The sequence below is a fragment of the Flavobacterium sediminis genome (assembly GCF_003148385.1).
Lineage (GTDB): Bacteria > Bacteroidota > Bacteroidia > Flavobacteriales > Flavobacteriaceae > Flavobacterium > Flavobacterium sediminis.
This window is the reverse complement of sequence record NZ_CP029463.1, coordinates 171963-229633: the sequence shown is the minus strand read 5'-3', so window position 1 is coordinate 229633 and position 57671 is coordinate 171963. Positions and strand designations below refer to the sequence as shown.

The following is a 57671-nucleotide window of genomic DNA, read 5'->3' as shown; positions in this document are numbered from 1 at the left end:
GCTGGTCCTAGAGATGATCCGTTCTTTTTTGATTTCGGACAATATTCAGAGATCATAGCAGGTAATGCTTCAAGTTTTAATAATCCGGGTAGTGATACGTTTGCCGGAACAAATGTAATGTCAATTGTAATTGAAGTCCCTAAGGCAATGTTAGGAGGTTCAGGAACACTGAATACATGGGTAGAAACCAAAAGAAAATAATTAAAAATTTTAAAGTAAAAATTATGAAAGCAATCCAATATAAAACGTTGTTAGTAACTTTAATGATAGCCTTATTAAGTACAAGTTGTAGTGATGATGATTCGAATGATATGATGAATAATAATGCCCGGATTTTTCTGGGACTTATGTTCAACAGGACCAAATGGGGCGTCCGGCTATAAATACGGTTTTTGTGAGTTCAGAGAATAAAGATAATTTTAATACAACAGTACCATCTATGATGGAAGCTAGTTTTCAATCTGCTTTTCAAACGAAATTAATGGCTTTGAATCCCGGATATACAACAAATGCATTAGGACTGGATGCTGCGACTTTTACAACAGTCTTGGCAACCGATGTTTTAAATGTATCTACGACAGGGACAACTACCTTTTTTGACGGAACGAATGTTCTTACAGGAAGAGCCTTAACGGATGATGTTATTGATGTAGAGTTGTTGCTGATATTCGGGGGACCTGACGGAACAGCCAACGGAGGATTAACTTCAGATAATGTAAATGCTAACGATAAACCGTTTTTGACTTCATTTCCCTATCTGGCTTCTCCTTGGTAGAACATAGATTTACTGCTTAACCTGTGAAATAAGGAGCATCTTAAAGATGCTCTTTGTTTCCAAATTATTAAGGAACCAATCAAAAACAAGAATGATGTTATGAGAAAAAATAAACTACAACTAATTATGATGCTATTAGTTTATACTCTCTTTTTGAGCTGTAATTCAAAATCAGGTAATGAAAAAGAAATCGTTGTCTATAAGTCTGACTATCAAAAGTATATTCAGATTAAAGAAAATGAGGAAATAGAGAATATAAATAAGGAGCTTCATTTTTGGCAAGAAAAGTATAATCTAGCACCTAACCAGTATCCTTATCTGATAGAATTGTCAGGTTTATACTCGCAGTTATTTGAGATGACAGGAAATATCCGGAATCTTTATCAGGCTGAAGAGTTGCTTTTAGATTGCAATGCAAGAGTGAACGGAGATCATTCAGGGATTCACCGCTCCATTGCAAAAAATTACATTTCACAACATCGTTTCAGGGAAGCGTTAACACATCTGGAGAAAGCTTATGCAGTAGGAGAAAATAAAAAAGCAACTCAGAAAATGCTTTTTGATGTTAATATGGAACTTGGCAATTATGAAGCGGCTGAAAAAATATTGGATGAAAATAAGAACTTTAATGATTTTGATTATTTAATACGTTTGGCCAAATGGAACGACTATGTCGGAGATCTTGATAATGCAATACGACTGATGGAAAAGGCTATGAAAATTGCAGAGAAATCAGGAAATCAAGGACTAAAAGTCTGGATTTATTCTAATATTGCCGATTTTTATGGACATAACGGAAGAATCCGAGATGCTTACCAATACTATTTAAAAACCTTGAAAGCAGACAATAATAATATTTATGCTTTAAAAGGTATAGCTTGGATCGCATATTCGCATGAACACGATATCGAAAAAGCATCAGAGATTATCAATTATATTGAAACACAGCATACAGTTCCGGATTTATATCTTTTAAAAGCAGATATGAGTGAATTTTCGGATAATTTTACTAAAAAAAAGTTAGCCTTGAATGAATATTTTTATACTTTAGATAAAAATTATTATGGAGATATGTACAACAAATATAATGTCTTGTTATATGCAGAAACTCCGGGTAAAGAGCTTAAAGCGTTAAAGATCGCAAAACGTGAAATTGATAACCGACCTACACCGGAATCCTATGATTTATTGGCTTGGACTTACTATAACATGGGAGAATTTAAAAAAGCTTATGAAATAGCTACTGAATATACAATTAACAAAACACATGAGCCGTTAGTCTTGTATCATAACGAGTTGATCCTGAAAGCAAATAATAAATTAACCAGTGAGAATTCTAATATTAGTGACTTGGTAACAAGTATATTTGAATTAGGTCCGAATATTGAAAAAAAACTTAAAACCCTTTAGTAAATACTTCAATGAAAAGAGCATTTTTATTTCTGATTTCGTTGCTTTCGGTCTTCAGTTTCGGACAAAATTTCAAAGGAATTGTGGTGGATGTTTTTAGTTTATCGGTAGCAGATGTATATGTTTATAATTTGAGTTCAGAAGAGCATTCACATACGAATGAATTGGGAAAATTCAGCTTAATGAAAGCAAATGTCGGGATACTTTAAAATTTAGCAAATTAGGCTTTAAGAGTGTTTCTTTTAGCATAAGATCATTAGAAGAAAATATTACTGTTACAATTGAAGAAGATGTATTTAACTTATCGGAAATTATATTAATGCCAGATATTGATATCAATTCTAATCTCACTAAGATCGATCTGACAACAAATCCGGTAAATTCTTCTCAGGAAGTATTGCGCAAAGTCCCCGGCTTATTCATTGGACAGCATGCCGGAGGCGGAAAAGCAGAACAGTTGTTTTTACGAGGTTATGACGTGGATCACGGAACTGACGTAGCGATCAGTGTAGACGGCATTCCGGTTAACATGGTTTCTCATGCACATGGACAGGGATACTCTGATTTACATTTTGTAATCCCCGAAACTATTGAGGATATAGATTTCGGAAAGGGGCCGTATGAAGCAGCTCAGGGGAATTTTGCTACAGCAGGCTATGTCAATTTTGAAACGAAAGAGAGACTGGATAAGAGCAGAATTTCAATGGAAGTCGGACAATTCAATACATTACGGACTTTGGGGATGTTTGACGTTTTAGACGATAAACAAAAACAGACCAATGCTTATCTGGCTACGGAATATATTATGACAGACGGTCCGTTTGATTCTCCGCAAAATTTCAACCGCTTTAATATTTTCGGAAAATACAATACCGTATTGAATTCGCAGACCAAGATCGATGTACTGGCATCTTATTTTAAAAGCAAATGGGATGCTTCCGGACAAATTCCGATGCGACTGGTCGAAAGCGGAGCTATTTCCCGTTTCGGTTCGGTAGATGATACGGAAGGAGGTTTTACGTCCCGATTTAATCTGGCTTTAGGAGTTGACAAGATCATTGATGAAAATAGTTTTGTACATGCAAAAGCCTATGTGACGCATTACGATTTTACGCTCTTTTCTAATTTTACATTCTTTCTGGAGGATCCTGTTAACGGAGATCAGATCAAGCAAAAAGAGGATAGGATGTTGTATGGCTTTCATTCGGAATACAATCATTTGAAATCGTTCAATACCTTTAAATTAAAAACCAGAGCCGGAATAGGAGTAAAGGTTAATTCTGTGACTAATAGCGAACTTTCTCATACGGTAAACCGTTATACCCTTTTGAATGCTATTCAATTAGGCGATATAGAGGAATCTGATTTTTTCGGATACTATACCGCTGATTTTCAATTTGCCAAATTTACGATCAACCCTGCAGTTCGGTTGGAGTATTTTAAGTTTAATTACGAAGATAAATTAGTGTCGAGTTATAGTAATTTATCAAATGATGCCTTTAAAGTATTGCCTAAACTGAACATCAGTTACATGCAAAATGAAAAAGTAGTATACTTTATTAAATCCGGGTTAGGTTTTCATTCTAATGATACCCGGGTAGTATTACAACAAAATAAAGATATTTTACCAACGGTTTACGGGACGGATATCGGGGTTATTTTAAAACCGGTCAAAAATTTGATTGTCAATACCGCTTTATGGACTTTGTTTTCCAATCAGGAATTTGTTTATGTAGGGGATGCCGGAATTGTAGAGCCTTCCGGAAAATCAAAACGATCCGGAGTTGATCTGAGTGTTCGTTATCAGATCGGGAATTATCTCTTTTTAGATTGGGATGCTAATTATGCTTATGCCAGAAGTACGGAAGAGCCTAGCGGACACAATTATATTCCCTTGGCACCGGAGTTTACTTCTGTTGGCAGAATCGGTTTGAGAGCTTATAAAGGTTTTACTTCGGGATTGCAATTCCGTTATATGGGTGACCGTCCGGCTAACGAAGACAATTCAATAGTTGCGGAAGGCTATTTTGTGACTGATTTTAATGTAAGCTATGATTTCAGTAAAAATTTACAGTTAGGATTAAATATCCAGAATTTGTTTGATACCGATTGGAACGAAACCCAATTTCTAACGGAATCGAGATTGCAAAATGAAACAGAAAGTGTAGAAGAGATACATTTTACACCAGGAACTCCGTTTTTTGCTAAGTTGAAATTGACCTATAGTTTTTAATTCTTAAATAGGTTTTTTATTTTTGGTCTATGAAAGATCAGAAAGACCTATTAGCTTATTTAGAAGGATTCATTACAGAAAACAGAAAAGAAGGGTTTAAAAAAGTTTTAGAGAACCGGACCAAACACTTTACAATAGCCATTGAAGATGTGTATCAATTGCACAATACCAGTGCAGTAATGCGTAGTTGTGAGGTTTTCGGAATACAGGAACTGAATGTCGTAGAGCAACGTTTCGGTAAGCGGATCGATAAAGAAATTGCAATGGGAGCCCAAAAATGGGTTGATGTCAATCGCTTTGCTTCCATTCAGAACTGCATGGACGATTTGCGAAGCAAGGGCTATCAAATTATTGCAACTACTCCTCATAACGATTCTTGTTTGCTACAGGATTTCGATATCAGTAAACCTTCCGCTATTTTCTTCGGAACCGAAAAATTAGGTTTGTCAGAAGAGGTTTTAGAACAAGCAGACGGTTATTTGAAAATCCCTATGGTTGGTTTTACGGAGAGTTTAAACATCTCAGTTTCGGCAGCGATCATTATTCAGGATATAACAGCTCGCTTACGACGTTCCGCAATCGACTGGAGATTAACAGAAGAAGAACTTTTTGAGAAACAACTCGATTGGACACGTAAATCTATTCGCGATATCGATTTTATAGAGAAAAAGTTTTATGAGGATGAACAAGGGTAATAGTTTATCATTTATAGCAAAAAAACTTAAAGCATAAATCTATTTAAAAAAATTACTTTTTTAAAACTTTAACAAAATATACATTTTTTCTGTATCCAAGTTAACAAATATAGGCGCTATATTTGTTACGGTTAATAGCAGTAATTTTATTTCTTATCAAGAACATTTAGTCCCGAAATCCTTTCGGGACTTTTTGTTTTTGTGGATTTTTTGTATCTCATGAGGATAAAATATGAAATTTTAACAAAATATACATTTTTTCTGTATCCGAGTTATAAGGACAATGCTATACATTTGATCCCGATTCCCCTATCAACATTTTGTTCTTCTTCCTGTACCGTAAAAAAGTACAGTGTAGAGGTATTAATTGTCCCGAAACGGATCATAAACCCTTTTCAGCCGTCGTATTGAAAAAAGAAAAGGTTATAATGTTTATTAAATGAAATTAAAACGAAAGAAAAGGCTGCTCTTAGGTTTATCGGGGCTCTTAGTGCTGCTTTTAACCAACTGCGAAAAAGACTACCCGGAAGCAACGCTAAACAATAAGTTAACAACCTCCCGCTTTGACATTCGGGTTCTGAACAGTGAACAGATCCGGTCCAATGCTAAGGTTATGGACGAATTACAAAAGATTGCAGGGCAAACCAAAGCACAAGCCACCGGAACGGGAACACCGATAGGTACTTCCCGAATCCTTTACAATTCAACCTACGGCTTTTCCGTAAACACCGCTTATGTGAAATACGTGGAAGATACCACAACGGGGAAACATTCCTATAACTTTCCGCTCACGCGTGATAGTTTGGTCACTTCCCATTTGGAAAATCTCTTGCTATCGTCACGTTCCGACGGGAGTTACGATGCGTATATTGTGGAATACGGTTTTTCAAAGGACGAATACAATGCTGTGTCTCAAACAACGCTGAACAACACAACGACCCGTTATTATCCGATAGATTTTGACACCTCTGTCTTCGACAGCGGCGAGTTAAACAAAATGGTGCTGGAATACAGTTGTGTAGAAATATGGTCATTGGAAGTCGTACCGGCGCACCAGGGTGACAACACAGGTGGCGAACTCTACACGGAAGAATGGGTATTGGTCTCTAACGAATGTACCTGGAATTACTACGATGACGGAACAGATGGCAGCGGTGGAAGCACCACCACCACAACCGGAGTAGAGACCTCGGGTGGCGTAGGCGGCAGTGCCGGAGGTACAAGCACAACAGGAAGTAGTTCTGATAGTGGCAACAGTACAGATATAGGCGATACCTGCAAAGGTTGCGGCGACAGTGATATCATATCTAGCCCGGCAACAGAGCCGGCGGAAGAGTTAATAACACCTTGTAGTGAATTAAAAAAATTAATAGATAATCCCCAAACATTGCAGGCTCTAAACAATCTTGACACTTATGTAAGCGATACCAAAGAGTGGGGATATGCCATTAAAACATTTCCGAATTCTACTGTAACGGCTGCTCCTCAGGTGATTCAAAGTGACCCTAAAGACCCTAACAGAATTAAAATGGAAGACTACACCGGAGGAGACTATTACGGTGCTTATCATACACACCCTACTCCTTCTACCGGTATTGTACCCATGTTTTCGCACGGTGATGTCAAATGGCTTTTTAAGGTGGCAAAAAAGCACAACAAGAGTCCTAAAAGACGACAGGATTATTATGTATATTTTTTAACCTTAACCTGTGTGCACGGAACCTATGCCATTAAGATTAAAGACTGGATAAAATTCAGTGTTTTTATAACTAATGGGTATGATAATTTCTTTGAAGAACTTGAAAAGAAATATGCAAAGATGAATGGTAGTAGTGCCGGTTCGGTAGATCTGGAAAAAACCTTTCTATCTTTGATGAAAAAATATGACATGGGAATGGGCTTGTATGAACTGAGTCCGGACAAAACCCAGTGGAGTGAGCTGACGCTGAACGAAGATCCTGCCACTTTTTATAACCCGGTAACAACAACCCCTTGTAACGAATAAAAACTAACGATTATGAAAAAAATATTGTATGTATTACTATTGAGCCTTGCTTTTACACATTGTAAAGCACAGAATCCGGTATTAGGTTTATTTGATGACACTATTGAATTTGGTGAACTTCAAGGAGCTTATTATAAAGATGTCGATAATTATTTAGATCAGTTTGTCGGAACCTGGATGTATACGGAAGGAGATACGATATTAAAGGTAACTTTTTTTAAGAAAGAGATGATGTTTAAGAGGAATTCTTATTATGCAGATTATTTAGTAGGTGAATTCCAGTATATAGAAAATGGAGTTGAAAAGGCAAATACTTTAAGTAATTTGAATATTAACTATACAAGCCCTTATAATTATAATATGTGGTCAATAGGTCAAATGTGGAAGGCTAGCTATCCGGTATGCGATGAGTGCAGCGCTAACGAAAAGCGTTTGAAAATGTCTTTCACAGAGCCGGCTAATGATGATGATTGCTTGGAAGGTATGTGGGCAATGCGTGTAGTCGTTGAAGGAGGGGTACAAAAATTAAAAGTACAGTTCAGGTTCGAAACAGTTGCCTGTGGTTATAAAGAAGACGGAACACCGTCAACAGCAGATTATTTTTCGATTCCTTTTGGTGATTATACTTTAATAAAGCAGTAGTAGTACTGTTTTCATTTAGTGATAATAAAGTGTTTTTTTATAGGGCTGTGTAATATTTAAAATTTAACAAAAAATAAGGGGATTTACAACCCCCTTTATTTTAAATATTTCGGTTTTCAACAGTGGTAGTTGAACAAAGATTCTACTACTTTTTATAACCCGGTAACAGCACTCCTTGTAACGAATAAAAACTAACGATTATGAAAAAAATATTGTATGTATTACTATTGAGTCTTGCTTTTACACATTGTAAAGCACAGAATCCTATAATCCCCAGATTTGATCCTAATTTTTATTTAGGTGATGTAGATGGAGCCTATTATAAAGATGTCGATAATTATTTAGATCAGTTTGTCGGAACCTGGATGTATACGGAAGGAGATACGATATTAAAGGTAACTTTTTTTAAGAAAGAGATGTTATTAATTGATAACTCTTACTATGAAGATTGTTTAGTGGGGGAATTCCAGTATATAGAAGATGGAGTTGAAAAGGCAAATACTTTAAGTAATTTAGATGTAAATTATCTTGGTCTTTTTGATTACAACATGTATTCTGTAACAAGAATAAGAAAGACAAGTTATCCGGTATGTGATGAGTGCAACGCTAACGAAAAGCGTTTAGTAATGTTCTTTACAGAGCCGGCTAATGATGATGATTGCTTGGAAGGTATGTGGGCAATGCGTGTAGTCGTTGAAGGAGGGGTACAAAAATTAAAAGTACAGTTCAGGTTTGAAACAGTTGCCTGTGGTTATAAAGAAGACGGAACACCGTCAACAGCAGATTATTTTTCGATTCCTTTTGGTGATTATACTTTAATAAAGCAGTAGTACTACTGTTTTCATTTAGTGATAATAAAGTGTTTTTTATAGGGCAGTGTAATATTTAAAATTAAACAAAAAATAAAGGGGTTTGTAAATCCCTTTATTTTAAATATTTCGGTTTTCAACAGTGGTAGTTGAAGCGATTCGTATCTACATACTTCCGGTTCATTCAACTCAGGATGATTTTTCATCACCTGCTCCTCCAGTTATCTTATCGGTAACGCAATGGATAACATTTGTGAAACAATAGTAGTTACTTCTAAAAGTAAAGAAAAAACACTAAGGTAGAAGTAAGAAGATTAATTTTAAATATATATTACTTTTACCTGTTTTACTGTTGAGTATTACTTATTTATTCTTTTTCAAAATCTTATATTCTTCATAACAAGCACTGATGGCATCCAGAATTTGAAGGTCATTTGCCGTTTTGATAAAATATTCCGAATAGTTGCAGTTTTGCAGGATCAGAGGGATATCGTCTTTGTCTACTTCTAATAAAGCTGCTAAAGTCTGACGGTCGTATTTAGTTGCCAAGAGTTCCCTGACCGTATCGTCCTGTTTCATTTTTTTGAGCTTTTCCATCTGTTTCGGACGCTTGCCAAAGGTATTGTATAAAAAGTCAGCAGGATTAAAGATCGATTGTAAAACTTTAGTCACGGCTCCGGGAGATTTGTCCCCGGCTTCATAACCGGCATTTAAACCGGAAATACTGTAACGGTAATTGTCTTCATGTACCGGAATGAGATCCGTGTCGACTTCCACATAGCCGGTTAAGTTATAACGCGCCAAAACGACTTCCTCTAGGGCATAAGCTTTTTCGGTTAAGACCACTTTAGATGACTTGTTTTTGATCCAGTCGTGGGTAACCCTTACTTTAATGGTCTCAAAACCTAAATAGGAAAATAATAAAGTATCGTTTGCACGAGCCGGTAATTCAAAAAAACCATTTCCGTCGGTTATAGTCCCTTTTACTAATGATGTATTGATAACGTGAACGTTATTCATGGGTAAACGGGTTTGGCTATTAATAACAGTTCCTTGCAGGTTGGCTACCAAGGTGTCATTTTGCGCAAGAGCAAAATTGGAAAATATAGCTAATAAAAAAACTATAAAATATCTCATTGTTGGGTAAATCTTGATTCAAAAATACGAATCAAACTGAGATATTTTATAGTTTCTTATTATTTTATCTTAAAATTAACGAAACTAGCTTCTTCTGGAGCGTTTTGCCCTGTCAAAAAAGCCTTTCTCAGTATCGTTACTTCTTCTTCCTTTGCGTTCACCGGATGGTTTTCCGTCTTTTCGTCCTTCAAACTTGCGATCAGAATTTCCTCTTCGTTCACGGTTGCCTGAATTTCTTCGGTCTCTTCCGCCATGATCTCTACGCCCTTGATTTCGGCTTCCGTCATTTTTAGAAATTTCCACATTGATCTTGCGCCCTTCTAAACGAATATTGTTCATCGTGTTCATTACACGGTCAACATGTTCAGCATCAGTATTAAAGAATGAAAAACCTTCTTTTACATCTACTTTAAAGATATCATCACGACCTAATTCTAACGTATCGCGTAAGAAATCTTTAAGTGACATCCAGTCAAAATTATCTCTTGAGCCAATGTTAATGAAATAGCGTACAGCTCCGTCAGTAGGGATTTCACCTCTTCTGTTTGAAGAAGTTTCCGCACTGATGTCTCTCGATTTTTTATAGTAAGCTAAGAAACGGTTGAATTCAACGGAAACGATACGTTTGATCAGTTCTTCTTTTGACAAGTCAATTAAAACTTCCTCTATAGCCGGTAAATACGAGTCAATTTCGTGATCGATCTCTACGTCTTTGATCTTATTCGCTAAGTGGAACAACTGAATTTCGCAGATTTCAATACCTGAAGGAATCGGTTTTTCTTCGAATTTCGTTTTAATGATCTTTTCAATCTGGTTGATCTTACGCAACTCACTCTTTGTTACAATAACCATAGAAGTACCTGATTTTCCGGCACGACCGGTACGACCGGAACGGTGGGTATAGGTTTCTACTTCATCCGGTAACTGATAGTTGATTACGTGTGTTATATCGTCAACATCAATACCACGAGCAGCTACGTCGGTAGCAACTAACATCTGTATTTGTCGTCCTCTAAACGATTTCATTACAGCATCACGTTGCGCCTGAGAAAGGTCACCGTGTAGTGCAGCAGCATTGTATCCGTCTTCAATTAATTTTTCAGCAATGGCCTGCGTGTCTCTTTTGGTTCTACAGAAAACAACGGAGAAGATATCCGGGTTAGCATCTGCTAAACGTTTTAAAGCCGCATAACGGTCACGAGCATTCACTAAATAGAATTCGTGGGATACATTCTGAGAGCCTGAGTTTTTGTGTCCAACCGTAATTTCAAGTGGTTTACGCATGAATTCGCGTGCAATACGTGCTACTTCCTGAGGCATAGTAGCCGAGAATAACCAAGTTGATTTTTCATCCGGTGTGTCTGATAAAATGGCTGTGATGTCGTCATAGAATCCCATGTTCAACATTTCGTCAGCTTCATCTAAAACACAATAGTTGATGTTTTTGATGTTTACCATACCACGGTTGATCATATCCTGCATTCTACCGGGAGTTGCAACAATAATCTGTGCTCCGCGTTTGATCTCTTTAGCCTGTTCATTAATGTTAGCACCACCGTAAATGGCTACAGTATGTAGTTCTTTTACGTATTTGGAATATTGCTTTATTTCATTGGTAATCTGCAAACAAAGTTCGCGTGTAGGTGAGAGCACCAAAGCCTGAGTTCTTCTGTCATCGACATTGATTTTCTGAATAAGCGGAAAACCAAATGCTGCCGTTTTACCAGTACCTGTTTGTGCCAGTGCAACAATATCAGTGTCTTTTTCCAATAAAATGGGAATCGCCTTTTCCTGTACTTCCGATGGATTTTCAAATCCAAGGTCTTTTATCGCCAGCAGTAGCGATTCATTAAGACCCAATTGTTCAAATTTGTTCATGTATATGTTTAAAAATAGGTGCAAAGGTAGGGCTAATAAATGAGATATGCTAATTTGTTAGTAATTGATTTTTAGTTTGTTAGGTTTGTATGAGTTGCCGAAAGAAAGTAAAGTGATCTTTTGCGTTAAAAATAAGTTTTAAGAAAAAAATAAATGGTGGTACTTTTGCAAAAAATAAATAATGATTCAAATCTTAGATATAATCGGAGTTTTTGTGTTTGCAATTTCCGGGGTTTTGGCGGCGATCAATAAAAAACTGGATCTGTTCGGTGTATTTATTATTGCTTTTGTTACGGCTTTGGGAGGCGGAACATTGCGCGATGTTCTGATAGGAAGGATGCCGGTAGGCTGGATGGAAAATCTGAATTATGTTTACATCATTATTTTGGGATGTATAGTTGCTATAGTATTCAGGAATTATTTGAATAAGCTTCGGGTATCATTGTTTTTGTTTGATACGATCGGTTTAGGAGTTTATACCTTAATAGGGATTGAAAAAGGCTTAGAATACGGTTTGCATCCGACAGTTTGTATCACTCTGGGAACCATTACGGCAAGTTTCGGAGGTTTGATCCGGGATATTTTATGTAATGAAATACCTCTTTTGTTGCGAAAAGGGACTATTTATGCAACGATCTGTATTATAGGTGGCATTTTATTTTTTGTATTACGCTTTTTAGGATTGGAAGATTCCGTTAATGAATTGATCACTTCCCTATTTATTATTATTTTCCGTTTGATGGCAGTTCATTTTAGCTGGAGTTTACCTGTGATAACAATTAAAAGCTAAGATCATTTAAGAAAGTGATCAGTTTTCGGGTAGCTATTCCTCTGTGGCTTAGTTTGGCTTTTTCGTCCATAGAAAGCTGGGCAAAAGTTACCTTTAAGCCTTCGGGTTGAAAGACCGGGTCGTAGCCAAATCCTTTTTCGCCTTGTTCTTCAAAAATAATTGAACCTTTTGCAATTCCGGGAAAAAGATATTGCGTACCGTTTAAGTTGAGTGCAATAACTGTTTTAAACCGGGCATTCCGATTTGTATTTTGACCTAATTCACTCAATAATTTACGAATATTATCTTTATCGTTCTTTTGTTCGCCTGCATAACGGGCAGAATAAACTCCCGGTGCTCCGTCTAAAGCATCAACTTCTAATCCGGTATCGTCGGCAAAACAATTGTAGCCGTATTTTTCAGTTACATAATCGGCTTTTAAAATCGCATTTCCTTCTATGGTATTTGCGGTTTCAGGAATATCTTCCATGCAACCGATATCTTGTAAGCTTAGTAATTCGATATCGGCAGGCAACATTTGTTTGATTTCGGCAATTTTATTTTTGTTGTTTGAGGCAAATACAAGTTTCATATCAGTTGTTTTTTCGGAAGTAAAAATACGAATATTAGTTTTAGATTATCCTAAAAAGAAAACTCCTTTCCGGTATAAAACAAGAAAGGAGTTCGGGGGCAGTTATTAACAAATTCTACTCTTTATAGATTTTTAAGGCTTCAGTATTCTCATTCGTTATAATATAAAAACCTTGAGATAAGCTGTCTAAGTTGATAAAATCAGTATTTTCTTTTTCTAATACTTTTCTTCCGTGAGTATCAAAAACCATTAATTTCTGAACGATTTTATTGAAGTGTACCGTTCCGTTCTTTACAGGGTTCGGATAAGCGATCCATTGTTCTTTTGTTGTAGAAAAATCAGCAGTGCTAAGCGTAACGTTGTTCATTTCATAAATGCTTAAAGTAGCACTTACTTCATTAGCCATAACAATTAAGCCTTTGTTACTTGAATTATCAGCCGGAGCAATGTAGATAATCCCTTCCGGTCCCAGATCACCTCCTAAAGTAGTTGTATTTCTGCTGTTTTGATAGGTTTCAAAGAACGGGTTGTTCGGATCGGTAATATTGTAAACCATTAGACCTCCGGTTCTTTCTAACGTGATAAAAGCATAATGGTTTCCGTTGATCTCAGCTACAGTTACTCCTTCAGGTTCCGGACCTTTATTGTCGCTACGGTTCTTAAAGTTATTGTTGTCGTTGCTGACATTGAATAAGTTTCCGAATGTAGGATCTTCTTTTGTGATATATTCAAAATCATTACCACTGTCATATACTAAGGTTCCTGTGGAGGCATTCCATATACTAAAAGAGCGCCCTCCGTAAACATGAATTTCATCAAAGTCACCGTCATTATCCGTATCACCGGAAGCTAACGTTACTGTAAGTCGACCTAAATTACTGTCTTTTTTGAGTAGATCGGCATTCGGGAAAACGCTTGGGTCCAGAACATAACTATTACTTTTTATACGAACTTCTTCTGAGTAGCCGTTGTAATCTCTTGAATCACCTTCGTTTGCTGTTACGAGATAAGTAGTTCCGCCAACGGTATAATGTGCAATAGCATCTGGCATATATAAACCTTTTACCGGCCAAGTGCTCATAAAGATAACACTTAAATTATCAGATGCATCAAAAGCATTCGAAGCCAGTGAATGGTCTTTGGTTCCTAATGGGATAATATCTGTAATTTGATTTGTTGTTAAATTGACAACTGCTAAGGCATTGTTTTCCTGTAAAGTAACCCATGCTGTTGTATCGTCATCAGAAATGGTGATATATTCCGGTTCAAGATCTTGGGAAACCGTTGATCCCGGTCCGAAGATACGAATGCCGTTAGCTTTTAAAGTAGCAATCTGACTGTCAAAGGCATTGAAATTCAATGTAGCCACATTAGCCTGAGCAATATTGTTTAAACCTCCTGAAACGTCGATAATGGAAATTGTACCTTCCGGATCCAGGGTATAGTCATCGTTTGGTTCTCCTTCGTTAGCCGTTACAACTTTGGTTCCGTTATGGGTAAAGGTAAGCATGTCCGGTAAAATACCTACAGTAACCACATCTGTAATCGTACCGTTTGTATCCATAAAAACGACTTTTCCGTTACCTTGAGAAGCTGCTTCTACGGTTGCAGCAACCATTCCGTTTTTTACAGCTATGCTGGTAGCACCGATTCCGTAGGCGGTCATGTCTACTGAATTAATGGGTGAAACAGAGGAAGGGTTAGAAAAATCTAATATTTCAACTTTAGCAGCCGTAGCATTTAGAACGAACAAGCGTTGGGTACCCGGGTCGTGTGCTACGATTTCAGCTGAACCGGAAGCATCTACCGTGTAGCTGCCTAAATAAGAGACCCCTAAGGTGTTAGAACCTGCCGGAGCGCTCATTTCATTATCTAAAATATAAACCAACTGTTGTGTTGTACTACCCAGTGTGATGTTATTCGGATTGTGAAGTGAAACAGCAAAGAAAACATCAATATCAGATGTCAGGTTATCATTTAAGGTAATGGTTATGTCTTTTTGAGATTCTCCGGTCAGGAAAGTTACCGTTTGATCGGAAAAACTGAATTCGTTACCATTTGTGGCATTTCCGCCTGCGCTAAGCTCAATATCTATAGAACTATCCTGAATAGCGGCTTCTGATAAAGAGATCGAAACAACTACGGTTCCGGCATCTTCCTGAACCACCGAAATAGAGTTATCAAAATTAACCACCGGATAAGAAGTTGTTCCTAATGTAAAAACAGTAGTATCGAAAGGAAGATCAGGAGCCGAACCGTTAGCAGATTGGTCACCGCTGCCATCTTCTGAATCCCAATAGTTCATATTGTTAAGAGCGGCTAAAAAAGAAGCCTGCGTTAAGCCTGTTCTCGGACCGTTGTATTGTGCCACATCAGCTCCGTTTGGTAAAACAATAGCAGTAGTACCCAATGTAAGTCCGCTATTGTCTAAAGTTCCGAAAGCACCACTGTCATTTGCTATAGCAGACAGCATAGTACTTACTGTACGTGGGGGAGTACCTAAAAAAGCAAATATAGCTTCACTGGAACTGCTGATCCCTCCGGCATTATTTACCGTAATACTTCCTACAGAGGGTGTTAAAGCTGAACTGATAGCATTAAAAGTAATGATCGTTCCGGCAGGAATAGTAGTAGCACCGGAATCCCAGGTAAAATCGCCTTCATCTGTTCCGAAAGAAGAACCGTTCCATTCCGAATCGCAGAAAATAATAGTGGTATTGGGTAGTATGTCCTGAAAAGTGACAATTGCTAAGTCATCATTGGCATCAGCATTAAAGCCGACAAAAGCAATGTCTCCGGCTTGGGTAACCTGTCCGTAAAAGGCTGTTGTAAATAAAAATAATAATAGTTGTGTAATTTTTGTTTTCATGTAGTATAGTTTAGTAATTAAATTGTGCTAAACTATTGAACGAAAAACAACTGAAAGTTATAAGAAAGTGATTTTAAAATAAAGAAATTTAGTATAAAATTATACTTTGTAAATTTTATATTAGTATAAGTTTAATTTTATAAGATGTATTTTTTAAAAATTGAATCCTAGTCCTAAAGAAATAGTATAACCGGTAAAACCTTTTACAGATCCTATAGCATTATCAAATTTAGAAAAAGAATAGTTGAAACTGCTATACAGAAAGACAACTTTCCCTAATTTGTAGTTTGTGCTGACAGTTAGATCAGTGTAGTTTGTTTTTTCTTCCTTTTCTACTCGTTCAATATCACTATACGTTCCGCCGCTATAAATGGTTATGTTACCGGAACCACCTCCGGCCTTAGCGGTTAGTAAACCATACGTCAGGTCAGTCGTTATACTCCATCTTTTGTGACTATAAGGAATGAAACGCAAGCCTAATCCGAATTTGACCATACCGGCACCACTTCCGTTACCCGAAATAATAATGTTGTTGTAAGTGGTTTTGTATTCCTGATCGGAACTTTCTTTTTTATTCAGAAAATTCAGATTGAATAAACTGCCCCATTTTTTTGAGAACATATAACCGGCGTTAATGGTCCAAATGGTATTGAGTTCGCTGAAATCGATCAATGTTTCCTGATCAAATTCTGTTTGGTAGTTTTTATTGATCGTATTATAGCCAATTGCAAAAGAGAATTGTACTTTTCGACTTAATTTACTCAAAGAATTTAGGAATTCGTTATTTTCCTGAACTTCCTGAGCTTTGTTAGTTGTTACGGTCTCGTAGGAAACGGAAGTAGTGCTGTTTCTTTTTTTAGCTCTCAGATTAGTACTGGCAATATCTGCTATAAAGTCTTTATGACAGTTATAGACAGGATTGGTTTTAGAAACCCAAATACTGGCAAAGTAAGTGTTTAAGCTGTCCAAATCACTACAATTAAAAAGAATATTCGTATTCTTCAGGTATAGATGAACTTTATTCCTGTTGAAAAAGTCCCGGTCAAAAGTTTCTTTTACAATAGTTTCTAAAAAACGGATAACTTCATGGGAATGAAGAATGTTTTGCGGAATTTTCAGATAGTAATAAAAACTATAGTCGGTAGCGAATTCTATTTTTTCATTTTTGATTAGATCCGTTTGCGATCCGTTTTCTAAAGAAACATCTTCCGGTAAAATGATAAAATGAGCACTGATATTAGACATCGGTTGAGGTGTGTTAGAGAACACATACATTTCAATCGGAGTATTTTCTAACGGGAGGACCCTTTTTTCCTGTCCGTAGGTTTTTGCTATAATAGTAAGGAGGAGTAGATTGATAAAATAGTTCAGGTGTTTTTTTCTCATTGTTTAAAAAGAGCTGCTGATTAGTTTTGCTCTCAAAAGTAGGATCGGGAAAGGAATTTTTTGTTTTTTTGGTATTGAATTGAACATTTTATCTTTTTAACAAGCAGATTTTGGCGTAAAGTTCTAATTTTACTATGATTTACAGCTAACGCCAAAGTATCTATATCGTGTTGAGGTTGTGAATTGCTTTCAAAAGTTCTAATTTTACTATGATTTACAGCCGGCCGCAACAACATTAGCTATAGCTGTGGGTTGTGAATTGCTTTCAAAAGTTCTAATTTTACTATGATTTACAGCCGTACTCCAACTTTTCCGACTTGTCGAGTAGTTGTGAATTGCTTTCAAAAGTTCTAATTTTACTATGATTTACAGCCCAATATAAAAGAATTAGAGATAAAAATACGTTGTGAATTGCTTTCAAAAGTTCTAATTTTACTATGATTTACAGCTAATTCCAAAAAAAGCTGCTAATCCTATGGGTTGTGAATTGCTTTCAAAAGTTCTAATTTTACTATGATTTACAGCCAGATATTCTTTAGAACCTGTTAACCTTGAGTTGTGAATTGCTTTCAAAAGTTCTAATTTTACTATGATTTACAGCTGATTTGGTTGAAAAAAGAATAGTTTTTCAGTTGTGAATTGCTTTCAAAAGTTCTAATTTTACTATGATTTACAGCGGAACGCTGCGCTGCTTAGTGCCACATCTAGTTGTGAATTGCTTTCAAAAGTTCTAATTTTACTATGATTTACAGCCAATACGTGGTAATGAGGTCGTTTAGTTTTGTTGTGAATTGCTTTCAAAAGTTCTAATTTTACTATGATTTACAGCCAATAGATATCATAACATCATTACCTTTCTGTTGTGAATTGCTTTCAAAAGTTCTAATTTTACTATGATTTACAGCGAGTTGGCGCGTTAAGCAAGGTTGTTTTTTGTTGTGAATTGCTTTCAAAAGTTCTAATTTTACTATGATTTACAGCCGATCAAAATTTTCTAAATGCCACACCTAGTTGTGAATTGCTTTCAAAAGTTCTAATTTTACTATGATTTACAGCACAGACGGATTAACGGCGCCAAATGGAGCAGTTGTGAATTGCTTTCAAAAGTTCTAATTTTACTATGATTTACAGCCAATCCTGATTATAGAACCATTGCTAATTGGTTGTGAATTGCTTTCAAAAGTTCTAATTTTACTATGATTTACAGCTGATTTGGTTGAAAAAAGAATAGTTTTTCAGTTGTGAATTGCTTTCAAAAGTTCTAATTTTACTATGATTTACAGCCAGGTAAATATTAACCACTCTCCAGAAACTGTTGTGAATTGCTTTCAAAAGTTCTAATTTTACTATGATTTACAGCCCATTAGCTATTCCAATCAATATTACTTTGTTGTGAATTGCTTTCAAAAGTTCTAATTTTACTATGATTTACAGCTAATGGCATTACTCGTCTAATTTAGTATTAGTTGTGAATTGCTTTCAAAAGTTCTAATTTTACTATGATTTACAGCCGGAAACATAGACTTTAATTCTTGGTAATAGTTGTGAATTGCTTTCAAAAGTTCTAATTTTACTATGATTTACAGCTTGCAACAAGCGCTATAACGCTTGTTCACAGTTGTGAATTGCTTTCAAAAGTTCTAATTTTACTATGATTTACAGCAATAGAGGTTCCTGTCTGATCAGCGGAAGAGTTGTGAATTGCTTTCAAAAGTTCTAATTTTACTATGATTTACAGCAGATTTATGTGTATTAAGCGTACTCTCTGTGTTGTGAATTGCTTTCAAAAGTTCTAATTTTACTATGATTTACAGCTCTATCTCATTTTTTGAATGTAAGTAGGTGGTTGTGAATTGCTTTCAAAAGTTCTAATTTTACTATGATTTACAGCCGGAAACATAGACTTTAACTCTTGGTAATAGTTGTGAATTGCTTTCAAAAGTTCTAATTTTACTATGATTTACAGCAAAATCGTTTTTTAGAAGAAATGAAAAAGAGTTGTGAATTGCTTTCAAAAGTTCTAATTTTACTATGATTTACAGCTAACCTTAGATAAGCGTTTCCTAAGACGTTGTTGTGAATTGCTTTCAAAAGTTCTAATTTTACTATGATTTACAGCTAGCATACGATTCACTCGTAAGGTCGCCAGGTTGTGAATTGCTTTCAAAAGTTCTAATTTTACTATGATTTACAGCTTAGTTCGTAAACTCGTCCGTCTTCGGTGGTTGTGAATTGCTTTCAAAAGTTCTAATTTTACTATGATTTACAGCATAAGTGATGAGTACCGTCGTTGACGGCGAGTTGTGAATTGCTTTCAAAAGTTCTAATTTTACTATGATTTACAGCAAAACATCTGCACACATGATAGGGACAAGCGTTGTGAATTGCTTTCAAAAGTTCTAATTTTACTATGATTTACAGCAGTCGCGATCAGTTTCAGAATCCATTTACAGTTGTGAATTGCTTTCAAAAGTTCTAATTTTACTATGATTTACAGCAAAATAAGATGCTTAATAATGGACAAAGTAGTTGTGAATTGCTTTCAAAAGTTCTAATTTTACTATGATTTACAGCGTCTATCCAATTTTTAACCTGTACCCAACTGTTGTGAATTGCTTTCAAAAGTTCTAATTTTACTATGATTTACAGCAAGCTGAGTGCCTAAACATAGCAAAAGCTAGTTGTGAATTGCTTTCAAAAGTTCTAATTTTACTATGATTTACAGCTGTATCTTGTAAGGGAATGGTTATATCTGAGTTGTGAATTGCTTTCAAAAGTTCTAATTTTACTATGATTTACAGCATTAGGTGCTGGCGTACCTGTTAAAAGTAGTTGTGAATTGCTTTCAAAAGTTCTAATTTTACTATGATTTACAGCCCTGAAAGGTCAACACTCAAATTCGCACTAGTTGTGAATTGCTTTCAAAAGTTCTAATTTTACTATGATTTACAGCTATCTTTCAATACGATAGGTCGCTGACACAGTTGTGAATTGCTTTCAAAAGTTCTAATTTTACTATGATTTACAGCAGGAACGCTGCGCTGCTTAGTGGCACACTAGTTGTGAATTGCTTTCAAAAGTTCTAATTTTACTATGATTTACAGCTTTAGGCATTACGGACATAAGTCCTATCACGTTGTGAATTGCTTTCAAAAGTTCTAATTTTACTATGATTTACAGCAAAGCTGCAAAAGGCAACGCATTGATATTGTTGTGAATTGCTTTCAAAAGTTCTAATTTTACTATGATTTACAGCCCTGAAAGGTCAACACTCAAATTCGCACTAGTTGTGAATTGCTTTCAAAAGTTCTAATTTTACTATGATTTACAGCTACTGCTACTCAGCCAGAGGTGCAGGAATAGTTATGAATTGCTTTCAAAAGTTCTAATTTTACTATGATTTACAGCTGTTAGTGTGCCACAATAATAGCTGTAGGGGTTGTGAATTGCTTTCAAAAGTTCTAATTTTACTATGATTTACAGCTCGCCAACTGCAATACCATGACCTGACATAGTTGTGAATTGCTTTCAAAAGTTCTAATTTTACTATGATTTACAGCATTTACCACCACCTAAGTACTCAGGACGTTGTTGTGAATTGCTTTCAAAAGTTCTAATTTTACTATGATTTACAGCAAATGCAGCCTGATGACGGTTACGATGATAGTTGTGAATTGCTTTCAAAAGTTCTAATTTTACTATGATTTACAGCTCGCCAACTGCAATACCATGACCTGACATAGTTGTGAATTGCTTTCAAAAGTTCTAATTTTACTATGATTTACAGCAAGATCGCCTGCATACCAATTTTCCTGATGGTTGTGAATTGCTTTCAAAAGTTCTAATTTTACTATGATTTACAGCCAATGCGCATATATATATCAAGTAGTAATAGTTGTGAATTGCTTTCAAAAGTTCTAATTTTACTATGATTTACAGCTTGAGTGTCTAAATCTATTAAAAGAACCTTGTTGTGAATTGCTTTCAAAAGTTCTAATTTTACTATGATTTACAGCAGCTAATACATTTACAGTATCCCCATCAGTGTTGTGAATTGCTTTCAAAAGTTCTAATTTTACTATGATTTACAGCACGTGGTAACGAAAGCCCGAACCCGACGGAGTTGTGAATTGCTTTCAAAAGTTCTAATTTTACTATGATTTACAGCGCATGCTTTTACAACACCTTTAAAATCTCTGTTGTGAATTGCTTTCAAAAGTTCTAATTTTACTATGATTTACAGCAACACCAATTGCTGAACCTTTTGAAGCGGTGTTGTGAATTGCTTTCAAAAGTTCTAATTTTACTATGATTTACAGCAGAGGCAGTTGCAGGCACTGCGCCTCAACTGTTGTGAATTGCTTTCAAAAGTTCTAATTTTACTATGATTTACAGCTGGGATTATATCCCGGATTTGTTCATTATGGTTGTGAATTGCTTTCAAAAGTTCTAATTTTACTATGATTTACAGCAAACATTTGCAGACACCTATAGAGGTTCTTGTTGTGAATTGCTTTCAAAAGTTCTAATTTTACTATGATTTACAGCTGATATTGTTGAAGTTATTCAAAAAGCATTGTTGTGAATTGCTTTCAAAAGTTCTAATTTTACTATGATTTACAGCATCACCGTTTTGTGGCGTATAACCGACCATGTTGTGAATTGCTTTCAAAAGTTCTAATTTTACTATGATTTACAGCATATCTTTGTCAAGATAAGGTAACCAATCCGTTGTGAATTGCTTTCAAAAGTTCTAATTTTACTATGATTTACAGCCCATAACAGCATTGAATGCACCTTGTACTAGTTGTGAATTGCTTTCAAAAGTTCTAATTTTACTATGATTTACAGCTCCCATCCCAACAGCATTTTTAAACTTGTAGTTGTGAATTGCTTTCAAAAGTTCTAATTTTACTATGATTTACAGCATTCTTTGTCTTTCAATCAATCGATTGTGTGTTGTGAATTGCTTTCAAAAGTTCTAATTTTACTATGATTTACAGCTTCTCGCATAATTCTTCCAATTCATCTTCAGTTGTGAATTGCTTTCAAAAGTTCTAATTTTACTATGATTTACAGCTCTTGGAAACATTCAACGTTAGTTGATAAAGTTGTGAATTGCTTTCAAAAGTTCTAATTTTACTATGATTTACAGCTAACCTACTTGAACAGATGTATTATAAACAGTTGTGAATTGCTTTCAAAAGTTCTAATTTTACTATGATTTACAGCTGTCCAATCTTTATAGATTATAGTACCGCTGTTGTGAATTGCTTTCAAAAGTTCTAATTTTACTATGATTTACAGCTAAGGAATTACTTAAAGCTGTACTGTATTTGTTGTGAATTGCTTTCAAAAGTTCTAATTTTACTATGATTTACAGCATAGAGTTAAAGAAGAAATTATTTGATCTTGTTGTGAATTGCTTTCAAAAGTTCTAATTTTACTATGATTTACAGCAATGGCTGAAAGTGCTTTATTAGCTTTAGGGTTGTGAATTGCTTTCAAAAGTTCTAATTTTACTATGATTTACAGCACCATCGCCTATCAAATGTAAAGTTCTCATGTTGTGAATTGCTTTCAAAAGTTCTAATTTTACTATGATTTACAGCATACCCCTTGTTAAAGTGTTGGTATGTTGTGAGTTATAGTGGTTTTTGGAAATAAAAAAGAAGCCTGATTTTCTGGGAGTCAGTAGTTTGGATTTTATCTTTTTTAATTCTAAAATAGCTCTAATTGTTGGTTGGGTTGATCCGGCTCTACCGATTTTTTGCCGTAAAAAATTTCCATCATCCCGAATTGTTTGTCAGTGACCTGCATAAAACCTATTTTTCCGTGTGGCGGCAAATGGTTCTTTAAACGTTTGACATGTACATCGGCATTCTCTTTGCTGGCACAAAAACGCATATAAATTGAAAATTGGAACATGGCAAATCCGTCATCTAAAAGATGTTTTCGGAAACGGGTTGCAATTTGCCGGTCTTTTTTGGTCTCTGTGGGCAAATCAAAAAAAACTAAGATCCACAAACTACGGTATTGATTAAGTCTTGAAAAACGGTCTTCATACATATTCCGGATATAAAATTTTTCGCGCCGAACCACTGAAACATTCGTAAAGTGAATTCGTCGTTCGGCTCATAGCTACCATCAGCGGACTTCGTTTACCGTCCAGTTTTACATCTATAGTAATGATCCCCAATAATTGTTTTTTGAACTCAGTGGTCAGTTGCTCCGGTATGCCTTGTTGGTTCACGATATCCGTTACGATCCAATCAACATACGGACGGTAGGGTTCCATAATATCATCTGCCAGGCAATAGGCGTTGTATTTGTTGCGGTGGAAGATCCCGAAAGTAGGGTGCATTCCGGAGCTTACCAAGGCACGGGCTGTAATTCCTCTTAAAATAGCATAACCGTAATTCAACAGATTGTTGGGAGGTATACCGTTTTGCTGGCGGTTAAAGCCTTCTATAGGAAACAAATTTTGCCAGTAATAAGCGGCTGCCCGGGCTTCGTGGTTCTGTGTATCTCCCGAAGTTACATTTTTTGCCCAATGTTGCATGTTTTTAACAGGGATTCCTTTTTCCTGTAAAATGCCTGCCTGATTCAGTATTTTAGCAGAAACCGTTTGCTGCCACAAATTCTTTTTTAAAGGCAAGGAAGCTCCGATTTGCGTGCGAAAGCGTTCCGATTGTTCGCTATGACCGTTTAACGGCATCAGTAAGCCGATGGGCAAATGCTGCTGATTACAATTGATAAGTGCCACATTATTATAGGTGAGTTTTTCCAGCAGTCCGTTGGTCACGGTAATCTGTTGGTTTTCCATAACGATAACCCCGATGTCTTCAATAGGAACGGTTTTAGTAGCTTGTTCCTCATCGGGATAGTTGACCACTAATTGTTCGTTTTTGGTACTGAGATAGGCCGGGTTACCGAAAAAGAGGGTTCGTTTGATCATTGGTTAATGTTTAAATTCTATACTTCCATCTAATTTTATTTCAAAATCAACTCCGTCAATAGCAAAATTCCATTGTGTTTGTGTTAATCTTAAAAATACAGAATTTTCCTCTATATTAAAAGATGAGTATTCTTTGTTCTCTTTCTTTAATTCTGTATCAATGCCTGCCACCAAATGATGTCTAAATTTAATTCTACCATCACTTTCAAATTGATAAATTTTAAATAGTCTTTTTGATAAATCTTCTCTTGAAATTTCTTTCAGTTCTTCCATTGAGTCTTTATAAAACAAAACTTTTTGTCCTGTTCTTAAAACTGCATATAAAGGAATTGTAGTTTTATTTTTCCCTTTTCCGATTTCTGTTTGATTGTAAAAAGGCTCTTCAAAATATCTTTTATCATTCCTGATTTTTGATTCGGCAACTTGTCCGATAGAAAGAATATTCATTGCCTTGCCTGATTGATTTTTGTAGAAAAGACAAAGTGTATTCTCTCCGTTTTTGGCTAATGTATATCGTTTATACTCTTTGTTTGACTGAAATGTTTGTGTATGAACTTTCACGGCTGTGTCAAATTTCAATGTTTCTTTACAACGAATTCTACGGATTTTATTGACTTTATTTCCTTTTTTATCCAACATATAAACTCCGTCAATAAGGGCTGTTTTGAAATCAGTAGCTTCTTCAATTTGTTTTTTAATCATTTGAAATAAATCTTTGTCCACAATTACTTTTTCGATTTCTTCTAAAGTTTTAAATCCCGGAGAATTTGCATCTTTTTTGTACGCTAATTCTTTTCGGATAACTAAAATTGGTTCTTCTTCCAAAATCATCTTTTTGTTTTTATCAAATAGAATTTGATTATGCTCATTTCTTTTAGGAAGTTTTATTGCTCCGTATAAAGATTCTCCGTGTAATTGCCCACGAATAGTATCTCCCTGTGCAATCTTTTTGATATTGTTTGTCTTATCAATCCAAACGATTTTTCCTTTTTTACGGACAGCTTTAAATGTCGGGATGGTTGTATTGTTTTCTGAAAGATTGTTTATAAATATCTCATTTTCAATTTTTAAGATTTTTGATGCAGAAAAATCTTTCCAATATTTTGGTTTTTCGTGGTATATTTTCCCTGTTTTTATGTCTTTTTCCTCATTGTATTTTAAAAGTATTTTATCTCTGTCATAATGTGGCGGAATAAGCGTTAGAACAGCCGCATCAATAGCGTGATGACTGTGTACGCTTCGGTCTTTTTTCTCGTTTTTTAATTTTACATCATAAATTTCCTTAAAAGTATTTACAACAGAACCTTTTTCTACCGAAACTCTTCTAAAAACTGTTTTTAAATAAGGTAAAGCGTATTTGGTTACGATTTGCGTATCCCGTAACTGACTGTTTTTCCAACCTGTTTTATATTCTTCTAATGTGAATGTGTGTAATTTGGCTCTCCAATAATCCAAATCCATTTTTATCAAGTGATAACGCTGAATACAAGCATCTTTAACATCTTTTGTAGATGCATACGAAGCTTTGTTTTTCCATTCTTTGAATAATTCTTCCAAATTCCCCACCTTCTCTTCCATAAATTTCAATCTTTGTTTTATTTCTTCATAATTTGAAAGTTGTGTTGGAAACATTTTTTTCTTTACATTTCGATTGAAGTTTGTATCTGCTAACGTGAGATTTTTCAATTCACTGTCAAAGCTGATACTTGCAGGAATCGTATGTTCAATATCATATTTAGAACCATTAAACAAATCACAATTTTTAATCGTTGCACCTGTATATAAGCATATTCCGTTTTGCTCTTTCCAAAGTCTTATCTTACGAATTAATGTTTTATCGTTTTCGTCATAGTTTGTTCCACATTCTTCGTTGATTTCCCGAATTATCTTTTTAAATCCTTCGTTCTCTTTTTCTCTATCATTATTCCACCTTTCAATAGCTTTTCTTTTATTGGTATCATTTAATTCTCGTGCGATTTCAATAACAACACGGGTATCTTCGTCAATTTTTTCTGTCTGTAAAAGATAATTGAGTAAATGTTTGAGTTTGTACAAAGATTTTAAAGCCATCGGGTTTTTAAACCCTTTACTAATCGGTTCAGGACTTCCCAGAAGTTTCAAACTTTTTCCCTGAAAATCCGCATTTGGATTTTTCCTGATAAAAGTCTGTTTTTCCTCTTCTTTGATATAAATATCTTTGTTATTTAAAGTAAAATAAGCATATTCAGAGGCTGGAACATACGATTCCTGTTCTGATGGATGCCATAAATATTTTTTTCGATCGATTGGAATCTGATATTTTTCCTGAATCAATGCAAATATTTGGTCGTGTAGTCGTGGTTGTTCTATAAAAACATTGTGTTTCGATAAAACGGATTTCTTTAAAAATGCTTTAAAATTAGTTGAAACATAATTTAAAATGTGTGATTTCTTTTCGCCTTTAAATTCATTCCATGTTTTTTCTCCAAATACATCAATAATTTTCGTTTGAATTTGTCTTAATTCTTCATTATCTAATTCTCGGTCAATTTCAATAGAGTAACGATTTTCTTCATTTAATTCATCTTGAATAAGACTATTTATGATGTTATTTAGCGTTTTTTCCTCTCTGTTTGTTTCTAAAATTACTTTTACTTCTTCCGCAAAATAATTTATTAAATCGTCTGTAATTTTATCAGCTCCCAAAACTTTATACAAATTAGCCAAATAAACTGCCTGACTATACAAAAATCCTTTTTGTAAAAAAGGTAAAATCTTTTTGATAGCGGATAAACTCAATGTTGCATACCCTTTATTAAGTTTTATTTTTGAAAATTTTTCTGCTTTTTCTTCGTCTAATTTTAATTTTTCGAGAGCAAAGGTTTTTAAATTTTCCTGTCCGTCAAAAGTATTGAGAACGTGCCATATATCTTCAAAAGTATAACCATTTTCTATTTTCTTTTTTGGTTGAGAGTCTCTTTGGCTTATTGAATTCCAATTGTATTTTTCTTTCCAATCATCTCCTAATAAATCCTGAAAAGATTTTAAAAGTTTAGCTGAAATTACTTTTGTTTTTTCTCCAAACTTTGAAAGGATCGTCGCCCTGTCTTTTTTAACCTGATTGAGAATCGTCTTAAACTCAAAATCGTTAGACGACTTATAAAACAAAGGATAAATTTTTTCTTTCAAATAAGTTTCTCTATCTGTTCCGACAGGTGGTTCAATCTTTAAATTATTGATAAAAGTCCACGTTCTGTATTCTTCATAAATCGGATGGCTTACAGCAACACGCTTTTTATTTTTTTCATAAATACAGTTTCCTACCAGACCCTTTTGAGTTCGCAAAGGTCGTTGCCAAATTATGGCTTTCCACAATTTCTGAGAATCCGAATCCGAAAGCTCTTGTATTTTGCAGATTTCTTTCAGTTCCTCTTCGTAATCTTTTCTTAAATTATATCGTTGGCGAATTCTTCCTCCGTTCTCTTTTTGATAATGATAAAGTGCGGAACCTAAAGTTTTATATTCTTCTATATAATTAGCAATATCGTTTCTTCCTTTTGTGCCTGTTTTCTCACTTCCTTGAAGCATTGTTTTTGCCTCTTCCTCATCTCTTCCTCTAAAACCTCTCCGTTGTACCAATTGATAAAATATTCTTCCCAAAACATAAGGATTACTCTGATAAACATTTTTATAGACTTCATCAATAGCATAAGCCCTAAAAGCGTAATAACTTTCATCTTTATCTTTGCCTAATAGATGAAAATCAGGTTTTCCATCTTCATCAAAATCAAATCTTAACCATTGAATGAATTTTTCAGACTGAGGATATTGTCTTTTTTTACCTTTTGAGTATTTTCTCCATTTGTCTAATTCCTCAATAGTCAAAGGACACATGTTTTTTCCAATAAGAAATTCTAAAAGTTCATATTTTCTATACTTTTCTGCCTGATAATTTCTTCTTTTTCCACGACTTTCAGTTCTTTTCTGAACTTTTGGGAATTCATTTCCTTTTTCGGAAGCGACACCTTTGTCAAAAGTTAAAACGCCGTAATCAATAATTTGATTATCTTTTATATCTGTATCTCTGATAGCCCAACCTAAACTATTTGAACCTGCATCAATTCCGATTATTTTAGTCATATTAAATTATTTTTTTTAAAATATACAATTTTAGGGTTTACATATATTACATCAAAAAATATTTTATATCTTTACCATTGAAAGGTAAAAGTATTGTGTGCACTCAATATTAAAATAGGCTTCCAAAACCTCTTTTTGACAATTATGTTTAGCCTTTTTTACATATTTTACTTATAGTTAAATTATTTTAAGTAATATATGTATTGTGGATTGTTTTTTTTATATTTGCTAAATTGAAAGCAATTCACAATAAGGCTATAAGCCGAAGAAAAATCTTAAATCCTGCGTACTCCGTGGGATTTTTTTTAACATAAATCTAAAATACTAATTTTTTTCCACGTAAGAATAAACCTTAAAAAAGGTTTTGTTGCAAATTAATAATATTTCTTTTATCCGTTTTACGGAAAACCACAAAAAGATTTTTAATTTGTTATTTTTGTATAGAATTTAATTAAAACATCTAGCGCCTCGACTATCTTCGGGCTTTTTTATTTTAAAGCAGTTTCCGGGTCATTATTAAAAAACAAATAGGTGTTTGGCGATTTATTTGTATTTTTAAAACAAAAACATGAGTTTCAAGACTGCGGTTTCACCTTCTATACTCGATAATGATTTCTATAAATTTACCATGCAGAATGCGGTTATCAAACTATTTCCGTATGCTAAAGCCCAATACCGTTTTATCAATCGGGGAGAACATCCCTTTCCTGAAAAATTTGCTATTCATTTACGACAGGCTATTGACCAGATGGCTGATCTGCAATTGAGTCAGAAGGAAAAAGATTTTTTACAGGAGACCTGCCCTTATTTAGATCCTACATACCTTGACTTTCTTCAGGGCTACCGATACGATCCTGCGGAAGTGGTTGTTGAACAAAACGGAACCGATGTGTCGGTCATTATTGAAGGCTATTGGTACAGAACGATCTTGTGGGAAGTCCCTGTTATGGCTCTCATCAGCGAATTGTACTATCAATTGACGGGTCAGGAGCGGGAGAATGATGTTAAAGTCATCGAAAAGGTACAAACGAAAGTGAAAAAATACAAAGAATTAGGTATTCAGTTTGCTGATTTCGGAACCCGACGGCGCCATTCTTTGGCAGTGCAGGACTTAGTGGTGAGAACATTACAGGAAAAAGGAAAAGGAACTTTCATCGGGACAAGCAATGTGTATTTGGCCATGAAATACGATACAAAACCAATCGGGACACATGCCCACGAATGGTTTATGTTTCATGCCGCTAAATACGGATACAAGATGGCAAATGTCATGGGGCTTGAGCATTGGGTGGATGTTTATCGCGGCGATCTGGGAATTGCGTTGACCGATACATTCACCACTGAAGTTTTCTTTGACCAGTTCGATAAAAAGTTTGCCAAACTATTTGACGGCGTTCGGCATGATTCCGGTGATGCTATAGAATTCGGAGAAAAAACAATAGCACATTATAAAAAATTAGGAATTAATCCGTTGACCAAGACCATTATTTTTTCAGACGGACTTAATTATGAAAAGGTAGAACGGATCGCCAGTCATTTTAAAGGAAAGATCGGACTTTCTTTCGGAATAGGAACCAGTTTAACCAATGATGTCGGGTTACAGCCTATGAATATCGTGATCAAGATGATTAAAGCATTGCCTGAAGAGAAAAGATGGACCGGGGTAATAAAACTATCAGATGAGCCTCAGAAGCATACCGGAAAAGAAGAAGATATAGAACTGTCAAAGAGGTTGTTGCAAATAAAATGAGTCAGGAAATGAATAAAGCAAATTACGGAGAGTTAGGTTGGGATGTTTTTAAGAAAATCCTAATAAAAAGCAGCACAAAATTTCAGAATGTCAGGAAAAAGAAAATACACGGGGATTAAAAAATACCCATAATTGTATAAAAGTTAGGTAGAAATAGTTACTTTTGTCCCGATTTTTTAATACCGATTCAGATCATGGTGAAAGATTTATTTGAAAGAATTCAACAAAATAAAGGTCCTTTAGGAAAGTGGGCTTCACAAGCAGAAGGATATTATGTGTTCCCTAAGTTAGAAGGTGAGTTAGGACCCCACATGAAGTTTCACGGAAAAGAGATTTTAAATTGGAGTTTGAATGACTATTTAGGATTGGCTAACCATCCTGAAGTTCGTAAAGCAGATGCTCAGGCAGCTGCAGACTGGGGGGCGGCTTACCCTATGGGAGCCCGAATGATGAGTGGTCATACAACTATTCACGAACAATTACAAAACGAATTAGCCGAATTCGTAGGAAAAGAAGCGGCTTACTTATTAAACTTCGGTTATCAGGGAATGGTATCTACCATTGATGCTTTGGTAACTAAGAACGATGTGATCGTATACGATGTAGATTCACATGCTTGTATCATTGACGGGGTACGTTTGCACATGGGCAAACGTTTTACGTACAAACACAATGATATGGAAAGCATCGAGAAAAATTTACAACGTGCAACTAAAATGGCTGAAGAGACCGGAGGAGGAATTTTATTCATCACGGAAGGTGTTTTCGGAATGCGTGGTCAGCAAGGTAAATTAAAAGAAATTGTAGCTTTAAAAGAAAAGTATAATTTCCGTTTATTGGTAGATGATGCACACGGTTTCGGTACATTAGGAAAAACTGGTGCCGGAGCAGGGGAGGAGCAAGGTTGTCAGGACGGAATTGATGTGTACTTTTCAACTTTTGCTAAATCAATGGCCAGTATCGGTGCGTTTATTGCCGGAGACAAAGACATCATTGATTACCTGAAATACAATTTACGTTCGCAAATGTTTGCTAAGTCATTGCCTATGATCCAGACGATCGGAGCATTGAAGCGTTTGGAAATGTTGCGTACGATGCCGGAATTGAAAGCAAAATTATGGGAAAATGTAGATGCTTTACAAAACGGCTTAAAAGAAAGAGGTTTTAATATCGGAGATACCAATACTTGTGTTACTCCTGTATATTTAGAAGGATCTATTCCGGAAGCCATGGTAATGGTAAACGATTTACGTGAAAATTATGGTATTTTCTTGTCAATTGTTGTCTATCCGGTAATCCCTAAAGGAATCATCTTGTTGCGTATGATCCCTACAGCTTCACATTCTTTACAAGATATTGAAGAAACTTTAGCAGCATTTGAAGCTATTCGCGAAAAATTAACGAACGGCACATACAAACAAATAGCAGAAGCTAATGTTGAAAATGTAGAATAATTCTTAAAATTAGCGATACAAAAAAACCACCTGCTTGCAGGTGGTTTTTTTATTTAAGCTATCCATTTGGCTCTTTCATAAACTCATACGTGCTTTTCATAAACTTATAGTTCATATTGTCTTATAATAATTATTATATTTGATAAAAAAGTTATGAAAAGAAAACTACAGGAATATCGCTTAGAAATTCTGTTGATCGTTTTATATGGGGTTCTTGGCTCATTGTTAGGCTATCTCATCTTTGTTATCTGATCACTCGGATAAACAAGGCTAATAATTCTTCCACTTTATTTCCGGAGACCGGAATTTCAATCTGGTTTTGTAAAGTAACCGTTCCGCCGTCAGATTTACTGTAACTTACAATGTATTCCGTATTAATGATATACGATTTATGACATCTGAAAAACGGTGAATGTTCTTTTAAACTTTCTTCAAAATTCTTTAAAAATCGGCTGGTAACGATCTTTTTACCCGAAAGCAATACGATCATGAAGATAAAAATAATGATAAGGTTCTCAAAACAAGACCTTTTCGCTTATTTTTTCTTTTTCTTTTTTGATTTCTTTTTAGCTTTTTTTCCGGGTTTATATTTAGAAACATGATCAGCATTGTATTGTTGCGGATCATTTCCATAATAATCTAATTGTACTTGTCGGGTAGTCCCCAAATTAACAGAACCGAAAATAGTAGGTAAATTTACATTAACCTGCCAGTTTCCATTGTCATAATAGATATAAACTCCTTTTTGCAGATCATAATACATGTTTTGCTCAGGAAAATAAATATGTCTCGTTTTAGCACGATAACCATGTGCCGGAGCCCAAGGTGGCGGACCCTGAGAAAAGATATCTTGTGTGAAGAACACAGCAAAAACTAAAGTTAGTAGCACTAATACGGTATTCGATTTTAGGGGTTTCATCGTGTTTGTTTTTTTAAGTTTATATAGAATTATTTACAAGAGTTATGCCAAATTTAGCAGATTCATTCTGAAATTACGAACTACAACTCAACATAGAGCAACCTATTTTAGTTCGTGCCCAATCCGGTCGTTTAGCAAACCATTTTTCATATTCCGGTTGTTCGTCATACGGACGTTTTAAAAGTTCGGCTAATTCATCGACTAATGAATAATCCTCTTTTTCAGCCGCTTCAATGGCCAGTTGTGCCATATAATTGCGTAAAACATATTTAGGATTTACCAGATCCATGCTGCGCTTGCGTTCAGCATCAGCAACAGTTTCCTGCTTTAAACTGTTGAGGTATAAAGACAACCAGAAATACCACGTTTCTTGCACGGAATCTTTTATTTCTGCTTCCTGATAAAAGGCAGGTTTTATTTTTTGTAAAGCTTCACTTTCCGAATCATTTTTAGAAATACGAGCTAGTAAACGATAAAAAATAGTCATATCGGTTTCCGTTTCCTGGAGGGTGATCAACAATTGATGAATTAGGTTCTCATTCTCTTTATGGCGCTTCGTAATGCCTAATTTATTTAACATCATGGCGTTAAAATCCGATTGAAAATCAGTATTGAATTGTTCCAAAATTCGTTCCAAAGCTTGCGTTTCTTCTATCAGCGGATACAGAGCATTTGCCAATTGCAGTAAATTCCATAAAGCAATATGGGGTTGGTTACCAAAACGATAACGTTTGCCCTGAGCATCTGTCGTATTAGGTGTCCAATGCGGATCGTAACCTTCCAGCCATCCATAAGGACCATAATCTATTGTAATGCCATGGATCGACATATTATCAGTGTTCATAACGCCATGAACAAAACCTACACGCTGCCAATGGATCAGCAATTCTTTTGTTTGTGTTGCGATTTCCTGAAAAAAAGCAATGTATCTCTCTTTTCCGGTTGTTGTAATTGACGGGAAATAGGTCTCGATACAAAAATCAGCTAGTAGTTTAAGGTTTTTAACATCCTGTCGGGCAGCGAAAATTTCAAAATTTCCAAAACGTATAAAACTGGGTGCTACACGACAAACGACAGCTCCTTTTTCGTAAGCCGCATTACCGTTGTATAAAATATCACGCAATACCTTTTCACCGGTTTCCATAACACTGAGTGATCGGGTGGTAGGAACACCTAAATGATACATGGCTTCACTGCATAAATGTTCACGGATAGAAGAACGCAATACAGCCAAACCGTCTCCTCTGCGGGAATAAGGTGTTTTTCCGGCACCTTTAAGTTGTACCATCAGGTTTTGTCCTTGATTTTGGACTTCAAACAGATTAATCGCCCTGCCATCGCCTAACTGTCCTGCCCAGTTTCCGAACTGGTGTCCGCCATAACACATGGCAAAAGGTTTAGTGCCTTCTAAAACTTTTTTTCCTGAAAAGACAGCTATAAAATCATCCGAACTGATTGATTGCTCCGATAGCCCGATCAATTGAGCCACCTCTGCTGACGCATGAACTAATTTAGGATGCAAAGGAACTTTAGGAGTCACATAAGAGAACATAGCTTCATAAACCTGACGGATTTCATTGCTCGTTTCAGGATCGGCAGGAAGCTTTTCTGTGAAAATAGTGGTAACAGGAAGTTGCATAGCTTTTTGTCAAAGTTACAAAATTGGCTTCAGGATCCCTTTGGAATCTTTAAAAAAATGTATCTTTGAAGACAAATTTTTATACAAATGGCAACAACAACGCAATCGCAACTGGAAACGTATTTTGATACATTTCGAAAAGAAATTGTCGGAATAGATCAAACTTTTACCTCTCCTTTCGGTACAAAGAAAATCATTTATACGGATTGGACAGCTAGCGGACGTTTGTATAGACCTATAGAAGAGAAAATGTTGCACGATTTCGGTCCGTTTGTTGCCAATACGCATACCGAGACTTCTATTACAGGAACTGCAATGACCTTAGCCTATCATAAAGCACGTCATATCATTAAAGAACATGTTAATGCTTCAGAAGATGATGTTTTAATCACGCACGGAACGGGAATGACCGGAGTGGTAAATAAGTTGCAACGAATACTAGGCTTGCGTGTTCCTGAAAACCTGAAAGAGTTTGCACATATTCCTCAGGCAGTAAAGCCTATTGTGTTTATTTCTCACATGGAGCACCATTCCAATCAAACTTCCTGGATAGAAACGATTGCTGATGTGGTGGTGGTACCGGCAAATGATGAAGGGCTTTTTTGCTTAGAGAATTTCAAACAATTATTAGAAAAATATAAAGACAGAAGTTTTAAGATCGCTTCCATTACTTCGTGTTCCAATGTTACAGGAATTAAGACACCTTATTACGAAGTTGCTAAGTTAATGCACCAATACAACGGTGTGTGTTTTGTTGATTTTGCCTGTTCCGGACCTTATGTGGAGATCAACATGCATCCGGAAGATCAGGAATCGTATCTGGACGCTATTTTCTTTTCCCCGCATAAATTTTTGGGAGGCCCGGGAACTTGCGGAGTAATGGTCTTTAATAAAAATCTGTATAAAAATAACGTACCGGATTGTCCGGGCGGAGGAACAGTAAAATGGACGAATCCGTGGGCGAACACCAATATATTGACAGCATTGAAGATAGGGAAGATGGTGGTACTCCGGGTTTTTACAAGTGATTAAAACGGCTTTAGCGATAGAGTTAAAAGATAAAATGGGAGTGGACCATATTTTGGAACGCGAACACGAATTGGTCGCTTATATTTTCGATCGTTTACAAGATATTCCGAATATCAATATCTTGGCGCCGCAGCATCAGGACCGATTAGGGGTATTATCGTTCTATATTGACGAGCTGCACTATAATTTAGGCGTAAAATTACTCAATGACCGATTTGGTATACAAACTCGCGGAGGTTGCAGTTGCGCCGGAACTTACGGACATTATTTGTTGCATGTGGATCAGGAAACCTCTCATACTATCGTATGTCAGATCTCAGCCGGAGATCTGGAACATAAACCGGGTTGGATCCGTATGTCGATCCATCCTACAACGACAAATGCAGAGATCGAGTATGTGTGTGATAGTATTATTGCCTTAGCCGAAAATCATAAAGAATGGGCTAAAGAGTATTCATATTCTAGTAAAACAAATGAATTTACCCATAAAAACGCTCAGGATACGATCCATAAAACGATAGAAGATTGGTTTACTTTATAAAAAACAGATCAGTATAAATCTGGGGTAAAATTAATGAGATTGAAAAGCCTTATTTTTTCTTCTTATTTCGTTTGAATTTCCAACGTTTGTGAGTCCAGAAATAATATTCCGGAGCTTCATAGATCTGTTTTTCCACTTCTCGGATAAAACGTCTGCTTACTTCAAATTCCGGTAAGGTTTCAATATTGTTATCCGTTATCGGGATAAAAGTGGCCTCGTAGTAACCGCGTTTTATTTTCTTTACTTTCATATAAAGAACATTCATATCCAGATGTCTTGCCAGCATTTCACCTCCGGTATGGATCGGTACTTCATGCCCCAGAAAGGTATCCCAATATTTGGCTCTGCTACTACCGCCCGGCGTTTGGTCACTGATAAATCCGTAAACGCCCAGAATTCCTTTGTTTTGGTTTTCAGTCACTTCTTTTACCGTGTGTTTGGTATCCAGTAAAGTAGCGTCGAACCGCGAACGGATACTTCTCATTAAATGGTCAAAGTACGGGTTCTTGATTCTTTTGTAGATGCCGAATCCTTTAAACCGTATGTAAGTTCCTAAGGTAACGGACCATTCCCAACTGGCGTAATGGGCATAGAACAGAATGATACTTTTGCCTTTATCTTCGTATTCTTCGAACAGATCCAGATTGGTAAACCTAAAACGCTTTTGAATCTCTTTTTTAGAAATAGTCATGGTTTTGACCATTTCCATAAACATATCGCATAAATGGCGGTACGATTTTTTTTCGATGGCTAATCGTTCTTTTTTACTTAAGTTCGGAAAAGCCAGTTCAATATTAGATCTGACCGTTTTTTTACGATAACCGATAATGTTGTAAATGATGACCTTTATACAATCGGAAACAAAATAGAATATAGGGAACGGAAGTATAGATACTATCCATAATATCGGGTAAGCAAAGTAATAGGCAATACGCTGCATTTATTAAAAACTTTTTACAAAAATACTTTTTTTAAAGTAGTTTTAAAATAAATTAACTATTAGTAATTTTACCGAAAAACAAATCAATGGATATTTTCTTACTGACTATAATCGGAATTAATGTTTTGGTAAGCTTTAAAGGCTTTAACGACATGGCTTTTTTCAGGAAATACGAGTTCCATGTTGGCTCTGTTAAAGCAGGCGAACAGATCAGGATATTGACCAGCGGCTTTTTGCACGTCGATATTATGCACCTCGCATTTAATATGCTGACCTTGTACTTTTTTGCGCCGGTTGTTTCTCATACTTTGGGCAACATGTATTTCCTGTATATTTATTTCGGAAGTTTAGTTGCCGGAAACTTGCTGACGTTGTATTTGCACAAAGACGACTATTATTATAGAGCCGTAGGGGCTTCCGGAGCAGTAACCGGAATTATTTACAGTTCCATACTCTTGTATCCGGAAATGACCTTAGCGTTGTATTTTTTCATTCCTATTCCGGGGTATCTTTTCGGAATAGGTTATTTGCTGTACTCGATCTACGGAATGCGTGCTAAAAATGATAATATCGGTCATACGGCGCATTTCGGAGGAGCGATCGCCGGGTATCTGATGACTTTACTCAAAGATCCGTCGATGTTAGTGACCAATACTAAAATGCTGATCTTGTTAACAATACCTATTCTGCTGCTTTTTTATTTGTACAAAAACAATAAGTTGTAAGATTTTGGCACGACAATTGGATAAATTATCTGAAAAACAAAATATAGTATGAAAAAATTAGTTCTGATTTTAACATTTGCAACAACAGCTATGATGGCCCAAAATCAAATTCAGGAACCTGTTCCTCAGATCTCAGTGAGCGGAGAAGGTAAAATTAAAGTAGTACCGGATCAGGCGGTTATTACTTTAGGCGTTGAAAATACAGGAAAAGATGCCACAGAGGTAAAAAAGAAAAACGATGAGACGGTTGATGCCATCATCAAAGCCATTAAGAAAAACGGAATCCCGGCAAGCGATTACCAGACACAGAATGTGTCCTTGCGCAAGAATTACGATTACAACCAGAAGAAATACAGTTATTATGCCAATCAAACCATCAGCATACACTTAAAAGATCTGAAAAAATACGATGCTTTACTAATGAGTTTGGTCGATGCCGGAGTGAACAACATTCAGGGAGTGGAATTCAAATCGTCTACGTTAGAGCAATACGAGTCAGAAGCGCGTGTTAAAGCCATGCTGGACGCGAAAAAGAAAGCGGAAGACTATGTTTCGGTTTTAGGACAAAAAGTGGGCAAGGCGTTACAAATTAGCGATAACTCACAGGTTAATTACCCGAGACCGATGTATAAAACCTATGCAGTAGCAGAAATGGCCGATGCAGCACCGAGAGAAACCTTAGCGATAGGGGAGATCGAAGTAACGGCAAATGTTTCTGTGAGTTTTGAATTGAAATAAAAAAAGTTTTTTAAAATAGAAAATCCCGAAGTTTAGGCTTCGGGATTTTTTTTTGTTTAGCGTTTTGTTACGTTTGAGTGAGTATTTTGCTTGAGCTAGCAAGCGTTATTATTTTCTAAATCTAATATATTGAAAAGGTGTCGAGGGTATTTTAAAGTTTATATATTCCTTTAACCATAATCCTTTTTCAGAAATTGTTTCATTTTTATTTCTTTCAAGTTTTTCAATGATATCATTAATTATTGAAATCTGAACTTGTTCAATTGATGAAGTCTTAATAAAATCTATAATTTTATAGTTATTATCATTCAATGTGTACTCCAAATTGACTTTATGAGAAACCATAAGTTCAAATAAATCATTAGAAATTATTATTCTAGGGTAACGTGCTAATTTACTTTCAATTCCGTATGCATCAATTAAACCAGAACTAAATAAGAAGTCATCTTTGTAATAATGTTTACCATAAGTAACCCCTCCTCTTATAAGTATTCCCCTTAGTAAAAGTTTCAATTGATATTCTGCAATTAACTTTGAAAATGAATGAAAAGAACTATGGTCAAATGGTGCAGAAATGATTATTGAATCAGAGAATTGAATTAATGTGAATTCTAGTTTTTCATATTTTAAACTATTTGTTTCTTTATGTAAATCAAGAAGTTTCTGAAAATATTTTTCCTCACCTGAAGGTCCTTCTAAATCTGATTTAACCATATTAGAATAGCCTAAAATGTCTAAAAAAGCTACAAAATGATAATCAAGCATAATTTTGTAATTTTAGTTTATACGGTCAATTATTTTTTCAAACATTGATTTAAATTCACTCATGCGTCTAGTAGCATCGTCCCAAGTTCCACCACCCCATTGCCCTCCTTTTTCAGTAATAGAGGCAGTCATTGATTGTTTAACTGCATATACGGGGACACAAAATTCTTGCATCAAGGGGGCTAAACTTTGAAAATCGGGAATTGAAGGAGTTGAAATTGTATCTTCATTCAGACCATTTGTTAAATCATTAGTTTGAGTAGAATATTTTTTAAGAATAGGGAATAAATTGTCAATTACTGTTTTTGGAAGTCTGTCCATCCATAATTTGTAACCTGGTTTTGGTTTTCCTTTTAATAATTTGTAATGCTGTGGTATTGTACCTAAAAATTTAGGTTTACCTTCTTTGACAGGTAAGCCTAAAGCTTTAAAATCGGATACTACCTTATCATGTTCACCGATCCATCGATCAATTATTAAAGATAATGTTTTTATTGCTTGTATGTTGAATCTGTCTGGTGCAACTGGAACAAAAAAACAATCACATGAGAGAAAACAACTTCTCGTTAATGAACCAGAACTCGGACCGACATCTATAAAAATATAATCAAATGAATTTTTAAGACCATACCTAGTTAGGAAGTCTCCAATTGCAACATATGTTCTTTTCTCATGGATTTTTGTTGAGAATCGCTGTTGATGAGACTCTGAAAGAGCATCTTCAATGCTGCTTAGCTGAACATCTCCACGTATTAAAAAGAGTTTTTCTTTTACCTTTACATTTTCAATCTTACTTATATCAACTTCTGGAATATCACCACTAATTCTTGGGGATAAAATATTCAATAATGTTGTTCCTGGTATTTCATTTTCTTTACCTGTTGATTCCATTTTTTCATCATATTCAGCTATTAGATCACCAATAAGTAACTCGGTGATATTACATTGAGGATCAGCATCTACAACTAATACTTTTTTACCTTTTTCAGCTAATAGATGAGCCACATTAAAGGTCGTTGATGTTTTAGAAACACCTCCTTTATGATTATAAAAAGTTAATATTTTCATTGTATTTTTATTTAATTACCAACTAATATAGTTTCAAATATATACAACTTTTCTTTACAAAATAAAATTTTATTGTTAGAAATTAGATCGTTACTATAATAAGTAAGAGGAAATTAAAAGAAAAAAGGAAGAGACCTTTGAAAGAAATACAGAGCAGTAAAGCATTTAGGGAGCAGAATTACTCACTTCGTTTGTGATCCTGAGTAAGGAAACCTTACTCAAACAAAAAATCCCAAAACATTTATAAAAGTAAACTTGGTTATCAGGTATAAAATACCACGAAACAGGATTAGCTTCGCTTTTCCTGCAAAGCTACGCTTTGAAAATAAAACCAACAAAAAAACGCCTAAGCAAGGCTTGGCGTTTTTTTATTGATTCTATTTATTCGTGGGGAGAGCAGGATTCGAACCTGCGAAGGTGTAACCAGCAGATTTACAGTCTGCCCTCGTTGGCCGCTTGAGTATCTCCCCAGCCTGTGCTTATCTTGTAAGCGGTTGCAAATATAGGATTGTTTTTAAAACTTACAAATACAAAATGCGATTAATTTTAAAATAATTTATAACCATTTGTAAATTAGAAAAATAAAAAAAATCTCCTATAGGAGATTTTTTTATATACGTTATTTTAAGAGGGCTTATTCACCTAAAAGTTCTTTGATCTTTGCGTCAAGTTCAGCACCTCTAAGGTCTTTGGCAATGATAACACCGTTTGCATCAACGATAAATGTTGCCGGAATGGCTTTTACGTTGTATTTCTCAGCGATCGGGTCGGCCCAGAATTTTAAATTAGAGATATGGTTCCAGGTTAAACCGTCTTTAGCAATAGCTTCTTTCCATTTTGCTTCGTCTTTGTCAAGAGAAACCCCGATAATGTTCAGTCCTTTGTCGTGGTAGTGGTTGTACAATTCCACTACATGAGGATTCTCCATACGGCAAGGGCCACACCATGAAGCCCAGAAATCAATGATGGTTACTTTTCCCAATGATTCTTTTAATGAAATTTCTTTTCCTTCCGGAGACGGTGCTGAAAAATCAGGTGCTTTTTTACCGATTTCTACAGAGTTGGCAGCCTCTATTATACTTTTAATATTTTTAGCGGCTCTTGTATCTAATAATTTTTGTTCAAAGTTGTCCAAACGTTTTTGCGCTTCGTCAACTGAAATTTCCTGACGCAACAATTGGTTCTCGGTCAACAGGATACCGACAAAACTTTTCGGGTTGTTGGTAATGATCTGAACCGGAACATCAGCCAATTCTGATTTGATCTCCTCCAAATCCTTGATCAGTCCGTTCACTGTAGCAGTGTCACCGGATGATTGTGCCGTCATGTATTTTTCCTGATTTTCTTTCTGGTACGACATAATTTTGTCATACACTGCATTGTTCTTAGTGGTGAATTCCTGAAAGATATCATTTTCAACAGTTCCCGCTATTTTATTATTTTGAAGTGAATCTTTATCGAATGCAATTGAAATAGCTCCGTTTTCCAGGATAAAAGGAATTCCATTACTGCCTTCAACCGTTAAGAAGCCAAGTTCCGGTAATTCAGAAGCTCCTTTAAATTGAAATTTTCCGTTCTCAACCGTAACAGTATCTTTCGGAACCAATTCGTTCTCACCCTGAATTTGCAGATAAACTTTTGTGCCGTTGTCAACACCTTTTGTGTCTCCGGTAATGGTATAGCCACTTTCTGCATCTTTTTGACAAGAAACAAAAGCAAAAGCTACGGTTGCTAGTAAAGCCAGTTTTTTCATAAATAGTCTTTGTGTTAAGGTTTTGGCAAAATTATCCATTTTAGATGGTTTTGGAAGTATGATCGGTATTAATTTTTTCATAAAAAAATCAGGCAAATCGCCTGATTTTCTATTTAAAATGAATCTTTTTACTTTAAAGTGGTCGGACAAACATATTGAGTCAGTTCAACATTTGTATCGCGAATACCGCCCATCCCTTTTTCAACATTGATCATGTTGTGATAGCCTCTGGCTTTCATGATCGAAGCCCAGATCACTGAGCGATAACCGCCCGCACAGTGTACATAGAACGGTTCGGCTTTAGGAACTTCTGCTAAGTGTTCGTTTAAGTAATCTAACGGAATACTTTTAGCATTTACAATATGCTCTGCCGTAAATTCGCCCGGTCTTCGGGCATCGATAACAATAGCGTCTTTGTAATGCTTAGCAAACTCTTCAGGGCTTACGGATTGTAGAGAATCAGTTTCAAAACCGGCTTTTTTCCAGGCTTCAACGCCTCCGTTCAGGTAGCCTAAAGTATGATCAAAACCTACTCTTGATAAACGGGTTACGGTTTCTTCTTCTTTTCCTTCCGGCGCAATGAGGAGGATCGGTTGTTTTACATCTTTAATTAAAGCTCCTACCCACGGTGCAAATTGACCGTGTAAACCGATGAATATAGACCCCGGAACGTGTTCTTTGACAAATTCGCTTTCGTTTCTGACATCCAGAACGATAGCATCTGTTTGATTGGCTACGGCTTCAAATTCAGCAGGAGAAAGCGGTTTGTTCGCTTTTTGCATTACATTATCCAGACTTTCATAGCCTTGTATGTTCATTAGTACATTCTGAGGGAAATAGGCCGGAGGAGGAGTTAAACCTTCCAGTAATTCTTTTTTGAATTCCTCAACGGTCATATCAGCTCTCAGAGCATAATTGGTTTTCTTTTGATTGCCTAAAGTATCTGTGGTTTCTTTACTCATGTTTTTACCGCAGGCACTTCCGGCACCGTGGTTCGGGTATACGATCAGGTCGTCTGCCAGTGGCATGATCTTATCGCGTAGCGAATGGAATAATTTTTCGGCTAAAACTTCCTGAGTAAGGTCTTCCACTAACTTTTGCGCCAGATCCGGTCGACCTACATCACCGATGAATAAAGTATCACCGGTAATAATTCCGTTTTGTTTGCCGTTTTCATCCGTTAGCAGGTAACAAGTACTTTCCAGTGTATGTCCCGGAGTATGAATGGCTTTAATGGTATAGTTACCGATTTTGAACTCTTGTCCGTCTTCAGCAATGATCGCTTCAAAATTCGGCTTAGCAGTAGGACCGTAAACTATTTGTGCTCCTGTTTTTTTAGCCAGATCTAAATGTCCTGAAACGAAATCAGCATGAAAATGCGTTTCAAAAATATATTTAATTTTAGCATTATCTTTTTCAGCTCTGTCTATATAGGGTTGTACTTCTCTCAGCGGATCAAACACGGCAGCTTCGCCGTTGCTTTCAATATAGTAAGCAGCATGTGCTATACATCCGGTATAAATTTGTTCTACTTTCATAATTCAATTTTTTAGTTTTCAAGTGTAAAATTAGTCAACTTTTAGTAAAAAAGCAGTAACTCCTGTTACATTATAACATTTCTTTAAATAAAATAAAGACCGCCATTGCTAAAACAAAATAGGCAAATCCTTTTTTCAGTTGTTTTTCATTGATGAATTTATTAAGGTACGTTCCTATAAAAATTCCGGCAATGGAAACCAATGTAAAACTGAGTAAGAATTTCCAGTCGATCTCTAAGTTCTGGACGTCTCCTAAAAAGCCGATCAGGGAGTTCATGGAAATGACAAATAAAGAGGTTCCGATGGCTTTTTTCATTGAAAGATGTGCGAATAAAACCAGTGTCGGAATGATCAAAAATCCGCCTCCGGCTCCTACAAAACCGATAAGAACCCCGATAAAGAAGGTTTGTATCAGTAAGGTAAACAGGGAAACCTCTTTGGGCTGTTCGCTCGTTTCTTTTGCTTTAAGCATGGAATAGGAGGCAAAGAGCATGATAACCGCAAAGAGCAACATTAAGAAAGAACCTTTGCTCAGAGTCATCCATTCGTTTTGAAAGATCACATCCGGCAACAAAGGCACTAAAAATTTTCGGGTGAGATATACACCGATAAATGACGGAATGGCAAAAATGATCCCGTTTTTAACGTCTACTAATTTTTTTTGGTAATTATGTATGGCACCCACTACGGAAGTCGTCCCCACAATGAACAAAGAATAGGCAGTAGCAGTAACCGGATTGATATGCAACAGATAGGTTAAAACCGGAACCGTCAGCATAGAACCGCCTCCGCCGGTTAATCCTAAAACCAAACCGATCAGTAATGCTCCTAAATAACCTAGTATTTCCATTAAAGTTCTAGGATTTCGATTTTATTGCGGTTCAGTTTTATTTTTCCTTTAAGTTCTAAACTTTTCAAAAGTCGGGAAACAACCACTCTGGAAGTGTGCATCTCATAAGCGATCTCCTGATGAGTAGTATTGATCTCCGTATTGCCTAATACTTTTGCTTTGTCTGTCAGGTATTTGTACAGGCGTTCATCCAAGTTCATGAAAGCTAAAGTATCTATGGCTTCCAGCATTTCCTTAAGGCGAATGTTGTAACTGTCAAAAACAAAGTTGCGCCAGGTTTTGTATTTGGTGAGCCATTCTTCCATTTTTTCAACCGGGATCATAAGCAATGTTCCATCAGTTTCAGCAACTGCTCTTATTTTACTTTTAGCTTGTCCCATGCAACAAGTCAGGGTCATGGCACAAGTGTCGCCGCGCTCCAGAAAATAAAGCAACAATTCATCGCCATTGTCGTCTTCTCTCAGGATCTTGATGGCTCCGTTTAAAAGTAAGGGCATGGTTTTTATATAATCGCCGATCTCAATTAAGTAATCATCGGCTTTGAATTCTTTGTAGATGGCAACTTTGCCTATTTCGTCTAATAATTCTTCTTCAAAAATATAGCCGTATGCCTGTTTTAGAAGTTCTTCCATTTTTTTATAGTTACAAGTCTGTTTTGAGTTATTGGTATGTAAAGATAGTTTTTTCTGGGGTTAATTGTATGTAACAACGGTTACATTAACTTTTGTTTGGTGTTCGCAAAACATAAAATTAACGAAATATTATTTTTTTTTGACAGGCAATTACAATAAATTTGTCTCTTAGAAATAATACTTCTCTGATATCAATTATATATTATTGTATGGACGCTTTAAAAAGGCCAATGTTTGCTAGAGCTTCTAAAGATGATTTTTTTAAGAAACTGGTTAAAGAAGTTCAGGAAACCGTTTTAAAAAATAAAAAGATACAATATAAAAGTATTTATAAAGCCCTGGGGCTCTTAGCTTTGTTTTTTGTATTCTACGGATGTATCCTGTTGTTTGGGAACAGTACTCCGCTTTTATATACTTTCTATATTCTGATGGGATGGACAATGATCGTGCTATTTGTGAATTCATTTCATGATGCAGCCCACGGAGCGGTATTTTTTACACCTAAGCAAAACAGATGGTTCTGTTATGTATTGGAGCTTTTCGGTTCTAACAGTGAAATATGGATAAGACGTCATATAGAATTGCATCATCCTTATCCGAATGTGCAAAATTGGGATTGTGATATCAAGCAAAGCGATCTGGTGAGACTTTTTCCGAACAGTAAGTGGTATAAGTTTCACAAATTCCAGCATATTTATATGTGGTTCTTATATCCTTTTTATACCATAATATGGTTGTTTAGCAGGGATTTTAAAGATTTTTTTGGAACAAAAGACAATTACCTGAAGAGAATTTATACCATTCCCGTTCTTGAGTATGTAAAACTTTTTGCAGCCAAAGTGTTCAATATTTTCTATATGTTATTGATCCCTTATTGGGTATTGGACCAACAGTTTTCAACCGTATTTTTAGCTTGGTTTGTAATGCATTTGTTGTCGAGTGCTTTAGGCGTGGTAGCTTTGATATCAACTCATGTTGATGAACATGCTGTTTTTCCGTTGCCACCGGAAGATGGGAGATTTGATTTGACTTGGGCTGAACACCAAATGCTGGTAACAAAAGATTTCAGTGCCGGAAATCCGATAGCTGATTTTCTGTACGGAGGCTTTACGCACCACGTAGCACACCATTTGTTTCCCACAGTAGGTCATACTTATTATCCTTATATTACCCCTATTATAAAGAAATATGCCGCAGAGTACAATTTACCTTATACTTGTTATCCGGCTATTGAAGCCGTAAAATCACACTTTTATTTGTTGAAAAACAGTGGAGTAGGTCAAAATATTTTTAATAGTTATGAACTATAATGATAGTTTCGGCTGTTATAAACCAATAAAAACTGTTAATAATTGTAATTTTTAGTTAAATAACTATAAATTTGTTATCCTTATAAAAATACACAGGATGACATCAATAGCATATGTGAACGGACCTTCGGATACTCCGTTATTGGGAGAAAACATTGGTCAGAATTTAAAACGAACAGTAGAGAATTACCCCCAAAATACGGCATTGGTATCACTTCAGCAAAATTACCGTGCTACGTATCAGGAATTTTGGGATCAAACAACAGAATTAGCCAAAGGACTTTTAGCATTGGGTGTCCAATCTGGAGACAGGGTCGGGATCTGGTCTCCTAATCGTTACGAATGGGTTTTATTACAATATGCTACAGCAAGGATCGGAGTAATACTGGTAAACATAAATCCGGCTTACCGCTCGAACGAGTTGATCTATGTTGTCAATCAATCCGGTATTAAATTGTTGATATCTGCATTACAGTTCAAAACAAGCGATTATAAAAAAATAGTTAAAAAGTCTGAGAAATACTGTAAAAGGTTAAAACAGGCTTTATATCTGGATCAGGATTGGCAAAAGATTCTGGATTTGGCGACAACGGTTTCCGATGAAACGTTAGTACAAGCCGAGTCTGGAGTTCAGTTCGATGATCCGGTTAATATTCAATATACTTCCGGTACAACCGGTTTCCCTAAAGGAGTGACGCTTTCTCATCATAATATTTTGAATAACGGCTATTTCATTGCGAAACGGTTACACTATACTAATAGTGATAAAGTATGTATTCCCGTGCCTTTTTATCATTGTTTCGGGATGGTGATCGGAAATTTAGCCTGTACCACATCGGGGGCAACTATGGTTATTCCGGCCGAAAGTTTTGAACCTCGATTAACCTTGGAAGCAGTAGAAAAAGAACAATGTACATCGCTTTACGGCGTGCCGACTATGTTTATTGCCGAATTGCAGTTGCCGGATTTTAATTCTTTCAACCTGAAAAGTTTACGTACAGGGGTAATGGCAGGTTCGCCTTGTCCGGTAGAAGTGATGAAACAGGTGCAGTCTAAAATGTATATGAAAGAAGTCTCTATCTGTTACGGAATGACCGAAACCTCTCCCGTTTCCACACAAACGGTTATAGGAGCACCGTTAGAAAAACAGGTAAGTACGGTAGGAACGGTACAGGATCATTTAGAAATTAAAATTGTTAACCCGGAGAACGGTGAAATTGTACAGCGAGGAGAAGCCGGCGAATTATGTACCCGCGGTTATTCTGTGATGTTAAAATATTGGGAGAACCCGGAAGCTACCGATCAGGTACTGGATGACGCAGGATGGATGCACACCGGTGATTTAGCCGTAATGGATGATGAAGGTTATATCAATATAGCCGGAAGGATAAAAGATGTGATCATCAGGGGTGGTGAAAATATTTCACCGAGAGAAATTGAGGAATTTTTATATACTCACGATTTGATCGAAGACGTACAGGTAATCGGAATCCCGCATGAGAAATACGGTGAAGAGATCATGGCTTGGGTAAAGTTAAAAGCTGAAGCCGATTTGTCGCAGCACGAACTAATGTTGTTCTGTAAAGATCAGATAGCCCATTATAAAGTGCCGAAGTTCTGGAAATTTGTAGACAACTTTCCGATGACCATTACCGGAAAGATCAGAAAAGTAGAAATGAGAGAAATATCCATCAAAGAACTGGGACTAGAAGAGCTGTTAAAGATCAAAACCAGTTAAACTTTTGTATGAAGCAGTACAATAGAAGTAATTTCCATAAGCATACATTTTGTATTTTCAGGCAGATCACAGCAACAGAAGAGACCAGTCTGAATTTTACATATAAAAGCAAATCGGGCAGTGAATATTGTTTTACGGAGCAAGGTGTATACAGACGATCCAGCCATTGGGGCAGAGCAGCTAAGTGTCGTTGGATATTATCTGAAACAACAGCATATAAAAATCAGAATGTAGTTTGCGGCTATGCCAATTGGACGGATTTTTATACCAATAATGAAACGGCAGCGTTGTTTTTTATAACGTTGGATCTCACTCAGCAAAAAGTGAGTTACCAACATAAAGACGCTTCAAACGATCAAGAGCGATTGCTGCGAACCGCTTCTGAAACTGCAAAACGGATCAAAGAAATAAAGAACATCCTCTATCAGGACGATTGGGCTAAATATTTGGACATCGTAAATGTTGAAAAAGCCAGAACACAACTTTTAGAAGAATTGGTAAACACCGAAACCCCTTGGTAAAATTAAAAAGCAAATACTTGTAATTGAATGAAACAGACGAAAACACGACAACTCTCTTTTTTCAAGGTAGTAGCTTTAGCAATGCTATTATTACTGGTTCCGTGTAAAGTTCGCAATTTCATTGAAAAAAGTTTTGATCTAGAAATTTCCAAGCCAAACCTTCAAATTAAGACAACCTGTAAAAAGGAATGTCAAATACAGGTATATCAAAAACAACAATGGCAGGTTAAAAAGGTATTGCCTGTAATTAGCGGAGACGAACCTGCCGATATCTTTTATACGGGTTTTATCTCAATTAAAGAACCGGGAAAAAAAGTTACTTTTCTACCTCAGCAGAAATCCGGTATAACAGTTCCTTATTATGTGTTATTTCAACAGTTGAAAATTCATCTTGTGTAGTTAGAACCCTGGATTATCCCTATTCTTAGGGAGATAAAAAGAGTAATAATAAAATCAAGAGTATATGAAAACACAGGAATCTTCATATAATCTAGCTGCACTTTTCGCATTAAGTCTGCGATTAGTAGTGGGCTGGACCTATTTTTCTGCCTTTTGGCGCAGAGTTGTTTTAGAAAACAAATTAGATCCGGAATTACCGGGTTACATCGGACAAAAGTTCAATCATTTTTTACCTAATGCCATTGGTATTCAACCTATCATTGAATATCTGGTAACCCATCCGGAGGCACTTCACCGGGCAATGGTCACTTTTACGATCATAGAAGCCTTAGTCGGTTTAGGGATCATTTTAGGGATAGCAACACGTGTAATGAGTATAGGCGTACTGAGTTTAGCTATGGGAATTTTATTGGGTTCCGGTTGGTTGGGCACTACCTGTTTGGACGAATGGCAGATAGGAGTGCTGGGTGTGGCATCCGGAGCCGTATTGTTTTTCGCTGGCGGAGGTTTATTTTCTGTAGATGCTTTGCTTGAACAAAAGGGAAGCACTTTTACAAAGAAACGTTGGTATCCTTATTTTTTCTCAGGAAAATTACCTTGGTCAACAGCAACATTGAATAAAGTTGTGCCGCTTATAGCCTTGTTTATCTTTGGTCTTACCTTATATACAAATCAGGTTTTTCACGGAGGACTCTGGGGAACGTTGCACAACAAATCTGTAAAACCTAAAGTCGAAATTTCCAATGTAGTTCTGACATCAAATGCTCTGCAACTGGATGTTTATCGGGTAGAAGGAGCCGATGTATACGGTTCATTTGTAATTGCGATTAACTTATTAGATGAAAAAAATGAAGTGCTTTGGACCAAGACTCAGGAAGAACTTGCCGAACTAAAAGCTAACGCTATTCAGAATTATTATATAGCTCAGGTAAAAGCCGGAAAGCATAGTTTGGTATTGCCGTTAGGTGCCAAAGCTACTTTGAATTTTGTTTCCGATGATTTTCAGAAAATAAAAAATCAGGTAGCTAAGATACAGTTAGTAGATATCAGTGGTTTGCAATGGGAAACTAAATTCTAATAAATGCACCGCTTCAAAAAATTAAAGAAGCGGTGTTTTTTTATAATCTTAACAGAACGCTAAATTTTTGTCAGGCTGTTTCATTTTTGGTAACTTTGAGGGAATAGTTTTTCAACCTAAAACATTTCGTTACAACGAAATTCTAAAAAGCTAACCATGAAACATCAATATCAAGTCACCGGAATGTCCTGCAAAGGATGTCAGGCAAGCGTGGAAAAAACCTTGCAGTCTTTTCCGGAAATACAAAATATCACTATTGACCTTGCCACAGGTAAAACCGAAATTGAAATGTCTTCTCATATTACCATTAAGCAATTACAAGATGCTTTTTTGAGAGATGGATTGCATTATTCGATTTCAGAATACCATGAGCATGCTATGCCACACCACCATCACCAACCGCAACAACCCAAAAAGAAAGGCAATGGAGTGTATTATTGCCCCATGTTTTGCGAAGGCGATAAAGTATACGACAAACCCGGAAGTTGTCCGGTTTGCGGAATGGATTTAGTAGAACAACCTGCTGCTAAACCAAAGGCTTTGTATGCTTGTCCGATGCATCCCGAGATTGTTTCCGACGAACCGGGAAGTTGCAGCATCTGCGGAATGGATTTAGTGTTACAACAACCCAAAGATGAAGAAGAGAATACAGTTTACAATTCCTTAAGGTGCAAATTTATTCTGTCGCTTTGTTTCACCATTCCCGTTTTTATTATCTCCATGAGTGGTATGTTGCCACACAATCCGTTGTATGATATTATGGATGTAAGCTATTGGAATTACATTCAGTTCTTGCTTACGTTACCCGTTGTGTTTTACACTTGTTGGATGTTCTTTACACGAGCTTGGAAATCCATTATCACATGGAATTTGAATATGTTTACCTTAATTGGGATCGGGGCAGGAGCCGCATTTGTATTCAGTCTCATCGGTTTGTTCTTTCCGACCATTTTTCCGGACGAATTAAAAGCACACGATGGCAGTGTACATTTGTATTTTGAAGCTACGGCTGTTATCCTGACTTTAGTTCTGCTCGGACAATTGTTAGAAGCCAGAGCGCATACGCAAACCCATACGGCTTTAAAAGAATTGTTGAAATTAGCGCCATCCGAAGCAACGCTTTGGGAAAACGGAACAGAGAAAAGAGTCGCTATCGATAAAATTGTAGTGGGAAATATCTTGAGAGTTAAGCCGGGCGAAAAAATTCCGGTAGACGGAATATTAACTGAAGGCAATGCAACTATTGACGAATCCATGATTTCCGGAGAACCTTTACCGATTGATAAAAAAGAAGGCGATAAGCTAATCGGCGGAACACTCAATACCAACCAATCTTTTTTAATGAAAGCCGAAAAAGTGGGTTCGGAAACGTTGTTGTCTCAAATTATTGAACTGGTGAACCAAGCGGGACGATCTAAAGCGCCTATTCAAAAATTAGCCGATACCATTTCTAAATATTTTGTACCCATTATTGTTGGTGTTTCCATCCTTACGTTTATCATTTGGGCAATTTTCGGACCGCAACCGGCTATGGTATATGCTTTTGTAAATGCTATTGCGGTGTTAATCATTGCTTGTCCTTGTGCTTTAGGTCTGGCTACGCCTATGTCGGTTGTGGTGGGAATTGGTAAAGGGGCTCAGTTGGGAGTGCTAATCAAGAATGCGGAAGCGCTGGAAACCTTACACAAAATTGATGTAGTCTTAGTGGATAAAACCGGAACACTAACCGAAGGAAAACCTTCTGTAGAAAGTATTGAAGTAGTAAACGGAACTAACGAAAAAGAATTTACAAAAGTCTTAGCATCTGTTAATCAAAATAGTGAGCATCCTTTGGCAAATGCTACGGTTACTTTTGCGCACCAGAAGAATATAGCATTAGATTCGGTACACCAATTTGAATCGGTTACCGGAAAAGGAGTGAAAGCCGTTTGGAACGATCAGCAAGTTTTGATCGGAAATATAGGTTTACTTCAAGAATTCAAAATTTCGATTACCGATGTGGTGTTGCAAAAAGTAAAGGAAAAACAAGCACAAGGCAAAACCGTTTCTTTTTTAGCAGTTGCCGGAACCTTGTGGGGTTTTGTAGTCATTGCCGATGCGATTAAAACAACCAGTAAAGAAGCCTTGCAGTACTTTAAAGAGCAAGGTATAAAAGTGGTAATGTTGACTGGCGACAATCCGATTACGGCAAAAGCTGTAGCTAACGAATTAGGATTGGACGAATACAAAGCCGAATGTTTACCGCAAGATAAACTTCAGGTGATTCAAGACTACCAAAAAGAAGGAAAAATTGTAGCGATGGCAGGCGATGGTATTAACGACTCGCCGGCATTGGCACAAGCCCAAATAGGGATTGCCATGGGAACCGGAACCGATGTAGCTATCAACAGTGCTGATGTGACTTTGGTTAACGGTGATTTGAAAAATATTGTAAAAGCACACCAATTGAGTAATGCCGTGATGAAAAACATCAAACAAAATCTGTTTTTTGCCTTTTTCTACAATTTATTAGGCGTTCCGGTAGCGGCTGGCGTGTTGTTTCCGGTATTCGGTATTTTATTGTCACCAATGTTGGCCGCTGTAGCGATGAGTTTTAGTTCCGTTTCGGTAATTACCAATTCGTTACGCTTAAAATCCTTAAAAATAAAATAATCAGAGTTTTATAGATCATATGAAAAAAATAATAATTAAAAATACCGATTTAGAAATTGCACTGATTAATTTCGGTGGAAATGTATTCGGTTGGACACTCGACGAAAAACAATCTTTCTCTATTTTAGATGCCTTTCACAACAAGGGTTTCAATTTTATTGATACAGCCGATACCTATTCATGGTGGGTAAACGGAAAAGGAGGGCAATCGGAAACCATCATCGGAAATTGGATGAAACAACGCGGAAACCGCAACGAAATGGTGATTGCAACCAAAGTAGGTTCGCAAACCAAAGAACATGGATTTGACATCAGTAAAAAGCATATCTTAAAATCCGTGGACGAATCGTTACAACGTTTACAAACCGATCACATTGATTTGTATTATACGCATTTTGATGATGACACAACACCGGTTGAAGAAACGATGGAAGCCTATGCCGAAATTGTAAAAGCCGGAAAAGTTCGTTACATAGCGGCGTCTAATGTTTCACCGGAACGTTTACGCGAATCATTTGACGTAGCCGAAAAAAATGGCTTTCCGAAATATGTGGCTTTACAACCACATTATAATTTAGTGGAACGTCAAAAATTTGAAAGCGATTATGAGCCTTTGGTCAAAGAATTCAATTTGAGTGTTTTTCCGTATTGGGCATTAGCCGCAGGATTCTTAACCGGAAAATACAGAACAGAGGCTGATTTCAGTAAAAGTGTCAGAGGAGAAGGCGTTCGAAAATATATGGACGACAAAGGCTTAGCGGTTTTAAAAGCATTGGATGAGGTTTCAGCTAAACACAACAGCCAACCGGCAACAGTAGCTTTAGCTTGGTTATTGGCTCACCCTTCAATTACCGCACCTATTGTTAGTGCAACGAGTCAAAATCAACTACAAACTTTGTTTGATGCACCTGAATTACAATTGGATGCAGAAGATCTACAATTGCTAGATACTAGCAGTTTGTAAAATTCTGAACTATAAAATATAAAGAGCTGTCTGTGGAAACAGACAGCTTTTTGTTAGAGATAAAATCTGAAAAGGCAATTAAAAAAATCACTAACTTTGAGAAAAAGCATGCTATGATTGTCCATAAAAATGATTTACGCCAACATCTTTTCCTGCATTTAGACGGATTGGTTACTGCGCCTACGGCGTATTATTTATTACAAAGTGGTGTTTTACAAGAATTGCTCGATCAAACGTCTGTCGATTTACAAAAGCTTACCGAACAGTTTAACGCCAATGAAGGATATCTGAATGTGGCTTTACGGGTTTTGGCTTCGCAAGGTTTTTTGGACTATCATTTAGATACAGCAAAAGAAGTCATCACGATTAGTTTGAATGCCAATTCCAAAGAAGCGTTTGCTCATTTTCATTGGTACGAAGCTACGGTTAAAATGTTAGAAGAAACCGATTTTTTTACTTCAGTAAAGATCACGAGTGAGCATTTATCCCGATTGCAAAATTTGTTTGACGATTATCATCAAAAGAAAGCTTTGGCACAAACGGAGGTTCAAAAACAAATTGTTAAACATTTAGAAGGTTATTTGGTAGCGCCCATTGCGGTGAGTTTAGGAATGACGGGAATGTTTCATAAATATTTTATGGAAACGTCTTTCAGTGCAGAAGAATTTCACAAAGAACCGGAAGCGTTCAAAGTGATCTTGGATTTCTTTGTTTCGTTGGATTGGTTTAGCCGAAAAAACGGAAATTATCAATTTACGGAAACCGGTTTGTTTTTTGCTAAAAGAGCAACTGCTTACGGAGTGACAGTTTCGTATTTGCCCATGTTTAAGAACCTGAACCAAATGTTGTTTGGCAATGCATCGGTTTTACGGGAAATAGCGGTTCATGAAGAAGAAAAGCACGTGAATCGGGAAATGAATGTTTGGGGTAGTGGTGGAGCGCATTCTACCTATTTTAAAGTGATTGATGATATTATTATCGAGTTATTCAACAAACCGATACAGGAGCAGCCCAAAGGTATTTTGGATATGGGATGTGGAAACGGTGCTTTTTTGGAACATATTTTTGAAGTGATTGAACGCCAAACCTTACGCGGCAAACTGTTAGACGATTACCCGTTGTTTTTAGTAGGAGCCGATTACAATCAGGCGGCTTTGAAAGTAACTCGTGCCAATTTGATAAAAGCCGATATTTGGGCAAAAGTGGTTTGGGGTGATATTGGTCAACCCGATTTGTTAGCCAAAGATTTAAAAGAAAATTACACGATTGATTTAGCCGATTTGCTGAACGTTCGTACCTTTTTAGACCATAATCGCATTTGGGAAAATCCAAAGAATAGCAATCCAAGTCGGGTTTCTACTTCAACCGGAGCTTTTGCACATCGCGGCGCCCGAATTTCCAATAATTTGGTAGAAGAAAACCTGTTTGAACATTTTAAAAAATGGTCGCCTTATGTGAAAAAGTTCGGACTTTTAATCATAGAATTGCATACGATTGCACCACAATTAACCGCGCAAAATAGAGGAAAAACAGCCGCAACGGCGTATGATGCTACGCATGGTTTCTCTGATCAATTTATTGTTGAAATTGATGTTTTACACAAAATTGCAGCCGAAGCCGGTTTACAACCCGATTCTTTGTATTTCAAAAAATATCCGGAAGCAGACTACGCAACGGTTAGTATTAATTTGCTCAAAGGATAGTTTATTTTGCGATGCTTCTGCCCAAAACAAACATCGTCTCTTGGTTGCTGTCGATCACAATACGCTCGATGTCATTTTGCATGGCAATTTCCAATATATCTTTTGCAGGAAGCGAAGCAAAGGGTTTGGTTTCGTTTGCCCAATGCATTAATTTTTCCTGAGAAGTAAAAGCACCTAATACTTTTTGTCCGTCGACTTCAAAAACAGAGGTAAATGACATTTGAGTTCCCTTTTCGATAGTGGACCAACCTTCTTCATTTCTATCTTTACCGACAATAGGTTCTGTGGTTGGAATGAGTAAAAAAGCATTATTGCCTTGCAATTCGTTCAAAACAGCCATAAAAGTGTCTTGGTTTTGGTTCTCTCGAAAAGCTTTTATACAAGTTAATAAGTTGGTATTATTCGGTTGAAATTCCATTTCGGGTTGGGTAGTACTCATTTTAAATTCGTTTAAGAAGTTGCAAAACTACATATTTTTAATCACTGCTTAAAATAAGCTGCCTTGAATCAATCGGGATTTTTTTTCGTCTAAAAAGGGAAAGGTTTCCAAAATATCGAACTGTTTTCTTTCTTCATTAAAAATGCGCAAAGCGATCTTATCACAAAGAAAACTAAGGTTTGGTTTTTCCTGAAATAATGCTTCGGCTTTTGCAAGATTTTCAGGAGTAATTCGACGCCCGATGGAAATATGAGGCTCGTTACTTTTTATTTTTATAGGGTAGGGAAACTGCTGATGAACAGCAAGCATAATTTCTTTTAAATACCGTTTCGAATCGTCATCGGGAGCCAAAAAGAATGCACCGTTAGAAAACGTATTGAAATGATCAAATTTGACGGGTTGTGCTTTTAAAAATTTTGCAATGTCGGAAAGCTTGTTTTTAATTTGTTCAAGTTCTTTTTCGTCTTTTTCAAATTCATTTACGGTGATATGTGCTAATGAATTCTTACTGTTATACCAACCGATCTCAACGGCCAGTTGTTCTTTCATCTGTCTGATTTGTTCAATGCACAAATCGCCGGGTTGGATAACAACAGAATATCTCGCCATACAATTAGACGTGTTTCGACTTCATTTCTTTAATGATCTTATTCGTTCTCCTGTCGGCATACATTCGGTTTAATGAAGTTACCGCCCATAAAAAAGCGGGGATCCAACCGATGATGGTGAGCTGTAATAGCAAACAAATAATTCCCGATAAGATCTTACCTTGTAGCATGAGGCTTAACCACGGAAAGAAAAAGGCAATAACATAGCGCATAATAATTCGTTTTTTGATGTACTGATAAGTAGCAAAGATGTATAAAAAGTTACAAATGACTACTGGTTGACCACAAATTCATGCCTTGAGACTTGAATAGCTTCCATATTTCCTTTGGCCCAGGTTACTAAACCGTGTAAATGTGGCAACAGAGAGTTTCCCCTTTCGGTAAGTTCGTATTCTACTTTAGGCGGTATTTGCGGATAAACCGTACGTTTTACTAGGCCATCTGCTTCTAATGTTTTTAAGGTAACTGCCAACATTTTTTGAGAGATAGACTCTATGGTTTTATGGATTTCATTAAAGCGTAAAGTGCCTTTTTCTTCTAAAACCAATAAAACGAGTACAGACCATTTGTCTCCTATACGATCAATGATGTTTCGGATAGGGCAATCTTCTACATTTGAAAATTTATTTTTATTTTTTTCTTCCATAACTGCTTGAAAATTAGTATTACTAACTTGTGGGTAAGTAGTTGATTTTGAGGTAACTTCTTGTTTGAATTGTTTTTTATAAGTACCTTTGGTTACCAAAAGTAAGTAAAAAACTTTTAGTTAGCAATTAATCATTTTAAAAATTTAAGTTATGACAATAGGAATCACAGGAGCTACAGGTCAATTAGGACATTTAGTAGTTCAAAAATTAAAAGAGAGAAACACAGGTGCAACTATCGTAGCATTGGTTAGAGATCCTAAAAAAGCTGCTGATTTAGGAGTAGAAGCCAGAGTTTTTGATTACAACCAACCGGAAACTTTAGCAGAATCTTTAAAAGGAATTGATAAACTATTATTGATTTCAGGAAGTGAAATCGGAAAACGAGTAGAGCAACATGCTAATGTTATTGAAGCCGCTAAAGAAGCGGGTGTAAAATTAATAGCGTATACTAGCTTATTGCACACTGATACTTCATCATTAGTATTAGCCGGAGAGCATTTAGAAACTGAAAAGCTATTAAAAACATCCGGGATTCCGTATGTTATTTTACGTCACGGTTGGTATACTGAAAACTATGTGGGCGGTTTAAGTGATGTGGTTGCTCACGGAACATTATATGGTAGTGCTGGTGAAGGAAAAATTTCTTCGGCTTCAAGAGCTGATTTTGCGGATGCTGATGTAGCAGTTTTGGTAACAGAAGGTCATGAAGGTAAAACATACGAATTAGCAGGTGATGAAACCTATACTTTAGCTGATTTTGCTAAAACACTATCAGAAGTGGCCGGAAAAGAAGTAAAATATCAAAATTTACCGGTTGACGACTATGCTAAAGTTTTAGTAAGCGTTGGTTTACCGGAAGGAATAGCCCAATTTTTAGCAGGAACACACGTTGGAACCGAAAAAGGAGATTTATTTGACGATAGCAAAGAATTGTCAAAATTAATTGGCAGACCTACAACGCCTTTAGCAACAGTATTAAAAGCTGCATTATAAG

At 36.2% G+C, this 57671-nt stretch carries 46 protein-coding genes, 1 tRNA gene, 1 pseudogene and 1 CRISPR repeat array (1 of these 49 only partly in view); of the genes and pseudogenes, 25 read left to right on the top strand and 23 right to left on the bottom strand.

The genetic code is table 11. The annotated features are described in order from the left end of the window. From DI487_RS16440 to DI487_RS01005, 10 genes are all read left to right on the top strand, one after another. Positions 1-201, top strand: partial view of a DUF4331 family protein gene (locus DI487_RS16440; RefSeq protein WP_109568004.1) — the final stretch only. It extends 447 nt beyond the left edge of the window; the window shows 201 of its 648 coding nt (coding positions 448-648); the start codon falls outside the window, past its left edge; the stop codon is at positions 199-201. A gap of 23 nt (positions 202-224) precedes the next feature. Then, the gene (locus DI487_RS16500; protein ID WP_317046247.1) at positions 225-383 is read left to right on the top strand and encodes a hypothetical protein; all 159 of its coding nucleotides are present in this window, start codon (positions 225-227) and stop codon (positions 381-383) included. Positions 384-394: 11 nt separating this feature from the next. Further along, positions 395-775: a DUF4331 family protein gene (locus DI487_RS16435; protein ID WP_317046246.1), complete on the top strand. Its 381-nt coding sequence runs from the start codon at positions 395-397 to the stop codon at positions 773-775. A gap of 99 nt (positions 776-874) precedes the next feature. Further along, complete coding sequence (locus DI487_RS01030) at positions 875-2185, top strand: tetratricopeptide repeat protein (protein WP_109568002.1); 1311 nt, start codon at positions 875-877, stop codon at positions 2183-2185. Positions 2186-2196: 11 nt separating this feature from the next. Next, entirely contained in the window at positions 2197-2394 is a 198-nt protein-coding gene (locus DI487_RS16210; RefSeq protein ID WP_245896477.1) for a hypothetical protein, read from the top strand. A gap of 110 nt (positions 2395-2504) precedes the next feature. Continuing rightward, complete coding sequence (locus tag DI487_RS01025; protein ID WP_245896475.1) at positions 2505-4418, top strand: TonB-dependent receptor; 1914 nt, start codon at positions 2505-2507, stop codon at positions 4416-4418. A 29-nt stretch (positions 4419-4447) separates the two neighbouring features. After that, positions 4448-5113: a TrmH family RNA methyltransferase gene (locus DI487_RS01020; RefSeq protein WP_109568001.1), complete on the top strand. Its 666-nt coding sequence runs from the start codon at positions 4448-4450 to the stop codon at positions 5111-5113. Positions 5114-5552: 439 nt separating this feature from the next. Next, positions 5553-7118 carry a hypothetical protein gene (locus DI487_RS01015; protein WP_109568000.1) on the top strand — a complete coding sequence of 522 codons (1566 nt, stop codon included), beginning with the start codon at positions 5553-5555 and terminating at the stop codon, positions 7116-7118. Positions 7119-7130: 12 nt separating this feature from the next. Then, on the top strand, positions 7131-7760 hold the full coding sequence (locus DI487_RS01010; protein WP_109567999.1) for a DUF6705 family protein: 630 nt from the start codon (positions 7131-7133) through the stop codon (positions 7758-7760). A 200-nt stretch (positions 7761-7960) separates the two neighbouring features. Then, on the top strand, positions 7961-8590 hold the full coding sequence (locus tag DI487_RS01005) for a DUF6705 family protein (RefSeq protein WP_109567998.1): 630 nt from the start codon (positions 7961-7963) through the stop codon (positions 8588-8590). A 342-nt stretch (positions 8591-8932) separates the two neighbouring features. Here DI487_RS01005 and DI487_RS01000 read toward each other — a convergent pair whose 3' ends face one another. Continuing rightward, entirely contained in the window at positions 8933-9706 is a 774-nt protein-coding gene (locus DI487_RS01000) for a carboxypeptidase-like regulatory domain-containing protein (RefSeq protein WP_109567997.1), read from the bottom strand. Positions 9707-9790: 84 nt separating this feature from the next. Further along, positions 9791-11584, bottom strand: coding sequence for a DEAD/DEAH box helicase (locus DI487_RS00995; protein WP_109567996.1), 1794 nt, complete (start codon positions 11582-11584; stop codon positions 9791-9793). 181 nt (positions 11585-11765) lie between these two features. Here DI487_RS00995 and DI487_RS00990 point away from each other — a divergent pair, with 181 nt between their 5' ends. Beyond that, positions 11766-12374 (top strand): trimeric intracellular cation channel family protein, encoded by a 609-nt coding sequence (locus DI487_RS00990; protein ID WP_109567995.1) that lies wholly within the window; start codon positions 11766-11768, stop codon positions 12372-12374. Here the strand turns inward: DI487_RS00990 and DI487_RS00985 are convergent. The 6 genes from DI487_RS00985 to cas9 form a co-directional block, all read right to left on the bottom strand. Beyond that, entirely contained in the window at positions 12364-12945 is a 582-nt protein-coding gene (locus DI487_RS00985; protein ID WP_109567994.1) for a non-canonical purine NTP diphosphatase, read from the bottom strand. The two genes, DI487_RS00990 and DI487_RS00985, sit on opposite strands and share 11 nt — an antisense overlap. A 115-nt stretch (positions 12946-13060) precedes the next feature. Next, positions 13061-15814: a choice-of-anchor I family protein gene (locus DI487_RS00980; protein WP_109567993.1), complete on the bottom strand. Its 2754-nt coding sequence runs from the start codon at positions 15812-15814 to the stop codon at positions 13061-13063. 153 nt (positions 15815-15967) lie between these two features. Continuing rightward, positions 15968-17200 (bottom strand): phospholipase D-like domain-containing protein, encoded by a 1233-nt coding sequence (locus tag DI487_RS00975; protein ID WP_109567992.1) that lies wholly within the window; start codon positions 17198-17200, stop codon positions 15968-15970. 175 nt (positions 17201-17375) lie between these two features. After that, a CRISPR array of direct repeats spans positions 17376-22812; the repeat unit is 46 nt; unit sequence GTTGTGAATTGCTTTCAAAAGTTCTAATTTTACTATGATTTACAGC. A 109-nt stretch (positions 22813-22921) separates the two neighbouring features. Further along, positions 22922-23269 carry a CRISPR-associated endonuclease Cas2 gene (cas2, locus tag DI487_RS00970; protein WP_109567991.1) on the bottom strand — a complete coding sequence of 116 codons (348 nt, stop codon included), beginning with the start codon at positions 23267-23269 and terminating at the stop codon, positions 22922-22924. After that, positions 23262-24158: a type II CRISPR-associated endonuclease Cas1 gene (cas1, locus tag DI487_RS00965; RefSeq protein WP_109567990.1), complete on the bottom strand. Its 897-nt coding sequence runs from the start codon at positions 24156-24158 to the stop codon at positions 23262-23264. The genes cas2 and cas1 overlap by 8 nt, the downstream gene beginning before the upstream one ends. 3 nt (positions 24159-24161) lie before the next feature. Then, the gene (gene cas9, locus DI487_RS00960; protein WP_109567989.1) at positions 24162-28277 is read right to left on the bottom strand and encodes a type II CRISPR RNA-guided endonuclease Cas9; all 4116 of its coding nucleotides are present in this window, start codon (positions 28275-28277) and stop codon (positions 24162-24164) included. Positions 28278-28845: 568 nt separating this feature from the next. Between cas9 and pncB the strand changes: the two genes are divergently transcribed. Beyond that, a complete protein-coding gene (gene pncB / locus DI487_RS00955; protein ID WP_109567988.1) occupies positions 28846-30027 on the top strand; it encodes a nicotinate phosphoribosyltransferase in 1182 nt (393 codons plus the stop codon). 194 nt (positions 30028-30221) lie between these two features. Beyond that, the gene (locus DI487_RS00950) at positions 30222-31481 is read left to right on the top strand and encodes an aminotransferase class I/II-fold pyridoxal phosphate-dependent enzyme (RefSeq protein WP_109567987.1); all 1260 of its coding nucleotides are present in this window, start codon (positions 30222-30224) and stop codon (positions 31479-31481) included. 244 nt (positions 31482-31725) lie between these two features. On the opposite strand, the gene DI487_RS00945 is transcribed toward DI487_RS00950, so the two are convergent. The 3 genes from DI487_RS00945 to DI487_RS00935 all read right to left on the bottom strand — a co-directional run bounded on the left by DI487_RS00945 (position 31726) and on the right by DI487_RS00935 (position 34039). Then, a complete protein-coding gene (locus DI487_RS00945) occupies positions 31726-31971 on the bottom strand; it encodes a LytR/AlgR family response regulator transcription factor (protein ID WP_109567986.1) in 246 nt (81 codons plus the stop codon). A 45-nt stretch (positions 31972-32016) separates the two neighbouring features. After that, positions 32017-32400, bottom strand: a complete 384-nt coding sequence (locus DI487_RS00940; protein WP_146193348.1) for a hypothetical protein — start codon at positions 32398-32400, stop codon at positions 32017-32019. Between the two features lie 73 nt (positions 32401-32473). Further along, on the bottom strand, positions 32474-34039 hold the full coding sequence (locus tag DI487_RS00935; RefSeq protein ID WP_109567984.1) for a protein adenylyltransferase SelO: 1566 nt from the start codon (positions 34037-34039) through the stop codon (positions 32474-32476). An 87-nt stretch (positions 34040-34126) separates the two neighbouring features. Here DI487_RS00935 and DI487_RS00930 point away from each other — a divergent pair. Then, positions 34127-35609, top strand: a pseudogene (locus tag DI487_RS00930) (aminotransferase class V-fold PLP-dependent enzyme). A 49-nt stretch (positions 35610-35658) separates the two neighbouring features. Here DI487_RS00930 and DI487_RS00925 read toward each other — a convergent pair. Continuing rightward, positions 35659-36549 carry a lysophospholipid acyltransferase family protein gene (locus DI487_RS00925; RefSeq protein WP_109567983.1) on the bottom strand — a complete coding sequence of 297 codons (891 nt, stop codon included), beginning with the start codon at positions 36547-36549 and terminating at the stop codon, positions 35659-35661. A gap of 86 nt (positions 36550-36635) precedes the next feature. Between DI487_RS00925 and DI487_RS00920 the strand changes: the two genes are divergently transcribed. After that, positions 36636-37274, top strand: a complete 639-nt coding sequence (locus DI487_RS00920; RefSeq protein ID WP_109567982.1) for a rhomboid family intramembrane serine protease — start codon at positions 36636-36638, stop codon at positions 37272-37274. 48 nt (positions 37275-37322) lie between these two features. Then, positions 37323-38012, top strand: a complete 690-nt coding sequence (locus DI487_RS00915) for an SIMPL domain-containing protein (RefSeq protein WP_109567981.1) — start codon at positions 37323-37325, stop codon at positions 38010-38012. Positions 38013-38120: 108 nt separating this feature from the next. Here the strand turns inward: DI487_RS00915 and DI487_RS00910 are convergent, their stop codons facing one another. From DI487_RS00910 to DI487_RS00880, 7 genes are all read right to left on the bottom strand, one after another. Then, positions 38121-38777 carry a hypothetical protein gene (locus DI487_RS00910; protein WP_109567980.1) on the bottom strand — a complete coding sequence of 219 codons (657 nt, stop codon included), beginning with the start codon at positions 38775-38777 and terminating at the stop codon, positions 38121-38123. 12 nt (positions 38778-38789) lie between these two features. Further along, a complete protein-coding gene (locus DI487_RS00905) occupies positions 38790-39845 on the bottom strand; it encodes a ParA family protein (protein WP_109567979.1) in 1056 nt (351 codons plus the stop codon). Between the two features lie 388 nt (positions 39846-40233). Next, positions 40234-40315: transfer RNA gene (locus DI487_RS00900), tRNA-Tyr, on the bottom strand. Between the two features lie 164 nt (positions 40316-40479). Then, complete coding sequence (locus DI487_RS00895; protein ID WP_218925778.1) at positions 40480-41637, bottom strand: TlpA disulfide reductase family protein; 1158 nt, start codon at positions 41635-41637, stop codon at positions 40480-40482. A gap of 89 nt (positions 41638-41726) precedes the next feature. After that, positions 41727-43136, bottom strand: coding sequence for an MBL fold metallo-hydrolase (locus DI487_RS00890; RefSeq protein WP_109567977.1), 1410 nt, complete (start codon positions 43134-43136; stop codon positions 41727-41729). Between the two features lie 70 nt (positions 43137-43206). Continuing rightward, entirely contained in the window at positions 43207-43986 is a 780-nt protein-coding gene (locus tag DI487_RS00885; RefSeq protein ID WP_109567976.1) for a sulfite exporter TauE/SafE family protein, read from the bottom strand. Then, complete coding sequence (locus DI487_RS00880; protein ID WP_109567975.1) at positions 43986-44618, bottom strand: Crp/Fnr family transcriptional regulator; 633 nt, start codon at positions 44616-44618, stop codon at positions 43986-43988. Before DI487_RS00880 ends, DI487_RS00885 begins: the two co-directional genes overlap by 1 nt. Before the next feature lie 230 nt (positions 44619-44848). Between DI487_RS00880 and DI487_RS00875 the strand changes: the two genes are divergently transcribed. The 8 genes from DI487_RS00875 (at position 44849) to DI487_RS00840 (ending at position 54983) form a co-directional block, all read left to right on the top strand. Next, positions 44849-45928, top strand: coding sequence for a fatty acid desaturase family protein (locus DI487_RS00875; protein WP_245896472.1), 1080 nt, complete (start codon positions 44849-44851; stop codon positions 45926-45928). Positions 45929-46025: 97 nt separating this feature from the next. Beyond that, positions 46026-47666 (top strand): AMP-binding protein, encoded by a 1641-nt coding sequence (locus DI487_RS00870; RefSeq protein WP_109567973.1) that lies wholly within the window; start codon positions 46026-46028, stop codon positions 47664-47666. Positions 47667-47674: 8 nt separating this feature from the next. Next, complete coding sequence (locus DI487_RS00865; RefSeq protein ID WP_109567972.1) at positions 47675-48187, top strand: hypothetical protein; 513 nt, start codon at positions 47675-47677, stop codon at positions 48185-48187. Between the two features lie 27 nt (positions 48188-48214). Beyond that, on the top strand, positions 48215-48586 hold the full coding sequence (locus DI487_RS00860; RefSeq protein WP_146193347.1) for a hypothetical protein: 372 nt from the start codon (positions 48215-48217) through the stop codon (positions 48584-48586). Positions 48587-48650: 64 nt separating this feature from the next. After that, a complete protein-coding gene (locus DI487_RS00855) occupies positions 48651-49664 on the top strand; it encodes a TQO small subunit DoxD (protein ID WP_109567970.1) in 1014 nt (337 codons plus the stop codon). Between the two features lie 156 nt (positions 49665-49820). Further along, the gene (locus DI487_RS00850; RefSeq protein ID WP_109567969.1) at positions 49821-52316 is read left to right on the top strand and encodes a heavy metal translocating P-type ATPase; all 2496 of its coding nucleotides are present in this window, start codon (positions 49821-49823) and stop codon (positions 52314-52316) included. A 19-nt stretch (positions 52317-52335) separates the two neighbouring features. Further along, positions 52336-53280, top strand: coding sequence for an aldo/keto reductase (locus DI487_RS00845; RefSeq protein ID WP_109567968.1), 945 nt, complete (start codon positions 52336-52338; stop codon positions 53278-53280). 113 nt (positions 53281-53393) lie between these two features. Further along, positions 53394-54983 carry a class I SAM-dependent methyltransferase gene (locus tag DI487_RS00840; protein WP_109570560.1) on the top strand — a complete coding sequence of 530 codons (1590 nt, stop codon included), beginning with the start codon at positions 53394-53396 and terminating at the stop codon, positions 54981-54983. Between the two features lies 1 nt (position 54984). Here DI487_RS00840 and DI487_RS00835 read toward each other — a convergent pair whose 3' ends face one another. The 4 genes from DI487_RS00835 to DI487_RS00820 are packed head-to-tail and all read right to left on the bottom strand — an operon-like array spanning position 54985 to position 56775. After that, entirely contained in the window at positions 54985-55422 is a 438-nt protein-coding gene (locus DI487_RS00835; protein ID WP_109567967.1) for an SseB family protein, read from the bottom strand. A gap of 48 nt (positions 55423-55470) precedes the next feature. Further along, a complete protein-coding gene (locus DI487_RS00830; RefSeq protein WP_109567966.1) occupies positions 55471-56031 on the bottom strand; it encodes a 2'-5' RNA ligase family protein in 561 nt (186 codons plus the stop codon). Between the two features lie 4 nt (positions 56032-56035). Continuing rightward, positions 56036-56242, bottom strand: coding sequence for a YqaE/Pmp3 family membrane protein (locus DI487_RS00825; protein WP_109567965.1), 207 nt, complete (start codon positions 56240-56242; stop codon positions 56036-56038). 59 nt (positions 56243-56301) lie between these two features. Then, on the bottom strand, positions 56302-56775 hold the full coding sequence (locus DI487_RS00820) for a winged helix-turn-helix transcriptional regulator (protein ID WP_245896470.1): 474 nt from the start codon (positions 56773-56775) through the stop codon (positions 56302-56304). Between the two features lie 52 nt (positions 56776-56827). Between DI487_RS00820 and DI487_RS00815 the strand changes: the two genes are divergently transcribed. After that, positions 56828-57670: an SDR family oxidoreductase gene (locus tag DI487_RS00815; protein WP_109567964.1), complete on the top strand. Its 843-nt coding sequence runs from the start codon at positions 56828-56830 to the stop codon at positions 57668-57670. The last annotated feature ends 1 nt before the right edge of the window (position 57671 follow it).

What these genes read in the sequence shown, in the direction of transcription:
- DI487_RS00915 (WP_109567981.1), top strand. Translation starts at nt 37,323, where the DNA reads ATGAAAAAATTAGTTCTGATTTTAACATTTGCAACAACAGCTATGATG.
- cas2 (WP_109567991.1), bottom strand. Translation starts at nt 23,269, where the DNA reads ATGTATGAAGACCGTTTTTCAAGACTTAATCAATACCGTAGTTTGTGG.
- pncB (WP_109567988.1), top strand. Translation starts at nt 28,846, where the DNA reads ATGAGTTTCAAGACTGCGGTTTCACCTTCTATACTCGATAATGATTTC.
- DI487_RS00910 (WP_109567980.1), bottom strand. Translation starts at nt 38,777, where the DNA reads ATGCTTGATTATCATTTTGTAGCTTTTTTAGACATTTTAGGCTATTCT.
- cas9 (WP_109567989.1), bottom strand. Translation starts at nt 28,277, where the DNA reads ATGACTAAAATAATCGGAATTGATGCAGGTTCAAATAGTTTAGGTTGG.
- DI487_RS00975 (WP_109567992.1), bottom strand. Translation starts at nt 17,200, where the DNA reads ATGAGAAAAAAACACCTGAACTATTTTATCAATCTACTCCTCCTTACT.
- DI487_RS00890 (WP_109567977.1), bottom strand. Translation starts at nt 43,136, where the DNA reads ATGAAAGTAGAACAAATTTATACCGGATGTATAGCACATGCTGCTTAC.
- DI487_RS00935 (WP_109567984.1), bottom strand. Translation starts at nt 34,039, where the DNA reads ATGCAACTTCCTGTTACCACTATTTTCACAGAAAAGCTTCCTGCCGAT.
- DI487_RS00870 (WP_109567973.1), top strand. Translation starts at nt 46,026, where the DNA reads ATGACATCAATAGCATATGTGAACGGACCTTCGGATACTCCGTTATTG.
- DI487_RS00860 (WP_146193347.1), top strand. Translation starts at nt 48,215, where the DNA reads ATGAAACAGACGAAAACACGACAACTCTCTTTTTTCAAGGTAGTAGCT.
- DI487_RS01010 (WP_109567999.1), top strand. Translation starts at nt 7,131, where the DNA reads ATGAAAAAAATATTGTATGTATTACTATTGAGCCTTGCTTTTACACAT.
- DI487_RS16500 (WP_317046247.1), top strand. Translation starts at nt 225, where the DNA reads ATGAAAGCAATCCAATATAAAACGTTGTTAGTAACTTTAATGATAGCC.
- DI487_RS01025 (WP_245896475.1), top strand. Translation starts at nt 2,505, where the DNA reads ATGCCAGATATTGATATCAATTCTAATCTCACTAAGATCGATCTGACA.
- DI487_RS01000 (WP_109567997.1), bottom strand. Translation starts at nt 9,706, where the DNA reads ATGAGATATTTTATAGTTTTTTTATTAGCTATATTTTCCAATTTTGCT.
- DI487_RS00940 (WP_146193348.1), bottom strand. Translation starts at nt 32,400, where the DNA reads ATGAAACCCCTAAAATCGAATACCGTATTAGTGCTACTAACTTTAGTT.
- DI487_RS00865 (WP_109567972.1), top strand. Translation starts at nt 47,675, where the DNA reads ATGAAGCAGTACAATAGAAGTAATTTCCATAAGCATACATTTTGTATT.
- DI487_RS00875 (WP_245896472.1), top strand. Translation starts at nt 44,849, where the DNA reads ATGTTTGCTAGAGCTTCTAAAGATGATTTTTTTAAGAAACTGGTTAAA.
- DI487_RS00895 (WP_218925778.1), bottom strand. Translation starts at nt 41,637, where the DNA reads ATGGATAATTTTGCCAAAACCTTAACACAAAGACTATTTATGAAAAAA.
- DI487_RS01005 (WP_109567998.1), top strand. Translation starts at nt 7,961, where the DNA reads ATGAAAAAAATATTGTATGTATTACTATTGAGTCTTGCTTTTACACAT.
- DI487_RS00945 (WP_109567986.1), bottom strand. Translation starts at nt 31,971, where the DNA reads ATGATCGTATTGCTTTCGGGTAAAAAGATCGTTACCAGCCGATTTTTA.
- DI487_RS00840 (WP_109570560.1), top strand. Translation starts at nt 53,394, where the DNA reads ATGATTGTCCATAAAAATGATTTACGCCAACATCTTTTCCTGCATTTA.
- DI487_RS01030 (WP_109568002.1), top strand. Translation starts at nt 875, where the DNA reads ATGAGAAAAAATAAACTACAACTAATTATGATGCTATTAGTTTATACT.
- DI487_RS00905 (WP_109567979.1), bottom strand. Translation starts at nt 39,845, where the DNA reads ATGAAAATATTAACTTTTTATAATCATAAAGGAGGTGTTTCTAAAACA.
- DI487_RS00825 (WP_109567965.1), bottom strand. Translation starts at nt 56,242, where the DNA reads ATGCGCTATGTTATTGCCTTTTTCTTTCCGTGGTTAAGCCTCATGCTA.
- cas1 (WP_109567990.1), bottom strand. Translation starts at nt 24,158, where the DNA reads ATGATCAAACGAACCCTCTTTTTCGGTAACCCGGCCTATCTCAGTACC.
- DI487_RS00850 (WP_109567969.1), top strand. Translation starts at nt 49,821, where the DNA reads ATGAAACATCAATATCAAGTCACCGGAATGTCCTGCAAAGGATGTCAG.
- DI487_RS00835 (WP_109567967.1), bottom strand. Translation starts at nt 55,422, where the DNA reads ATGAGTACTACCCAACCCGAAATGGAATTTCAACCGAATAATACCAAC.
- DI487_RS00815 (WP_109567964.1), top strand. Translation starts at nt 56,828, where the DNA reads ATGACAATAGGAATCACAGGAGCTACAGGTCAATTAGGACATTTAGTA.
- DI487_RS00995 (WP_109567996.1), bottom strand. Translation starts at nt 11,584, where the DNA reads ATGAACAAATTTGAACAATTGGGTCTTAATGAATCGCTACTGCTGGCG.
- DI487_RS16210 (WP_245896477.1), top strand. Translation starts at nt 2,197, where the DNA reads ATGAAAAGAGCATTTTTATTTCTGATTTCGTTGCTTTCGGTCTTCAGT.
- DI487_RS00885 (WP_109567976.1), bottom strand. Translation starts at nt 43,986, where the DNA reads ATGGAAATACTAGGTTATTTAGGAGCATTACTGATCGGTTTGGTTTTA.
- DI487_RS00855 (WP_109567970.1), top strand. Translation starts at nt 48,651, where the DNA reads ATGAAAACACAGGAATCTTCATATAATCTAGCTGCACTTTTCGCATTA.
- DI487_RS00990 (WP_109567995.1), top strand. Translation starts at nt 11,766, where the DNA reads ATGATTCAAATCTTAGATATAATCGGAGTTTTTGTGTTTGCAATTTCC.
- DI487_RS00845 (WP_109567968.1), top strand. Translation starts at nt 52,336, where the DNA reads ATGAAAAAAATAATAATTAAAAATACCGATTTAGAAATTGCACTGATT.
- DI487_RS01020 (WP_109568001.1), top strand. Translation starts at nt 4,448, where the DNA reads ATGAAAGATCAGAAAGACCTATTAGCTTATTTAGAAGGATTCATTACA.
- DI487_RS00950 (WP_109567987.1), top strand. Translation starts at nt 30,222, where the DNA reads ATGGTGAAAGATTTATTTGAAAGAATTCAACAAAATAAAGGTCCTTTA.
- DI487_RS00980 (WP_109567993.1), bottom strand. Translation starts at nt 15,814, where the DNA reads ATGAAAACAAAAATTACACAACTATTATTATTTTTATTTACAACAGCC.
- DI487_RS00985 (WP_109567994.1), bottom strand. Translation starts at nt 12,945, where the DNA reads ATGAAACTTGTATTTGCCTCAAACAACAAAAATAAAATTGCCGAAATC.
- DI487_RS01015 (WP_109568000.1), top strand. Translation starts at nt 5,553, where the DNA reads ATGAAATTAAAACGAAAGAAAAGGCTGCTCTTAGGTTTATCGGGGCTC.
- DI487_RS00830 (WP_109567966.1), bottom strand. Translation starts at nt 56,031, where the DNA reads ATGGCGAGATATTCTGTTGTTATCCAACCCGGCGATTTGTGCATTGAA.
- DI487_RS00920 (WP_109567982.1), top strand. Translation starts at nt 36,636, where the DNA reads ATGGATATTTTCTTACTGACTATAATCGGAATTAATGTTTTGGTAAGC.
- DI487_RS00880 (WP_109567975.1), bottom strand. Translation starts at nt 44,618, where the DNA reads ATGGAAGAACTTCTAAAACAGGCATACGGCTATATTTTTGAAGAAGAA.
- DI487_RS00925 (WP_109567983.1), bottom strand. Translation starts at nt 36,549, where the DNA reads ATGCAGCGTATTGCCTATTACTTTGCTTACCCGATATTATGGATAGTA.